Origin of the sequence: Nocardia macrotermitis (assembly GCF_009604405.1) — a bacterium.
Taxonomy (GTDB): domain Bacteria; phylum Actinomycetota; class Actinomycetes; order Mycobacteriales; family Mycobacteriaceae; genus Nocardia; species Nocardia macrotermitis.
In genome coordinates, this window is the sequence record NZ_WEGK01000019.1 from 57,672 (window position 1) to 113,336 (window position 55,665).

Here is a 55,665-nt window from a genome sequence, read left to right on the forward strand (position 1 = left end):
GATTTCGCGCAGGCCGTGCTGGACGCGGGTCTGATCTGGATCGGTCCCTCGCCGCAGTCGATCCGGGACCTGGGTGACAAGGTCACCGCCCGGCACATCGCGCAGCGCGCCGACGCGCCGATGGCCGCGGGCACCAAGGACCCGGTCAAGGACGCCACCGAGGTCGTCGAGTTCGCGAAGCAGTACGGCGTGCCGGTCGCGATCAAGGCCGCGTTCGGCGGTGGTGGTCGTGGCATGAAGGTCGCGCACACGATCGAGGAGATTCCGGAGCTGTTCGAGTCCGCGACGCGTGAGGCGACCGCGGCGTTCGGGCGTGGCGAATGCTTCGTGGAGCAGTACCTGGACAAGGCCCGGCACGTCGAGGCGCAGGTCATCGCCGACAAGCACGGCAATGTCGTGGTCGCCGGCACGCGTGACTGCTCGTTGCAGCGGCGGTTCCAGAAGCTGGTCGAGGAGGCGCCCGCGCCGTTCCTGTCCGACGAGGTGCGCGCGAAGATCCACTCGTCGGCCAAGCGGATCTGCAAGGAGGCCGGGTACTACGGTGCGGGCACCGTGGAGTATCTGGTGCAGGGCGAGACGGTGTCGTTCCTCGAGGTGAACACCCGTTTGCAGGTCGAGCACCCGGTGACCGAGGAGACCTCGGGCCTGGATCTGGTGCGTCAGCAGTTCCGGATCGCCGAGGGCTACGAGCTCTCGATCACCGAGGACCCGGCCCCGCGTGGGCATTCGTTCGAGTTCCGGATCAACGGTGAGGACGCGGGCCGCAACTTCCTGCCCGCCCCCGGACCGGTGACCGTGTACTCCGAGCCCGCGGGCCCCGGTGTGCGCGTGGATTCCGGTGTGGTCGAGGGCAGCGTCATCGGTGGTCAGTTCGATTCGATGCTGGCCAAGCTGATCGTGACCGGTGAGAACCGGGACCAGGCGTTGCAGCGGGCGGCGCGCGCGCTGGCCGAGTACCAGATCGAGGGTCTGGCCACGGTGCTGCCGTTCCACCGGCACATTGTGGAGAACCCGGCGTTCATCGGCGACGGTGAGAAGTTCGACGTCTACACCAAGTGGATCGAGACCGATTGGGACAACCCGATCGAGCCGTACACCGGTGGCCAGCCGATCGAGGACGAGGACGAGCCGCGGCAGAAGGTCGTCGTGGAGGTCGGTGGGCGTCGCCTCGAGGTGTCGCTGCCGGGTCAGTTCAGCGTCGGCGCGGGCGTCGCGGCCGGTGCCGGGAACGGTGCGGGCGCGGTGCGCAAGAAGCCCAAGCCGCGCAAGCGTGGCGCGGGCGCCGGTAACGCGGCCTCGGGTGATTCGGTCACCGCCCCGATGCAGGGCACCGTGGTCAAGGTCGCGGTCACCGAGGGCCAGACCGTCGAAGCCGGTGACCTGATCGTGGTCCTCGAGGCCATGAAGATGGAGAACCCCGTCAACGCCCACAAGGCCGGCGTCGTCACCGGTCTGTCGATCGAGGCGGGCGCGGCCATCACCCAGGGCACCGTCCTCGCCGAAATCAAGTAGGCCACAACAGCTTTCCACGCGAAGGCCCGTCCCCTCACCGGAGTGGACGGGCCTTCGCGTCGTATCCGAGAAGATGCCGCGAACCGCGCTCGTGCGGCATATTGGGACAGGTCACCGCGGTCATGGGTGGTTCGTTGAACGGCACCGGCGTCGACGATGGATTGTGCTCGGCGCGGTGACGGCTCGGTGTTCTCCGTCGGCTCCGGTCGGACGAGTGGTGGTGCATCGCGCAGGCGCGCGGGATTCGGTGAGTAAGGGGCGCAGGTGTTTTCCGGTTCTGTCCGAGACACCTACCGAGACGGCCTCGTGCTGGCGCGGCGCCGTCCGGATCGACTGGGCCCGGTGTTGCGGCGATTCACTGGCCTGCGGGCGGCCACTGCCAGGTGGGGATGGTGAAGGTCGGAGGTGGGGCGAAAGTGAAAGTGGGGGTGGGGAATTGGAAGGTGAAGGTGAAGCCGGGGATTTGTGGGGCGGTGGTGGGGGCCGGTTCGGAGGTCGGGGCGGGTGCCTCGGAGGTGAGAGTGGGGGAATGGCCGGTGGTCGTGCCGGGGTTCACGACGTGTTGGCCGCCGCCGCTCATCAGGGGGGTGCAGCCGACGATCACCGCGAAGACGACCACGGCCAGGATGATCAGGCCGATGATGACGCGGAGGAGCCTGGGGGTGAATACCGGATGGTGGGTGGCGGGAGCCCGGATGACGTCCGGTTCGGCGTCGTCGGGGTTAGGTTTGGACAGCACGCGGGTCGGGCGTGGTCCCGCCGCGACCGGGGCCAGGTTCTCGGGGGCCACCCGAGTCGGGTGCGGCGGCCGGTTCGCGGGTGAACCGGTTTCGGGCATGACGCGGGTGTGCGGGACCGGGCCTTCGAGCGGGGGCAGCGCGCGGGTGCGGCCCGGCGGTTCCAGTTCGGGTGGGGTGCGCGGAATCGGTTGTGCCATACCGATTGCCGCGAGCGCGGCGGTCGCCAGTTCACCGGCTGTGCGGTAGCGGTCCTGCGGCTTCTTGGCCATACCGCGGGCGATGACCTGGTTGAGGGCGTCCGGCGCGGATTCGACGTGCGGCGGGTCGTCGTGCAGGTGGGCGTGCAGTTGCTGCACGGGGTCGGTGTCGCCGAACGGCCTTCGCGCGGTGAGACATTCGTAGAGCACACAGGTGAGCGAGTAGATGTCCGAGCGTGGTTCGGCATTGCCCGCGAACCGTTCGGGGGCCATGTAGGCGAGGGTGCCGATGGTGAAACCCGTTGCGGTGATGGTGGTCTGGTTCGAGCTGCGGGCGATGCCGAAATCGATCAGGTACGCGAATCCGCTCGGATGCACGATGATGTTGGCGGGCTTCACATCTCGGTGGACCAGTCTGGCGGCATGCGCGGCGTCCAGCGCCTGCGCGACCTGGGCGATGAGATCCACCGCCTCGGGCGCGCGCATCGGGCCCAGGCGCAGCTTGTGCGCCACGTCCACGCCGGGGATGTGCGCCATGTCCAGGTACAGCCGACCCTGGTGCGCGCCGAACGCGTGGATCGGCACCACGTGCGGATTGTCCAGGCGCGCACCGATATTCGCCTCGCGCTCGAATCTGCGCCGGTAGTCCGGATCCTCGGCGGCGGACGGCGACAGGATCTTCAGCGCCACCGCGCGACCGGTGCCGTCGTCGTGCGCGAGCCACACCTCACCGGCCGAACCCCGCCCGATCAGCCGGTCGAGCCGATACGCGCCGAACTGCTGCCCGGCCATCAGCATCCCCGCGCGAATGCGACGACGGCCGGTCCCGAGTAGCTGCGGCGATACCGGTACATGGTCCGACCATAAACCGGTGCGCGCGCCGGAGCCAATGTGATTCCGCACCCGCGAACGCGGTCGTCGTCCGGGCGCACCGGTCGAGGACTAATCTCGTGTCATGGCCGATTCACCCGACATCCGCGTCGGTACCGCGGAACGTGAGACCGCCATGCGGCGACTCTCCGATCATTTCGCCGCCGGGCGACTCTCGGTCGCCGAATTCGACGAGCGCAGCGCGGTGATCGCGGCCGCGGTCACCCGTGGTGATCTGGTCCAGGTGTTCACCGATCTGCCAGAGCCGGTCGCCGCGCCGCAACAGCCTGCCCCGCAGACGCCGCCGCAGCAGCATCGCGGCGGGAAACAGGAGTTGCGTGGCGCGGTGATGGGGTTGAGCGTCCTCGCCGCCCTGGTGCTGTTCTTCGTCTTCCATACGTGGATCTGCTTCCTGTTGATTCCCGCCGCGGGAATCCTGCTCGGCGCGTTCGGCCAGACCGGGTCGCACGATCCGGGACGTCGGGGGCGGCGTGCGGCCCGCCGCGACCGACGGCGGGGGCGGTAGATGGAACCCGTCGAGATCAACGCGGGCAGTTGGTATCTGCGCGCCCTGCGTGCCGACGATCGCATCGACGACCGCCCGGCCCTGGCCGACGGCGGCATCACCGATCCGGACCACGTCGCCCGGCGCACCCTCGAATGGGAACAGGAGACCGGCTACTCGTGGGCCGTCTGCGAGCCCACCACCGCCGAACTCGTCGCCGAGATCGCGGTGACGCCGAATTCCGATGGTACGGCGACTATTTCGGGCTGGGCCCGCGAAGGTCGTTCCGCCGCACTGGAAACCGGTGAGACCGCGGTACGCCGCTTCGTCTCCGGTGCGCTGGGGCTGCGCCTGCTCTGACGTCCGAGCGGGCACGTCCACCTCCGGTCGGTGGCCTCGGTCCATCGAAATAAGCTGCGCGACAACGTAACAGCGGCTTCCGATGGTGAGCCGATCAGCGTTGTCCACACCGCGTCCGGGCAACCTGCCGGCATGCGTTGTCGCCCAGCGGGTTACGGGTGCGTGATCGCCGCGCTGTCCCGGTTGCCCGGAAAATCACTGTCTTGTGCCGAATATCCGCGCTACGGTAGTGATCTGAATCCGAGCTGAGGGGAGGCACGGTATGTGGGAGTGGAGCAGAACCGTCACCGAGAGGGCCGTCGCGGCGGGATGGATCGGTCGGGGCGTGCGGGAGCCGCAGCCGACGATCCTGGACCCGGAGCCGTGGGCCGAGGCGCAGGAACAGCGGGAGCAGCCGGGCGAGCGTTCCGGCGATCACCGAGACGGCGACATGTTCGCCGGGGCATCCGCGATGAGCAGCTATTGCCTCGCAGGCTGAGCCGATGAGCGCCGAGGGCGTCGCATCCATCGTGGATGCGACGCCCTCGCCGCGTCCGGACGCGTTCGCGCGCCGGGGCCGGTGTAGCCTGCCAGACGTGCACAGGCCCCCCTTGGACATCGCTGAGCTGCGACGGAGCATTGCCGAATCACCGGATCCGGCGTTCTTCTCACGGATCGACGTGGTCGAGTCGACCGGATCCACCAACGCCGATCTGGTCGCGCGGGCCGCCGACCCGGCGGCGGATGGGCACGTGCTGCTCGCCGAGGCCCAGGAGCGCGGGCGGGGACGTCACGACCGGGTGTGGTCGAGTCCGCCGCGGGCGCAACTGGCATTGTCGATGCTGGTCCGTCCGGCCGGTATCGCCCCGGCCGCACTGGGCTGGCTGCCGCTGCTGACCGGGGTGGCGGTGGTGGACGCGGTGCGCGAGGCGACCGGACTGAACGCGAATCTCAAGTGGCCCAACGACATTCTCATCGAGGGCCGCAAGGTCTCGGGCATCCTGGCCGAGGTCGCCTCCCCGGGGGCCGCGCCCGCGGTGGTGATCGGCGTCGGGCTGAATGTCAGTCTGACGCAAGAGGAATTGCCCGTTCCGCACGCCACGTCGCTGACGCTGTCCGGCGCGGACGAGGTCGATCGTACCGCGCTGACGCTGTCGATCCTGCGGCAGTTCGCCGCGCGGTTCACCGCGTGGCGCGACGCGCGGTGGGACACGATGGATCTGGCGCGGCGGTACCGCGCACGCTGCATCACCCTCGGTGCCGAGGTGCGAGCCGAATTGCCCGGCGGCGAAGTACTTCTCGGCATCGCGACCGATGTGGACGAGGTCGGTCGCCTGCTCATCGGGAACCGGGCGGTCTCGGCGGGCGACGTCACCCACCTGCGCCCGGTCGAACAGTAGTCGCCGGCGCGACGGCTACACCGTCACCAACGCCCGCGCCGCCTCCCGCGCCAGCAGCCGATCGCGCTGTTCCTCGAACTTGCGCACATCGCTCTCCTGCTTGGTCAGATAGGCCGCGAGCTGCTCGCGTGCCTGCTCACCGCGCGGCCCGAAATCGTTGCGCTCGAAGATCCGCCACTGCTTGAGCACCGGCAACACCACTTCCTCGTGATGCTGGCGCAGGTCGTAGATGCCGTGCTTGGCCATCATCGCGCCGTTGCGGCGGAAGTTGGGCATCCCGTAGCCGGGCATGGTGAAGTTGGTGAGCACCTTGACAATCGCCTCGATCTGCTGATCCGGCACCAGGTCCAGCGCCGCCGCGCACAATGTGCGGTAGAAGATCATGTGCAGGTTCTCGTCCAGGGCCACCCGCTGCAACATGCGATCGGCGATCGGATCGTCGCAGACCTTGCCCGTATTGCGGTGTGAGACACGGGTTGCCAGCTCCTGGAAGGTCACATAGGCGACATTGTCCAGGAACCCGCCCCAGTCGTCGGGGGAGTGCGCGCCGTTGGTCATGTGGATCATCCGAGCCTGTTCCAGCGCAACGGGATCCACCGCGCGGGTGACCACCAGGTAGTCGCGGATGACGATGCCGTGCCGGTTCTCCTCGGCGGTCCAGCGCCCGACCCAGGTGCCCCAGGCCCCATCCTGCGAGAAGTTCTCGGCGATCTCGCGGTGATAGGACGGCAGGTTGTCCTCGGTGAGCAGGTTGGTGATCATCGCGACCCTGCCGACCTCGCCGAGCCCGGATTGCGAAGGGTCCCAATCCTGTCCGCCCATCGCCGCGAAGTTGCGGCCCAGATCCCACGGCACGTAATCGTGCGGGTGCCACTCCTTGGCCATCGACAGATGCCGGTTCAGGTTCTGTTCGGCCACCGGCTCGAGTTCGGTGAGGATCTCCAGCTGGGTCAAATCCTTGGTCAACACACGCCTCCGCTGTCGCAAATCGGAACCTACGGAAATCGGACAGATATCTCAGTGCTGCGGTAACTGCTGTCGCGGTGATGCTGGTACTGCGGATGTTTCGGTACTGATGCTCGGCCGCCGCTGATCTCGTGGGGCACTGCCGATTTCTCGCCGAGCGCGGCTCCGGTCGGACCGGTGCGGTGCAACTGCCCTGCGCAACCCCGCGGCAACTGCTGTGGTGCGCGTCGGCTGCCGGTTATTCTCGCACGATCGCGCGGTAGGGTCATTTCATGGGTTATCCGGAGGGGTTGCTCGCGCCGGACGAGCGCTTGCTGTTGCATCGTCATCCGCATTGGAAGATGTTGTTCTGGCCCGCGGTCACCTTCATCGTGGCGACCGCGCTGGCCGGATTCGCGGGCGGCCTGGCCTGGCGGCACGTGCAGGACACCGCGCGCACGGTGGTGCTGCTCGCCATCGCGGCGGTCTGGGCGGTGCTGGTGCTGTGGCGCGGCGCCGGACCGGTGATCCGTTGGGGGTCAACGCATTTCATCATCACCGATCGCCGGGTGCTGGTGCGTGAGGGGGTCTTCACCCATACCGGTATCGATATCCCGATGAACCGCATCGCCAGTGTTCAGTTCCGGCACAGGCTTTTCGAGCGGCTGCTCGGGACCGGGACGTTGATCCTGGACGCCGCGTCGGGGGATCCGCTGGAGTACCACGACATTCCCGAGGTCGAGCACGTGCACGCGCTGCTGTATCACGAGGTCTTCGACAGCACCCGGGATTCGCGTCCGGACCGGCAGCCCGGCCCGGATTCCCAGCGCGGACAGCGGGACTACCGTTGATCGGTGCGTGGCCCGGTGTGTCACCAACGTAGTCTGGTCACGTGACCGCCGTATTGCTCGCCGAAGACGACGAGGCCATCGCAGCCCCGCTGTCCCGGGCGCTGGGACGCGAGGGTTATTCGGTGACCGTGGAAAGTTTCGGCCCGGCCGTCCTCGAGCGTGCCCTGCACGGTGAGCACGATCTGCTGATCCTGGATCTGGGCCTGCCCGGTATGGACGGGCTCGAGGTCTGCCGCCAGGTCCGCGCCAGCGGGGCGGATCTCGCGGTGCTGATGCTCACCGCCCGCACCGACGAGGTCGACTTCGTCGTCGGCCTGGACGCCGGCGCCGACGACTACGTCGGCAAACCGTTCCGCCTCGCCGAACTGCTGGCCCGGGTGCGAGCGTTGTTGCGGCGCAGCGGAATCGGTGACGAGGCCGTGGAGATCGGCGGTATCCGGCTGGAACCGCAGGCCCGGCGCGTCATGGTCAACGGCCACGAGGTGAATCTGGCCAACAAGGAGTACGAGCTGCTCAAGGTGCTGATCGACCGGGCCGGCCAGGTGGTGCCGCGCGAGGCGATCCTGCGCGAGGTGTGGGGCGACGCGGATCTGCGCGGCTCCAAGACGCTCGACATGCACATGTCCTGGCTGCGTCGCAAGATCGGCGACGAGGGGCCGGTGGCCGAGCGGCGCATCGTCACAGTCCGGGGCGTCGGCTTCCGGTTCAACACCGACTGATCGCCGATGCGGCGCAGAATTCTGCGGTCCATGCTGGCCGCGCTGCTGCTCACCACGGTGGTGCTGGGTATCCCGCTGGCCTTCACGGCCTGGCAGTGGGTGGCCGACATCAACCGCAACGACCTGATGGCCCGGCTGGATCGGATGGCGCAGGAGGTGCGCGGGCAGGAGCTGGCGGACGGGCTGGTGCACGGCACCCTGGATCTGCATCTGGTGCAGGCGCTGATTCCGGAGGGCGGCAAGCTCACGATCATCTACCCGACCCCCGAGGACGCGGCGCTGAGCGTCACCGCGGGCGTGCCGACCGTCGAGGATCCGGTGGCGCAGTCGCTGTCGATGGGCACCTCGGGGTCGCTGCGGCTGGAGGTGCCCGCGGAGCGGATGCACGAGATGCAGTGGCAGGCCGTGGCCGCGGTGGGTCTGGTGGCGTTGGCCTCGCTGGCTGCGGGCGTCGCGGTGGCGGTGGTGACCGCACGTCGGGTGGCCGATCCGCTGCGGGATGTGGCGGGCCGGGCCGCGCGCCTGGCGATGGGCGATTTCCGGTTGGAGGCCCGGCGGCACGGCATCACCGAACTAGATCGGGTCTCCGATGTGCTCGATTCGGCCGCGGTCGAGATCGCGGGTCGGTTGCAGCGCGAACATACGCTGGTCGCGGACGTCTCCCATCAGCTGCGCAGCCGCCTGACCGCGGTGCGGCTGCGTCTGGACGAGCTGTCCGCGCACGACGACCCGGACGTGGTGCACGAGGCCGAGGAGGCGATGGCCCAGGTCGACCGGCTCACCTCCGCCATCGATGAGCTGGTGCGGGCCTCGCGCGACGAGAACGCCGCCGACCGGGATCCGGTGCCGGTGGTGGAGGAATTGCGCGGGGTGGTGGCCGAGTGGCGGCATCCGTTCGCCGACGCCGGACGCCGGTTGATCCTGTCGGGTGATCCGACATTGCGCGCGCCGGTGACCGGTTCGCGGCTGCGGGAGGCGCTCGCGGTGCTGGTGGACAACGCCCTGATGCACGGTGCGGGCGATTGCACGGTGTCGGTGCGCACGGTCTACGGCGGGCCGGATCGGGAGCCGCTGATCGCGGTCGAGGTGGCCGACGAGGGCGACGGCGTCAGCGACGATCTGGCCCCGCACATCTTCGACCGCGGTTTCTCCGGTGCCGGATCGACCGGCGTGGGGTTGGCGCTGGCGCGGGCGTTGATCGAGGCGGACGGGGGACGGTTGGAGTTGCAGCGGCGGCGTCCGGCGTTGTTCGCGGTGTTCCTGGGGAAGCCGACGCGGGCGCGCACGACGATCGGGGTAGCGGGCGAGCCACGCTGAGCTGTATTTTTGGCTGTATTTTTGGCCTCCGCTTCGCTCCGGCGGGTTTTCGGCGCCCGTGTGGCTCGTCGTTCACCCCTCGAGACTCGGCCTTCGGCCATGCGCTTCGAGGGCTGAACGACGAGCCGCGCCGAAAACCTTTGGGGTTGGGCTTGTTGAGCCTTTCGCTTCGCGGGCAACTCCCGGCCGGACAGAGACGGTTCGCCGCTGGGTGCGTTGGTGGTTGCGTTGGGTTGGCTCGGTGGCTTGCTGGCTCGCGCCGAAAACCTTTGGAGTGTGCTTGCTGAGCCTTCGCTTCGCGGGCAACTTCCAGCCGGACGGAGACGGTTCGCCGCTGGGTGCGTTGGGCTGGCTCGGTGGCTCGCGCCGAAAACCCTTGGGGTTGGGCTTGCTGAGCCTTTCGCTTCGCGGGCGATTTCCAGCGGGACGGAGACGGTTCGCCGCTGGGCGCGTTACGAGGTGGTCGGGTTGTGTTGGGGGCCCTGCGGTTAGTGCGGGGTTTCGGTGTTGCGCTCTTCTTCGTAGAGTTCCTCGAATTCGTCTACGAGGGCGTCGATTTCGTCGGGGAAGACCCAGCGCTTCATGGTCCAATATCGGAACGCCATCTGCAGGAGGTTGCCGATGATGAAGGCGCTGACGAAGTCGGAGATGTTTTCGGTGGTGAGGCTCACATTCGGGACGCGTAGGCCGAACCAGTAGCTCGAGATCCACAGCGGAATATTGCTCAGCAGTACACCGATGCCGCTGACCACGAAGAACAGCAGCGCCTCGTGATGACGTTCGCGGCCGCCGCGGCCCTTGAACGACCATTCCCGGTTCAGGATGTAGGACGCGATGACCGCGATCACACCGGAGATGATCTTGGCGGTGACCGGTTTGGGCGAGAGCACCGTCAGCTTCAAGGCATAGAAAATGCCGCTGTCGATGATGAAAGTGGTCGCTCCGACAATGGCGAACTTGATCAGTTCGTTATGACGGATTGCAAGGTCCCGCAGCGTTTTGGGCAGGACGCTGACCACATTGTCGACGATTGACACGGGACGAGTCTACGTCCGCCCCGACGCGGGCAACCAACCCGCACGTATTTACCGGGACCGGGCCATGACAACATTGTGGCTCGTGACGTCCCGTTCTTTCGACAATTCGGGCATGCCGACCGTGACCATGATCGGTGGCGGCCAGCTTGCTCGCATGACGCATCAGGCCGCCGTGGCGCTCGGGCAGCGCCTGCGCGTGCTGGCCGAGCGTCCCGACGAACCCGCCGCCCAGGTGACCCCCGAGGTGGTGCTGGGTTCGCACACGGACCTCGCGGCCCTGCGCAAGGCCGCGGTCGGTTCGCACGCGCTGACCTTCGACCACGAGCATGTGCCGACCGAACATCTCGAGGCGCTGGTCGCCGAGGGTGTGAACGTGCAGCCGCCGCCGAGTGCGCTGATCTTCGCGCAGGACAAGCTTGCGATGCGCACCCGGCTGGCCGAGTTCGGCGCGCCGGTTCCGGCGTTCACGGCGGTGGAGTCGGCGGCCGACGCGGTCGGTTTCGGTGACGAGCACGGCTGGCCGGTGGTGCTCAAGGCGGTGCGCGGCGGGTACGACGGTCGCGGGGTGTGGATGATCGACGACGCCGAGCAGGCCGCCACGATCGCCGGGGAACAGCTGGCGCACGGGGTGCCGCTGCTGGCCGAGCAGAAGGTGGAGTTGCGCCGGGAGTTGTCGGCGATGGTCGCGCGCTCGCCGTTCGGGCAGGCCGCGGTGTGGCCGGTGGTGGAGACCGTGCAGCGGGACGGGCAGTGCGCGGTGGTGATCGCGCCCGCGCCGGAGCTGCCGGAGGAACTCGCCGCGCAGGCGCAGTCGCTGGCGTTGCGCCTGGCTGCCGAGCTGGGTGTGACGGGCGTGATGGCGGTGGAGCTGTTCGAGACACACGACGGTGAGCTGCTGGTGAACGAGCTGGCGATGCGGCCGCACAATTCCGGGCACTGGGGGATGGACGGCGCGGTCACCGGTCAGTTCGAACAGCATCTGCGCGCGGTGCTGGACTATCCGCTCGGCGACACCACCCCGCTCGCGCCGGTGACGGTGATGGCGAACATCCTGGGTGCGCTCGAAGCCCCGGAGATGTCGATGGACGAGCGCCTGCACCACCTGTTCGCGCGCCTGCCCGAGGCGCGAGTTCACTTGTACGGCAAGGGCGAACGCCCGCACCGCAAGATCGGGCACGTGAATATTCTCGGCGACGACGTCGCGCTGGTACGGGAGAAGGCCGAGCGTGCGGCGCACTGGATGTCGCACGCCGAATGGACCGATGGATGGGATCCCCACGATGAGCACTGAGCAACCGAATCCCGTGCGGGACAACGCTTCCGGTCCGGAGGTCGGCCTGATCATGGGCAGCGACTCGGACTGGCCCACCATGCAGGCCGCGGCGGAAGCGTTGGCGGAGTTCGACATTCGCTTCGAGGTCGGCGTCGTCTCGGCCCACCGCACCCCCCAGCGCATGCTCGACTACGCCCGCGACGCCGCCTCCCGCGGCCTGCGCGTCATCATCGCCGGCGCGGGCGGCGCGGCCCACCTCCCCGGCATGGTCGCCGCGGCCACCCCCCTCCCGGTCATCGGCGTCCCCGTCCCCTTGAAATACCTCGACGGCATGGACTCCCTGCTGTCCATCGTCCAGATGCCCGCCGGCGTCCCCGTCGCCACCGTCTCCATCGGCGGCGCCCGCAACGCGGGCCTGCTGGCGGTCCGCATCCTCGCCACCACCGACCCCACCCTCCGCACCCGCATGGAACAGTTCCAAGCCGGCCTGGAAACCATGGTCCTGGAAAAAGACGCAGCCCTGCGCACCCGCCTCCTGGGCTGACCCACTCGGCGGAACGGCCTCACGCCTCGAGGTCGCGTGTCATCGATGCGCGACCTCGCTGGGCCAACTACGAAACAGGTTGTTCAACAACCGATTCGACGGTCCCGAAGAGCGGCGACGGCTTCGACCAGCCCTGCCCGCTCGAGTGCGTCCAATACGTCCTGCACTGTTTCGGGCGGATTCCTGCGCGAGTCCGCAATCTGTTGCACGCACGCCCAGACGATCCTGTCGTCGAGAGCGATCTGATCCAGGACGAAGTCGTCCGGGCTCTTGGCTTCGATGTTCCACGAGGCGAGATATTCTGCTGGGAAGTCCGACAGGTTCGCCGTCACGATGATCTGGGCGTGTGCCTTGATGGCAGCCGCCAGGACATGCCTGTCGTCCTGATCGGGAAGTTTCAACCCATCGATCAAGGGCTCGTATCCGTTGATCAGGCAATCGGGGACTGCATCGATGATCAGGCTTCGGAGCCGAAAGAGCTTCGCATCGGGTATGTCCGGGCGTTTGGCTGCCAGATTGCTCAGCATCTCGTCGAGGATCCGATGGGTCCATCTGGCCTGCACGACGCCCGATCGGGCAAGTCGAATCAGCATGTCTCGCACGGCATTGCCGTAGAGAACGTTGGCGTCGTATACGACGACGAAGGCCATCAGATCCCGAGTTCCTGACCGAGGGTTGTCAGTTCGTCCGCTGCGGCACGACTCTTGGCCTCGTGTTGTCGCTGGTAGAGCTTCAGGTCGTCGAAGCGAATCCGGCGGTGCCGACCGACGAGGCGAAACGGGATATCGCCGGTCTCGAGCAGGCCGACGACGTACGGGCGGGACACGTTGAGCATGTCGGCGGCTTGCTGTGTGGTCAGCTCGGCATGCGAGGGAACGACCGTTACGCCGCGGCCGTCCGCCGCCTGGGCCAGGATGAACGCGAGCAGGCTCACCGCCTCGCGTGGCAGGACGAGAGCATCGGTGCTGTCTATCTCCCTGGTGGCGGGGATGGTTTCCGCGTCCGGGTGGCGCATGAGGTAGTCCTTGATCCGGCGCAGGGCGCGTGCGGCGACCTCGGCGTCGATAGCGCCGGGTTCCGTGCGCTTGACTGCGGACGTCACGCCCATTGAGACCTCCTCGGGGTGTGTCAAGTATTTGAAGTATACGCAATAATCGAAACATTCGAAACGGCCTGATGTGGGCTCGCTGTCGAGACGAAGCTCGCTACGGTTGGGGCGTGTCCAGTGACGATGTGAGCAGTGCGCGGTCCGACGACGTTGCCCGGTTTCGGTTGGCGGTGGTGGATCAGGCGTTGCGGTTGTTCGCGGACAAGGGGTACGAGTCGACGACGGTGGACGAGATCGCCGAGGCGGCGGGGATTTCGCGGCGGACGTTCTTCCGGCAGTTCCGGTCGAAGGAGGATGTCGTATTCGCGGACCACGAGGCACAATTGGCGCGGGCGCGGGCGTATCTGGATGCGGCGCAGGGGGATCCGTGGGACGCGGTGTGCGAGGCGGTGGTGGGGGTGTTCGAAGGATTTACTCGCACAAGGGAATTGGCCGCGCGCCGGTATCGGGTGGTGCGGCAGGTGCCGGCGTTGCGGGATCGGGAGATCGTGACGGTGTTCCGGTACGAGCGGCTGTTCACCGACTATCTGCGCAGCGCGCTGCCGCGCACGCCGGATCTGGCGCTGATCCAGTTCACCGCGGCGGTCACCGCGACGCACAACTATCTGCTGCGGCGGATGGTGCGCGGGGAGTCCGACGGCGGGGTGGCGGATCTGCGCGCCGCGCTGGCGGGTATCGGCCGGGGGCGCGCGACGTCCGGGGAGATGGTCGTCGCGGTGTTCCCGCGCGACATGCCGCCCGCCCAGGTGACCGAATTCCTCGGTAGACGGCTCGGTAATCTGTGATAACCATCACGTTCAGGTGTTGACACTCAGTGCCAGGCGCGATGGCGAGTATCGCGGAATGTCAGCGTGAAATGGCGACGTATACTCGGTCACGACTGGCACTGAGTGCCGACATGCTGAAAATTCGCGGACCCAGGTGATCCGACCCGACGACCAGGAGAGACCCATGGCGGGCAATCCCGATTTCGACCTGTTCAAGCTCGACGACGTCCACGACGAACTGCGGGCGGCCATCCGCAGCCTGGCGGAGAAGGAAATCGCCCCGCACGCCAAGGACGTCGACGAACATTCCCGCTTCCCGCAGGAGGCCCTGGACGCGCTCAACGCCGCCGGATTCAACGCCGTGCACGTCCCCGACGCCTTCGGCGGCCAGGGCGCGGACTCGGTCGCGACCTGCATCGTGATCGAGGAGGTCGCCCGGGTCTGCGGTTCGTCCTCGCTGATCCCCGCGGTGAACAAGCTGGGCACCATGGGCCTGATCCTCAAGGGCTCCGACGAGCTGAAATCCAAGGTGCTCCCCGACATCGTGAACGGCCGGATGGCCTCCTACGCGCTGTCCGAGCGCGAGGCCGGATCCGACGCGGCCGGTATGCGCACCCGCGCCAAGCGCGACGGCGACGACTGGATCATCAACGGCTCCAAGTGCTGGATCACCAACGGCGGCAAGTCCAGCTGGTACACCGTGATGGCGGTGACCGACCCGGACAAGGGCGCCAACGGCATCTCCGCGTTCATGGTGCACATCGATGACGAGGGCTTCGTCGTCGGCCCGCTCGAGCACAAGCTCGGCATCAAGGGATCGCCCACTGCCGAACTGTATTTCGAGAACTGCCGCATCCCCGCGGACCGGATGATCGGCGCGGAGGGCACCGGTTTCAAGACCGCGCTCGAGACCCTCGACCACACCCGCCCCACCATCGGCGCGCAGGCGGTCGGCATCGCGCAGGGCGCGCTGGACGCCGCGATCGCATATACCAAGGACCGCAAGCAGTTCGGCAAGGCCATCGCCGATTTCCAGAACACCCAGTTCATGCTCGCGGACATGGCGATGAAGGTGGAAGCGGCCCGCCTGATGGTCTACACCTCCGCCGCGCGCGCCGAGCGTGGCGAGAAGAACCTCGGCTTCATCTCCGCTGCCGCAAAGTGTTTCGCGTCCGACGTGGCGATGGAGGTGACCACCAACGCCGTGCAGTTGTTCGGCGGCGCGGGCTACACCACCGACTTCCCCGTCGAGCGGATGATGCGCGACGCCAAGATCACCCAGATCTACGAGGGCACCAACCAGATTCAGCGCCTCGTTATGTCCCGCGCCATCTTGAGGTAGCTGTGTCTTTGGCCTCCGCTTCGCTCCGGCGGGTTCGCGGCCCCCTGAGGCTCACCGATGAGCCCCGTGTCGGGCACTCGTTCCTCGCACCCGCCACGCGTCTCATCGGCAAGCCGGGCCGCGAACTTTGCTGCTGGTGTTGATCGGTTGCCATTGCTTCGCTCTGCGGGAGAACATGATTCGGCCGACCTGTCGAGGTCGGCCGAATCTGTTCTTGCAGACGTAAATACAGTCGCAATCGTGCGAATTCAGGTCTATCGAATGTGGCGCGCACGGAGCACTATAAGGGGCATGGCCGGAGTCGAGATCAACGACAAGTTCGTCCGGCGCACGTTGGACAACGGCCGGATCGAAGAGGTGCTGTGGGGTGACCTGTCGGAGGTTCGGGTCATCACCACGGCGGACGGACCCTTCGCCGAGGCGATGTTCTTCGTGCTCATCGGGACGAAGGGAAATGGGTGTGTGGTGCCGCGCTCGGCAGCCGATACGGGATTCCTGGTGCGGCTGCGCTCGTTACCGGGCTTCGACAACCGGCGGGTGAACCAGGCCATCGACACCACTCTCGACCGTCAGTTCTCGGTGTGGCGGCGTAATTAAGGTCCGCGCCCGGGAAGTCAGTCGACGAGACCGGCGTATTCGCGGTGATCGGCGATGAACTTCTCGACGTACCAGCAGGTGGGGATGACCGAGAACCCGGCATCGCGGGCATCGTTCAACGCGTATTCGACCACCTGCGCGGCCACGCCGCGGCCGCGGAATTCGGGGAACGTCAGGGTGTGCTGGAAATCGCGCGTCCGGCGCTCGCCGTCGACGTGCTCGCTGTAGTCGGCGTATCCGGCGAGGGTGTCGTCGAGGTAGATCTCGTAGCGGGTGTCGGCGACATTGTGCTCGAACCTGGTGGTCATATGCGGTGAAACTCCTCGGGACGGTGAGTTTGTTCCTTCGATACCCAGGATCGGCCCGGTTTACAACACCGCGCCGGGATTCAGAATGCCGTGCGGGTCCAGCGCGTCCTTGATGCGGCGGGTCAGATCCATCACCTCGGGGCCGACCTGATCGGGCAGCCACGCCTTCTTCAACCGCCCCACCCCGTGCTCGCCGGTGATGGTGCCGCCCAGGGCGATGGCCAGTGCCATGATCTCGCCGAACGCCTGATGCGCGCGGGCGGTCTCGTCGGCGTCGCTCGGATCGTGCACGATCAGCGGATGGGTGTTGCCGTCCCCGGCGTGCGCGATCACCGACACCAGAACCGCACGGCGCGTGGCGATCTCGGCGATTCCGGTGACGAGTTCGCCCAGTCGCGGCAGCGGCACCCCGACATCCTCGAGCAGCAGTGTGCCCCGGCGTTCCACGGCCGGGATGGCGAAACGTCGTGCGGCGGTGAACGCCTCGCCCTCCTCGGGGTCCTCGGTGCTGAAAACCTCTGTGGCTCCGGACTTCTCGCAGGCTTCGACCATGATCGCGGCCTCGGCGGCGGCGTGCTCGCCGGGTGCGTCGGAGCGGGCCACCAGCATGCCCGCCGCGGTCCGGTCCAGGCCCATCCGCAGTTCGTCCTCGACGGCGTTGATGGCCACCGCGTCCATGAATTCCAGCATCGAGGGCCGCAGCCGGCCGGTGATCGCGAGGATCGCCGCGGTGGCCGTCTCGATCGTGGAAAACGTTGCCACCACGGTACTTTGGGGTGTCTGCGCGGGCAGCAGCCGCAATGTCACCTCGGTGATGATGCCGAGGGTGCCCTCGCTGCCGACGAACAGCTTGGTCAGCGACAGCCCGGCCGAATCCTTCAGCCGCGGCCCGCCCAGCCGGACCACGGTCCCGTCGGCCAGCACCACTTCCATACCGAGCACGTAATCGGTGGTGACGCCGTACTTCACGCAGCACAGGCCGCCCGCGTTGGTGGCCGCGTTACCGCCGATCGAGCAGATCTCGAAGGAGGACGGATCCGGCGGATACCACAGCCCGTGCTTCGCGACCGCGCGTTTGACCTCGGCGTTCAGCAGCCCCGGCTGCGCGACCGCGGTTCGGGTGACCGGATCCACGGTGATCTCCCGCATCCGCTCGGTACTCAGCAGCAGCGCCCTGTCCTGCGCGGTGGCCCCGCCGGACAGCCCGGTCCCCGCACCCCGCGGCACCACCGGCACCCGATGCCGATGCGCCCAGCGCAGCACGGTCGAGACCTGTTCGGTGGTGGTGGGACGAACCAGCGCCAGGGGCGTCCCGGCGTCGGGATCCAGGGCCCGATCCTGGCGATATCCGGCCAAAATATCCGGATCTGTCACAAGTGCGCCAGCGGGTAGGTGCTCGGCGAGCGATTTCACGTCCACACCCTGAAACTACGTGGTTCGCGCACTCCTGTGGACCGAGGTGCGCGGCCGGGTGTCGCGCTTTCATACAATTCCGTAATGCCCGATCCGAAGCTCGAAATCCAGATGTTGCACGACAGGGTCATCGTGCGCGAAGCCCAGGAAGCCGGGGAGCGGCGCAGCAGCGGCGGCATCCTCATCCCCGCCACCGCCCAGGTGGCCAAGCGCCTGACCTGGGGTGAGGTGTGCGGCGTCGGCTCGCATGTGCGCAGTGTCGAGGTCGGGGACCGGGTGCTTTACAGCGCCGAGGATCAGTTCGAGGTCGAGATCCAGGGGCAGGCGTACACGGTCATGCGGGAGCGCGATCTGCACGCGGTCGCCAACGATCGCACCGAACACGGCACCGGGCTGTACCTGTAGGTCACGCGGAGTCGCTCGTGTACCGACTCGTGAGTGGGTCATTGAGTTCGAGAGGTACGTGCGGTGTTTCGGTCAGCGGGATTCGGTTGACGAACCCGCTGTGTCGGTTCTCGGCGAGCCCATGGTCCTCGGGCAAGCACATATCGCCGCCCGCGTAGGCGACCTGTGCGTGGTCGCCCCCGCCTCACGGTGACGGTGAACGGCTGATCGCGCCAGGTCAGCTTCATCTTTCGGCACGTAGGCGAGCAGATGCGCCGGGCCCGAGTGACCGAGTCCCGTCGAGTGCGGAGGATCTGCCCGTGGTACTCGACGATGATCGCGCCGTGCAGGGCTGGTAGCTCGACCGTCTCGGGAATCTCACGGCCCGTCGTCGTGGCGTAGCAGCGCTTCGACGTTCTCGCCGTCGACTATCACGGCGTCGTCGTCGGTGAGGGCCCAGTGTGGGATGTGGTCGGCGCGGAAGCGGGCGGCCAGGGCGGTGCAGACGCCGTCGGGGTCGGTGTCTGGGGAGTCGACGTGCGGGACGATGGGGCGGTCGATCAATCCCAGTCCGTCCCAACGGGGTTCGATGCCGCAGGCGGGCAGGACCTCGGCAGGGTCGTCGGCGGATTCCAGGCCGTGCAGGTCGGGGGCGAGCAGGCAGGCTCCGGCGCTGTAGCCGGCGTAGGCCAGGGCGTCCTCGGCCAGTAGATCGCGCAGGACGAGATCGGCTCCGCTGCGGGCGAATTGGGCGCGCAGGACGAAGGTGTTGCCGCCGCGGACCCAGATCAGGGGGTATCGCCGCAGCGTTTTCTCCAATTCGACCGTGCGGCCGAGGTATTCGCGCAGGTCCAGGATTTCAGGCTGGAATCCGGCGCGGCGCAGCGGAACTCGATCGCTGGCGACCGCACCGGCCCAGGCCGCGGGCCAGGCGTCGCAGGCGTTCGGGATGATGACGACCGGGCCGGGATCGCCCACCAGCGCGGCGAATCGGTCGTAGTGTGCCCCGAATCTGTAGCTGGACAGGAAAAGTCGCATCGGCTCAGATGGTGAAGCGGAGTGTGTCGACCACGCGACGTCCCAACTCGGTATCGCCGGTAATGATGATCTCGTCCGAATGCGCTGCGGCCGTGGTCCTTCCGGCACGCAACCGCGCGAACAGGCCGGACGGCATCTCGATGCGCACGGTCGCCGGGCCGTCGAGCTCCTCGACCTGATTCGCCCGGCCGTCCACCACCAGATGCAGCTGCCGGGTGATCGGTCCGGTCAGCACGACGCTGATGCGCGAACCGTCCGGCGCGTGCGCACCCTTGACCACCGCGCGTCCGAGCGTCGGGGTGAGCTCGTCGAAGGCGATCTCGGCCCGCGGCCCGTCCTCGGGCACGGTGACGCCCAGCGCGTCGGCGATATCGAGCTCGTGCATCCAGCAGTCGAACAGCCGGACTTGCATGAACCGGCCGTACGGCACGACGCCGACGGGCGACATCGACGGGTTCTCCCACTGCTCGGCCGTGAACTCGGCCAGCGCCTTGCGGCGGCGATCGGTGATCTCGGTGAACTTCGCCAGCAACTCGGCGCCGCTGAGCGGGCGCAACGATTCGATCCACGCCTCGTTCAACGCGCCGATCTCGTTGTGCACGTGCGGTGCCCCGGTGATCGCGGGATCGGCGGTCGGATTGGGCTCACCGAGCAGGATGGATTCGATGCCGACCAGATGGGCCAGCACATCGAAGACGGTCCAGCCGGGCAGCGGAGACGGTGTGCGCCACTGCTTTTCGTCGATATCGGCGACCAGACGGGTCAGCGCGTCCCACTCCTGGGACAGGGCCGCGGTCAGGGTGTCGCGGTCGGTCATGCGTGTTTCTCCTCGTCGGTGACATCGGATTCCTCGATGTCGAGCCGGTCCAATCCGGTGCGGATGGCCGCGGCGGTGGTGGCGGGGTCGGGTTGGTTGCCGACCCGGCCGCGGAACAGCATTCCGGTGGCGAAGGATCGGATGTCGCCGGTGTGTCGGGGGACCACGTGCAGGTGTACGTGGTGCACGGTCTGGAACGCCGACTTTCCGTCGTTCAGAATGAGATTCGCGCCGTCGGCCCCGAGTGTGCTGCGCCGCAACGCTTTTGCCATGCGGTGCCCGAGCGCGAACAGCCGGGCGCCCAGCGCGGCGTCGAGATCGTCCAGGTTGGTGGCGTGGCGTTTGGGGATCACCAGCAGGTGGCCGCGGGTGATGGGCCGGATGTCGAGGAACGCGCACAGCGCGTCGTCCTCGTGGACCTTCGTCGCCGGAGCCGTGCCCGCGACGATTCCGCAGAATATGCAGCCGCTCACAGTCTCGACATTACGGCGTACGAAGCTCGCGGGACACCCCTGGGCGACTTTGTGCGGGTCAGTGCGGGTGGCGACGGGCGCGGTCGGCTTCGGGCCCAGCGCATTCCGGGATCCGGGTGAACCGGCAAGGCGTGTGAGATTGATCTCGGTTACGCTCACCGCCGAGTCGGTACAGTTGTGCGATCGAAAACTTACCCATGGGTAAGTTTCGGTGCCGAAAGAACGTCTCGAGGCTCCGCACGAACCGTGGGGCCGGCTACCGTCACGAGTAAGGATGTTGACCAGTGGAGACAACGCAGAGCGGAGTCGACGCAGCGCCACCCGGTGATGATGGGAGCGCATCACAGCGTACACGTGTTGGTGTCGTGCGTGAGGTGATTCCTGGTGAGCGTCGGGTTGCGTTGGTGCCGAAGATTGTTGCGGGTTTGGTGAAGCAGGGTGTCCAGGTTGTGGTGGAGGCTGGTGCCGGGCGGGGGGCGTTGATTCCGGATGCCGCGTTCGTGGAGGCTGGTGCGGTGGTGGGGGATCCGTGGTCCGCGGAGGTGGTGGTGAAGGTCGCTCCGCCTTCGGATGTGGAGATCGGGAAGTTGTCGGCGGGGCAGACGGTGATCGGGTTCCTGGCTCCGCGTAATGCCGATAACAAGATCGGTGCGTTGCGGGATGCGGGTGTGCGGGCGTTTGCGGTGGAAGCGATTCCGCGTATCTCTCGCGCCCAAGTCATGGACGCGTTGTCTTCGCAGGCGAATGTGTCGGGGTATAAGGCGGTGTTGGTGGCGGCGTCGGAGTCGACGCGGTTTTTTCCGATGTTGACCACTGCGGCTGGGACGGTGAAACCGGCGACGGTGTTGGTGCTGGGTGTGGGTGTGGCGGGGTTGCAGGCGTTGGCGACCGCGAAGCGGCTGGGTGGTCGTACCACTGGGTATGACGTGCGTCCCGAGGTGGCTGATCAGGTGCGGTCGGTGGGTGCGCAGTGGCTGGATCTGGGGATCGACGCCGCGGGTGAGGGCGGCTATGCCCGGGAGTTGACCGAGGCCGAGAAAGAGCGGCAGCAGCAGGCGTTGGAGGATGCGATCAAGGGTTTCGATGTGGTGATCACGACGGCGTTGGTGCCGGGTCGTCCCGCGCCGCGTTTGGTGACCGCTGGGGCGGTGGAGGGGATGCGTGCGGGTAGTGTGATCGTGGATCTGGCGGGGGAGACCGGCGGCAACTGCGAGCTCACCACACCTGGGGAAACTGTTGTGGTGCATGATGTCACGATCGCGTCGCCGTTGAATCTGCCTGCGACGATGCCCGAGCATGCGAGTGAGTTGTATGCGAAGAATATTGCCGCGTTGCTGGAGTTGATGTTGGTCGACGGGAAGTTGGCACCGGATTTCAGTGATCAGGTGCTGGCGGATTCGTGTGTGACACGTGTCCCGGAGCCTGAGGCGGAATCTGCTGCGGCTGTTGCTGATCCAGCCGCTGTGTCGGGGTCTGCCGAGGCGCGCGCAGCGGGATCGGCTGTCGCGGCCGCGGATTCGAGTGATTTCGGTGAGTCGGGTGCGGGGACTGTCGCGGCTGCGGCGGAATCGGATGTGGAATCTGCTGCGGCTGTTGCTGATCCGGCCGCTGTGCCGGAGCCTCCCGCGGCTGACGCAGCGGGATCGGCTGTGGTTGAGACGGACTCGAGTGATTCCGGTGAGTCGGGTGCGGGGACTGTCCCGGACGTGGCGGAATCTGCTGGGGCTGGTGCTGATCCGGCCGCTACGCTGGAGTCTGCTGAGGCCGATGCATCGGAATCGGCTGTGGTTGAGACTGATTCGAGTGATTCCGGTGATTCGGATGTGGGGTCAGTCGCGGACGCGGTGGAATCGGACGCGGATTTGGTTGTGGGAAAGACTGATTCGAACGGGACCGGCCTGGGAGCGGGTTCGGAGTTGTCGGCTGCGAATGGGGCCGGTGCGGGATCGTCGTCGGCGGGTGTTGGATCGTCCACGGAGACAATCGGATCGGGCGGGTCGGGTTCGGATACTTCGGGTTCGGCTTCGGTGGGGAAGGAGTAGTCGCTGATGTATACGGAGTTGTTGGCGAATATCGCGATTCTGGTGTTGTCGGGTTTTGTGGGGTTCGCGGTGATCTCGAAGGTCCCCAATACCCTGCACACGCCGTTGATGTCGGGGACGAACGCGATTCACGGGATCGTGGTGCTGGGCGCGTTGGTCACATTGGGCAACGTGAAGGACCCGTCGATTCTGACGCAGATCATTTTGTTCGTGGCGGTGGTGTTCGGGACGTTGAACGTGATCGGTGGGTTCGTGGTGACGGACCGGATGCTGGGCATGTTCAAGGCGAAGAAACCCGGTGCTACCGGTGAGAAGGCGGATCGGTGATGCATACCTTCGATGACGTCAGTTATCTGGTGAACGGCCTGTATATTGTCGCGTTCGCGTTGTTCATTTACGGTTTGATGGGTTTGACCGGTCCGAAGACCGCGGTCCGCGGGAATCTGATCGCGGCGGCGGGGATGGTGTTGGCGGTGGTCGCGACCCTGATCTCGGTGCGGCACACCGGTAACTGGGTTCTGATCGTCGCGGGGATCGTGGTCGGTGTGTTGCTGGGGGTGCCGCCGGCGAAGTTCACCAAGATGACCGCGATGCCGCAGCTGGTCGCGGCGTTCAACGGGGTGGGGGGTGGCACGGTCGCGTTGATCGCGTGGTCGGAATTCCTCAATTCCCGCGGCTTCTCCCGGTTCGACGAGCAACCCACCGTGCATATCGTGGTCGGTAGTTTGTTCGCGGCGGTCATCGGGTCGATTTCGTTCTGGGGTTCGTTGATCGCGTTCGGGAAACTCCAGGAGATCCTGCCCGGCCGCCCGATCGGTCTCGGGAAACTCCAGCAACCAGTCAACCTGCTCCTGTTACTCGGCGCGGTCGCGTGCGCGATCGTGATCGGGGTCGGGGCGACCGGGCACGGGGTGTCACAGTTGTGGATGATCGCGGTGCTGGTCCTGTCCGGTGTGCTCGGGTTGATGGTGGTGTTGCCGATCGGTGGCGCGGACATGCCGGTGGTGATCTCGTTGTTGAACGCGTTGACCGGGTTGTCCGCGGCGGCGGCGGGGTTGGCGTTGAACAACACCGCGATGATCGTGGCGGGCATGATCGTCGGCGCGTCCGGTTCGATTTTGACGAATTTGATGGCGAAGGCGATGAATCGGTCGATCCCGGCGATCGTGGCCGGTGGGTTCGGTGGCGGCGGCACCGCCCCGGCTGGTGCTGGGGGTGAGCAGAAGCAGGCCAAGGCCACCAGCGCGGCGGATGCGGCGATTCAGATGGCGTACGCGAACCAGGTGATCGTGGTCCCCGGCTACGGCATGGCCGTGGCGCAAGCGCAGCACGCGGTCAAGGAGATGGCCTCGCTGCTGGAAGCCAAGGGTGTGGAGGTGAAGTACGCGATTCATCCGGTGGCGGGTCGTATGCCCGGTCATATGAACGTGCTGCTGGCCGAGGCGGAGGTGTCCTATGACGCGCTCAAGGAGATGGACGACATCAACGGTGAGTTCTCACGCACCGATGTGGCGTTGGTGATCGGCGCGAACGATGTCACCAACCCCGCCGCCCGTGAGGACGCTTCGTCCCCGATCTACGGGATGCCGGTGCTGAACGTGGACCAAGCCCACTCGGTGATCGTGTTGAAGCGGTCGATGAATTCGGGTTTCGCCGGGATCGACAACCCACTGTTCTACGCCGATCACACCTCGATGCTGTTCGGCGACGCCAAGAAATCCGTCTCCGCAGTCACCGAAGAACTCAAGGCGCTGTAGGGAAATTCGAGCAACAGGGAATTCACGAAACGGCCCGCACCGGAGACCCCGGTGCGGGCCGTTTCTCATCGATGGTGACGATATGGCGTCCGCCCACCGCAGGCGATTAGGCTGTGAATCGACCCGCCGGGCTGAGGCCCGGCACCGCACGCACGTCACTCGAATCAGGGGGCAGTATGACGTCCGGTGAACACCCCGATCTTCCTGCGGCCGTTGCCGATTCGGCGATTTTCGGCACCCCGCATCAGACACCCGACGGTGCGACCGTCATCACCGTCGCCCAACCCGGCGGCCGATTCCGGCGCGGGCCGCGTCCACTGGGCGCGATCGTGGTGCAGGGTGGCGAATCGAAGTGGATCCCCGCCACCGACGACACCCGAATCACATTGCTGGCCTTGCTGATCGGCCTCTCGGCCGCGACGCTGTCCTGCCTCGCGGTGGTGCGTCGCCCGCCGTGGCCGCAGTTGAACGTCACGGTGAGCAAGTGCCTTCAGTAGGTCGGCCGCTCCCGGGCCTCGATCGCGTCCTTGGCGTCCTTGAGCGAGGTTCCGGGCAGCATTTCCCGATAGAGCTTGATGGCCTGGATCTTCTTGCCCTGCGTGATCAGCGCGTCGATCGCGGCCATATCCGCGCCTGAGACGCTCCCGGGCATCGGTCGCGTCGGTGAATCCCGCAGTGGCGCAGGCGAATCGGTGATCCCCAGGTGCCGCATGATCAGGTCGAGCTTGTACTCGATGCGTTGCAGCCTGCGTTCGGCCCGCCGATTCTCGAACATGCCCGAACTCTAGCCGTCCGGGCCGCCCGGTTCACACGACTTTCAGTGTGCCGCCGTCGATGACGTAGTCCGCGCCCAGAATGTTCCCCGCGCGCTCGGAGGCCAGGAACGTCACCAGCGCGGCGACCTCCTCCTGTTCGGTGATCCGCGGCGAGGCCATCCCGAACTGCTGGGGGAGCGCGGCCAGGAATTCCTCGTGCCCCACGCCGTTGACCTCGGCGAGTTTCGCCCCGAAACGTCCGGATTCGCGCCACAGCGGCGTGCCGACCACACCCGGGGACACCGTGTTCACCCGCACTCCGAGCGGCCCGAACTCCTCGCTGATCCGTTTGGAGAAGGCGGTCAGCGCGGCCTTGGCCTCGCTGTAGCCGACCGGTCCGGCCGCGGGCAGCTGCGAGTTGATCGAGGAGATGGTGATGATCGCGCCGCGACGTTCGATCAGGCTCGGCAGCGCCGCCCGGGTGGCGCGCACCGCGCTCATCAGATTGAGTTCGTACATCCGCGCCCACTGGTCGTCGGTGATGTCGAGGAAGCCGCCGATGACCATCTTGTCGACGTCCCCGCCGCCCACATTGTTGATCAGGATGTCGATCCCGCCCAGTTCGGTGCGCGCGGCATCGAACAGCGCGGTCACCCCCTCGGTGGTGCTCAGGTCAGCCGAAATCGCTGCGACACTGGCCTTTTCGAGTTCGGGTGTGATGGTTCGGGCGCTGCCGACGACGCGCACGCCCTCCTCGGTCAGCGCCTGTGCGACGGCCAGTCCGATGCCGCGTCCGGCTCCGGTGACCACGGCGGTCCTGCCGGTCAGTCCGAGTTCCATGATGATGCCTTTCTTGAACTTCAGGTCAAAAATTGGGGCAGCGAAAAGTGTTGGGGTGGAAAGGAATAGGTCAGAGCACGTTCAGGGTGGTGTCGATGATGCGATGCAGTGCGGCCCGGTCGTAGCCCTTGCTCATGACGCGCAGTCCGACGATGTTGTTCATCAGGAATTCCGCCGTCGCCCGGGGATCGGTCTCGCGCGCGATATCGCCGTCGCGGCGGCCCTGATCGATCCGTTCGGCCAGCGTGTTGACGACGTGTTCGGTGATGGTGTTGATGGTGCGGCGGATCTGCTCGTCGTGTCCGGACAGCTCCAGCGCGGTATTGGCGGCCAGGCAGCCGCGTCGATCCGGATCCTCCAGGTCGGCGTCGACCAGGTGTCGCAGGTAGGTGCCGACGACCTCGCGAGTGCTCCCCGGCCGGGACATGAAATCCGCGGTCAGATCTGCGCCCAGGCGGTCGTAGCGGGCCAGTGCCCGCTCGAACAGTTCCCGCTTGCTACCGAAAGCGTTGTACAGACTGCCTTTTGCCAATCCGGTCGCCTCGGCGAGTTGGGCGGGTGAGGTGTTGGCGTATCCGTTGATCCAGAACGCCTCCATCGCACGTTCGATGACGGTGTCGTCCTCGAACGAGCGCGGCCTGCCCATGAGAAGGACGATAGCCCTTCTGGACCTCAGGGTCAAGAACTGGGCGCGACGATCCGCGCGCAGGCCGCACACACCAGGATCAGCGCCAGCGGGAAGAGCAGCGCCACGGTCAACGAGCTCAGGTCCGCGAGCCAGCCGATCACCGACGGTCCGGCCAGGAATCCGAGATAACCGAGACCGAAGACGCGGGACATATCGGTCGCGGCCGAGCTACCGCCGAGATTGCCTGCGGCACTGAAGATCTGCGGAACTCCACCCGCCAACCCGATCCCCAGCAACGCCCAGCCCGACAGCGTGGGCGGCAGCCACACGGAACACACGATCAGCGTCAGCCCGGCAGCCGCGAGTATCGCACCCCAGCGCACCACCGCGACCCGCCCGAATCGCCCGCTGACCCGGTCGGTGGCGAATCGACCCACGGTCATCGTCGTGGAGAACGCGCCGAATGCCAGCGCCGCGGTCGCATCGCTGACGCGGAGATGTTCGCGCACCTGCAAAGCACTCCAGTCGTTGGCCACGCCTTCGGTCAGCAGGAATGCGAAGGCGATGGCGGCCAAGGCCAGCACGTGCAGTCGACGAGTGCGCCGTACGCGCCGTTCGGGCGACGCACGGTCTGCCGCGGACCGTCGGGCCGCGGTGTGCGATGGTTCGGTCGCATTCCGCGTGGATCCGCTTGCTTCGGAACCGGGCTTGGTCGCGACGGGATCCGATCCGGTTGCGCTGGAACAAGAGTCAGTTGTCCCGGGACGGGAATTGGTGGTCTCGGCATCCGGTCTGATTGCGCTGGAACAATATTCGATTGTATTGGAGCAGGACTCGATGGTCCCGGTATCCGACCTGGTTGCGCTGGACCCGGTGGCGCGGACGTCGAATCCTGTTGCACCGGAGTCGGTTGCATCAGAACCGGATGCCGTTGTGCCGAAATCGGATTCGCTTATGGGCAGCAGCCTCGGAATGAACACCGCCAGGCTGAGCAGCCCGATCACCCCCGCGCCCGTCATGGTGACGCGCACATCCCACCCGTGATGCATCGTCGCCGCGCCGACCAGCGATCCGGCCAGCCCGCCGCAGGAGAACATCGCGTGGAACGCCGACATGATCGGCCGTCGGTAGGCCCGTTCGACCTGCACGGCCTGCGCGTTCATCGACACGTCCAGCGCGCCGTTGCCGGTGCCGAACAGCAGTAGTGCGATCGCCAACGTCAGCGGGCCGATCGCGAAGGCGGGGCCGAGGACCGCGAGCGAGATCCACACCCCGGCCGCGGCCACCAGCGTCCGGCTGCCGAAGCGGTCGGCGAGCGGCCCGGCGGCCTGCATTCCGGCGATACCGCCGAGCGCCACCAGCAGGATCAACAGCCCCAGCGTGCCCTTGGATACGCCGGTGCGCTGCGTGATCACCGGAATGTGCACCACCCACATCGCACACAGGAATCCGTTCAGGGTGAACACCCCGAAGACGGCGGCCCGCGAGATCCGAACCCGGGGAATCACGATCGCAGCACCCATCGGACCCACTGTATTGGCCGCACGGGCGCGCTGGTCGGCCGAACCGGACCGATCGCTACTGTTCGATGGTGACCAATGCTGAGGATTACCCCGTGCTCTGGCCGGTTCCCACCCGGTGGGCGGACAACGACCACTACGGTCACGTCAACAACGTCACCTACTACTCGTACTTCGACACCGCGGTCAACGCCTGGCTGATGCACGCCACCGGCACCGACATCCGCGACCTCCCCGCCATCGGCGTCGTGGCCCGCACCTCCTGCGACTTCCACGGCTCGCTCAGCTTCCCCGACCAGTTGCGCGTCGGCCTGCGCATCACCCGCCTCGGCCGCGCCAGCATCACCTACGACCTGGCCATCTTCCGCGAATCCGCCGACACCCTGGAACTCGCCGCCACCGGCGCCTTCGTCCACGTCTACGTGGACGACAAGACGCGCAAGTCCGTCGAGATCCCGGCTGTCATCCGGGAAGCCGCCACCACCCTCGTCGTCCCCGCACCCGATTCCGCCACGTCGCCCTGATGCTCACGCGCCGGTCGCCATCGGTGTGAACGCTGGACTTGCCGATACCTGTGCATTCGTCGAACCGATGGCTGGATTCGATTGATCTGGTGCGTCGGCCGTCCCGCATCGGCAGCTGCCATGATCGGTGCGGACATGTATAAACCGGCGCGGCCAGACGGACACTCGATCGTCCGTCCTGACCGAGACCGACTCCGGTTGCCGCCGAAATGCGTGGATCACACAGTGTCGCAAGCAGTTTCGTGTGGTAGCGGCCATCGCGCCGAATTGCGTGTTCGTGCTTCGTGGAGGTTGTGACTCGATCGCCTGGGCAGTCGTGATGCCGTGCGTCCTCGGGCAACGGAGCTCTCGGCGTCGAACGTGGGGGCACTGCCGACGCACGAAGCGAGCGGTCGAGGAGTCGGTAGCCGACCGCTCGAAGTCCTGGTTTCGAGACTTCACGGCGGCGGCTGAGTCACGGTCAGATGCGGCCCAACAGGGTCAGCGGGTCCTCGAGGAGTGAGGCGACCGTCGCCAGGAAGCGAGCCCCGAGTTCGCCGTCGATCATGCGGTGGTCGAAGCTCAGGCCCAGGGTGGTGACCCAGCGGACGGCGAGTTCGTCGCGGTAGACCCACGGTTGTTTGCGGATCGAACCCAGGCACAGGATCGCGCCCTCGCCCGGATTGACCAGGGGCACACCGGCATCCACGCCGAACACACCTACATTGCTGATGGTGAAGGTGCCGCCGCGCAGGTCCGCGGGGGTGGCCGAACCGGCGCGGGAGATATCGGCGAGCCAGCCGATCTCGCGGGAGAGTTCGCGCAGGCTCAGGGTGTGCGCGTCCTTGACGTTCGGCACCAGCAGGCCGCGTTCGGTGGCCACCGCGATGCCCAGGTGCACATAGTGTTTGGTGACGATCTCGCGGTTCTCCTCGTCCCAGAACGAGTTCACGCCCGGGAATTCGGCCATCGCCACCAGCGTCGCCTTGGCCACCAGTGCGAGCGGGGTGAGCGAGAGGCCCGCGAACGACTCGGTGGTGCGCAGATGGTCCAGCAGTTCCATCGAGGCGGTGAAATCCGTGGTGACGAACGTGCTGGCCTGCGGAATCGTCCGGGCGCTGGTGAGCATGGCGGCGGCGGTGCGTTTGCGCACACCGGTCACCGGGACCCGGGTCTCGCCGGTGCTCGGGGCCGGGCGGATGACGCCGCCGTCCGGGCGCATCGTCGGCACCGGCGGCATGGTGGGGCGCGGCGCACCCGGCAGCGCCTCGTCCTCGGGCCGCACCCGATTCACCGGCTGCGAGACCGGCACCGCGTGCCGCACATCCTCCACGGTGACCGCCCCACCCGGTCCGGACCCGGCGACGAAGGCCAGATTGATCCCGAGTTCGCGGGCCAGCGCGCGCGCACCGGGCGTGGCCGAGGGCCGATCCGGATACGACGGGGCGGGCAGCTGCTGCGTCGCATCGGGCGAATCCTGAACTCCCGCATCGGGATTCGGACGTTTACGAGTGCGTCGCGTGGTGGTCTCCTCGTCCGGGCCGTAACCGACCAGGACCGACCGCCGCTCACTCGGCGCGGGCGGCGTGGCCACTCCGCGATCGCTGCGCACCCGGATCAGCGGCGCGCCCACCGCGACGGTCTCACCCGGCGCGGCCAGCAGCTCGGTGACCTGACCGGAGAACGGACACGGCAGCACCACCTGCGCCTTGGCCGTCTCGACCTCGGCGATGGTCTGATTCAACTCGACCGTATCGCCCACCGACACCGCCCAGGAGACCAGTTCGGCCTCGGTCAACCCCTCACCCAGATCGGGTAGCCGGAACTCGAGTACCCGTGGATCGTCGGTGCCGTCCGGGAGGGGATCCGCCCCGCTCGCGCGGGTGTTCTCCGCCGGGTTCCGACCGATCGGCCGGGGGTCGTGTGCGGCAGCGTCGTCCAACGGGCACCTCTGTCTGAACGGGATCAGGCGGCAAGCGTTCGGTCGACCGCGTCCAGGATGCGGTCGGGGTCGGGCAGGTGGTGCCGTTCGAGCTTAGCCGGGGGATACGGGATGTCGAAGCCTCCGACGCGCAGAATCGGCGCTTCGAGCTGGTAGAAGCAGCGCTCGGCGATCCGGGCGGCGATTTCCGCACCCAATCCGGCGAAGACCGGGGCCTCGTGCGTGACGATCAGCCGTCCGGTGCGCAGGACCGACTCCTCGATGGTGTCGAAATCGATCGGCGAGAGGCTGCGCAGATCGATGATCTCGAGTGAACGACCCTCCCCGGCCGCGATCTCGGCGGCGGTCAGCGCGGTGCGGACCATGCCGCCGTACGCGACGACCGTGGCATCCGAACCCGGGCGGCAGACGCGGGCCCGGTCCAGCGGATACGGATCCCGGTCCAGCGCCGCGAAATCCACCTCGGCCTTGTCCCAGTAGCGGCGTTTGGGTTCGAGGAAGACGACCGGATCGTCCAGCGACACGGCCTGGCGGATCATCGTGTAGGCATCGGCCGGGGTGCTCGGCGAGACCACGCGCAGCCCGGCGGTATGCGCGAAATATGCCTCGGGCGATTCGGAATGATGTTCGACCGAACCGATCCCGCCGCCGAACGGAATGCGAATCGTGATGGGCGCGAGCACATTTCCCGACGTCCGATAGTGGATCTTGGCGACCTGGGAGACGATCTGATCGAACGCCGGATAGACGAATCCGTCGAACTGGATCTCACACACCGGCCGGTAGCCGCGCAGCGCCATGCCGAAAGCCGTTCCGATGATGCCGGATTCGGCCAGCGGCGTATCGATGACGCGATTGTCGCCGAAATCCTTCTGCAAGGTGTCGGTGACCCGGAAGACGCCGCCGAGCCGGCCGATGTCCTCGCCCATCAGCACGACCTTGGGATCGTCCTCCAGGGACCGGCGCAACCCGAGGTTGAGTGCCGCCGCGAAAGTACTGGTCATGGCCGTACTCCTGTCAGATACGCGGTGTACTCCCGGCGTTCTCGATCCACCAGCGCGTGCGGGGTGGCGTAGACGTGCTCGAACAGATCCTTCGGTTCGGGATCGGGCATCTCGATGGTCGCGGTGCGCAGGCGGGCGCCGACCCGGTCCGAACGCTCGCGTACCTGTTGTTCGAAATCGTTGTCCCACAAGTCTTCTCGTTCGAGCAACCGGCGGATCCGGTCGATCGGATCGCGACGCTGCCACAGTTCGGTCTCGGCGGCCGAGCGGTAGCGGGTGGGGTCGTCGGCCGTGGTGTGCGGGCCCATCCGGTAGGTGATCGCCTCGATGAACGACGGGCCGCCACCGGCGCGGGCGCGGGCGACGGCCTGCCTGGTCACGGCCAGTACCGCGAGTACGTCGTTCCCGTCGACCTGGACGCCCGGTATGCCGTAACCGTAGGCGCGGCGCACGATCGGCGTCGCGCTCTGGACACGCACCGGTTCGCTGATCGCCCAGTGGTTGTTCTGGCAGAAGAACACCACCGGCGCACTCCAGGTCGCGGCGAAACCCAGGGCCTCGGCGATATCGCCCTGACTGGTCGCGCCGTCGCCGAAATAGGTGATCACCGCGATCTCCGCGCCGTCCAGATGGGCGGCATAGGCGTAACCGGTCGCGTGCAATCCCTGGGAGCCGACCACGATGGCCGGATTGGTCATATTGATCTGCGCGGGATCCCAGCACGAATGCGCGACCCCGCGCCACAGCCGGGTGATCTGCGCGGGATCGACGCCGCGGCAGTAGGCCACGCCCGCCTCGCGATAGCTGCAGAACACGTAATCGTCGTGGTGCAGGGCGTGCGCGGAACCGATCTGCGACGCCTCCTGGCCGAGCAGCGGTGGCCAGAGTCCGAGCTGGCCCTGGCGTTGGAGTGCGGTGGCCTCGGTGTCGATGCGCCGGGCGACGACCATGTCGAGGTAGAGCTGCCGCAGCTGATCCGGGCCGATATCGGCGACCAACGCGGCGTGTTCGCGATCCAGGACGCGGCGGCCGTCGGGCTGGACCAACTGCACCGGGTAGGCGATCTTCTCCGGCGGGCTCGTCGCGGCGGAGATCACTCCGGCGGGGATCGCGGTCGGAGCGGTCGCGTCGGTCGCGTGTGCTGGTGGGCCGGTATCGATCGCGGTGGTCGGCTGCGGGTCGGTGCCGACCGGGCGCGGGGTGTTCGCGCTGGTCGGGGATGTGGGCGACATGGCCCGGGTCGTGGCCGTCGCCGTGGCGGTGGTGGGCATGAGTGCCGCCTTCCTGAAACGTAGCCGGTCGGGTACGTCTGCCTTTCCTGGCGTGTCGCCGGTCCGGGATCTCCGGGCCGCGCGAGATGGAGATGTGCTCTACTTCACAGCATCCACGATTGGGCGACCTGCGCAAGTAGTGACATGCATGCTGTGCATAATGCGTGATCTTTGGTGGCGAACGGCTGTCATACTGCATTACATGTCCAGCGCAGAACCTTCCGGAGCCGTTGTCGACGCGACCGATGCCAGGCTGTTGCTCGAACTGGTCGCCAATCCCCGGGCGACCGGTGTCGAGCTCGCCACGCGACTGGGGCTGTCGCGCAATACCGTGCAGGCCCGGCTCGCGCGCTGGGAGGCGTCCGGTGTGCTGGCCGAATTCGACCGGCGCGTCGACCCGCGTGCCCTGGGGTATCAGCTCGCCGCGTTCGTGGCGGTCGTGGTGGATCAGCATCAACTCGATTCGGTCGTCGCCGAACTGGCCGAGGTCCCCGAGGTCACCGAGGTGTGCGGAATGACCGGTCTGACCGACCTCACCGTCCGCGTCGTGGCCCGCGATGCCGACGATCTCTACCGGATCGCGGGTCGCATCCTGAAGATTCCGGGCGTCGAGCGGACGAACATGGCGCTGGTCATGCAGCAGTTGGTCGGTCCCCGCACCGCACCCCTCCTGCAACGTCTCGCCCGAACCAACGGCTCCCGCCAGGACCCCACACGCACTGCCGCTCGCCCCACCCGCTGACCGCGCCGAGGAATCCTGATGTGTGAATCCATCGGAGTGCGTTCGCGCATCCGCATGCGGCTCGATGCGGCTTCGTGGAGTGTGCGGCACCCGGGGCGCGTGCCGTTGATGCGACCGGCTCGGTCGAGCGTGCGCCGAAACCTGTGCGACAAGGGTTTCCATCAGTATGTGTGAATCCATGGGAGTACATGCGCATCCGTATGCGGCTCGGAGTGGCTTCGTGGAGTGCATGACAACCGAGGCGCATCCCGTTGAGATGGCCGGGTCGATCGAGTATGTACCGATGTGAGCGAATCGATCTGTGCGGCAAGGGCTTCCCTCAGCGCTCGGGTGGGGCCGGGTGTTCGACGCTCTGGTTCCGGTGGTGTGCGTGCGATGTGCGGGCGTGTCGGTCTTCGTGGGCGATGACGCTGGGAACGCGGTTCGGTTCGCCGGGGCGGGGTTAGGGTGCGAGACATGGATGTTTCGGGCAAGGTGGCGATCGTTACGGGGGCTGGGGCCGGGATCGGGGCGGCGTTGGCGCGGGGGTTGGCCGGGGCCGGGGCGAAGGTGGTGCTGGCCGATCTGGCCGTGGCCGTGGTCGAAGTCGGGGCGGAGTTGGGGGAGCGGGCGGTGTCGGTGGTGGGTGATGTGACCGATGTGGCGGTGATCCGGGAGCTGGTGGCGCGGGCCGAGAGTGAATTCGGGCCGGTGGATCTGTATTTCGCGAATGCGGGGATCTTCGGGGCGCGCGGACTGGACGGCAGCGACGAGCAGTGGGCCGCCGCGATGGAGGTCAATGTGATGGCCCATGTGCGGGCCGCACAGGTGCTGATTCCGGGCTGGGAGCAGCGTGGCAGCGGGTATTTCGTCGTCACCGCCTCGGCGGCCGGGTTGCTCACGCAGATCGGATCCGCGCCCTACGCGGTGACCAAACATGCGGCCGTCGGGTTCGCGGAGTGGCTCAATATCACCTACGGGGACAAGGGAATTCGGGTCAGCTGCGTCTGTCCGATGGGTGTGGACACCGATCTGCTGCGCGCGGGGAACGAGGATTTCACCGAGGCCGCGGCGAACGAGGAGGCGATCCGCGCGGTCGTCGCCGCGGGCGAGGTGCTCACCCCCGAACAGGTGGCCGCGGACATCCTGTCCGGTGTCGCCGACGAGCGCTTCCTGATCCTGCCGCACGCCCAGGTGCTCGAGATGTACCGGCACAAGAGCGCCGACTACGACCGCTGGCTCGCCGGAATGCGGCGTTACCAGGCCACCCTCCAGCGGTGAGTTTCTTGAACACCTGACCGAATTCGGTCCACTTTCGCACGATTGGCCGCTGACTGGACTGCTCGATCCCGGGACGATGGCGAAATGGCCTCCACCGAACCGCAGACCAGTGAACCCGCCCCGCGGTCCGGTCGAACCTCCGCCGAACCCGATCCGAACTCGACCGACGCCCGAGATCAACCGTGGGATGGCGTCGAACCGTGGGATGGCGTCGATACGAGACAACCCGTGCAATCCGCCGCAGCTCAGAGCGGTCTCGTCGTGCCGGAAATCGCGGACCAGCAGGACGGCATTGCCGCCGCGCCGAACGCGGTTTTGCTGGACGGTCACGCCGCAGCGAGCGATGGGGGTGTGCGGAAACGGAACGTCGGAGCGCGGGGAGCGGGTGACGGCTCGGACGGCGCGGCGAGACTGAACGACGACGGCGTGGCGAGGCCGGATGGCGACGGCGCTGATCCCGGGATCTGGCAGCCGGTCAGTGCCGGGATCGTGGCCGCGCTCGTGGGATTCACCAGTACGTTCGCGGTGGTGCTGGCCGGGCTGACCAAGATGGGGGCCACGCCCGCGCAGGCGGCGTCCGGGCTCTTGGCGATCTGCGCGACGCAGGCCGTCGGGATGCTGGTGTTGAGTCGGCGATATCGGATGCCGATCGCGCTGGCGTGGTCGACGCCCGGGGCGGCGCTGCTGGCCGGGACGGGCGCGGTGTCCGGTGGCTGGCCCGCGGCGATCGGCGCGTTCGCGGTGGTGGGCGTGTTGATCGTGCTGAACGGATTTTGGCAGCGGCTGGGGCGGTTGATCGCGGCCATCCCCGCCGAGATCGCGCAGGCCATGCTCGCCGGTGTGCTGATGCCGCTGTGTCTGGCCCCGATGCACGCGCTGACGGTCAGCCCGGCGATCGTGATCCCGGTGATCGCGGTCTGGCTGGTGTTGCAGCGGTTCGCGCCGCGCTGGGCGGTGCTCGCGGCGTTCGCCACGGCCGCGATCGGCGCCGGAATCGATATCGGGATCGAACATCGTCGCCTGGATCTGGCGGCGATGGTGCCGAGGCTGGAATTGACTGTGCCGCACTGGAGTTGGCCCGCGATGATCGGCGTCGCGATACCGCTGTACATCGTCACCATGGCCGCGCAGAACATTCCGGGCGTGGCCATCATGGAGTCCTACGGCTTCCGGGTGCCGTGGCGCTCGGCGATGACCGTGACCGGTATCGGCACCGTGCTCGGCGCACCCGCGGGCGCGCATGTGATCAACCTGGCCGCGATCAGCGCGGCACTTTCGGCCGCACCGTCCGCGCATCCGAATCCGCGGCGGCGCTGGATCGCGGTGTTCACCGTCGGCTGCTCCTATCTGGTGCTGGCGCTCGTGTCCGGCGCGTTGGTCGTCCTGGCCGCCGCCGCGCCCAAAGGTGTGCTGGAAACCGTTGCGGGACTTGCCCTCATCGCCACGCTCGGCACCGCGCTGACCGCGGCCCTGGGCGCGGCCGACCATCGGATCGAGGGCGCGGTGACCTTCCTGGTGGCGGCGTCGGGATTCGCGGTGTTCGGTATCGGCGCGGCCTTCTGGGCGCTGGTGGCCGGACTGCTGGTGCGCGGGGTGCTCTCGACCCGCCGCGCGAGCGATCCGCCACGCCCGCGCGACGGGGAACGTCCTGCCGTAGGCTGAGAGTCGTTCGCGTCCCGGGGGGCCTGATGTGGCAGAGGAGTCGGTGTGGCCCCGGTATTGATCTCGGCGGATGACCTGCGGAAACAGCTGGGCGACACCGCGTCCCGCACCCATCTGCTCGATGTGCGTTGGGCGCTGGGCGATCCGGACGGCCCGCAGCACTATCTGGACGGCCACATCCCCGGCGCGGTGTTCGTGGATCTGGAGACCGAATTGGCCGCCCCGGCCTCCCCGGCGCGCGGCAGGCATCCGCTGCCCGAGCTCGCGCATCTCCAGAAGTGCGCGCGGAGCTGGGGTTTGCGTGGCGGTGAGACGGTCGTGGTCTACGACGCGACCGGCGGTATGGCCGCCGCGCGCGCCTGGTGGCTGTTGCGCTGGGCCGGTATGGACGATGTGCGGATTCTCGACGGCGGCCTCCCGGCCTGGGAGCGGTCCGGCGGTGAACTCGCCGTCGGCGGCGAATCCGATCCCGCGCGCGGCGATGTCGTGCTGACCACGGGCCACCTGCCGACCATCGATGCCGATGGCGCGGCGAACTGGGACGGCCTGCTGCTCGATGCCCGCGCGGGGGAGCGGTACCGGGGTGAGGTGGAACCGGTCGACCCGCGTGCCGGGCACATTCCCGGTGCGGTGAGCGCGCCGACCGCCGAGAACCTCACCGCCGAAGGCACTTTCAAGACCGTCGAGCAGCTGCGGGCCCGGTTCTCCGGACTCGGCGCGGGCCCGGTCGCGGTCTACTGCGGGTCGGGCGTCACCGCCGCGCACGAGATCGCCGCGCTGGCCGCGGCGGGTATCGAGGCCACGCTCTACCCCGGGTCGTGGTCCCAGTGGTCCAGCGACCCGAAGCGGCCCGCGGCCACCGACTGATCGCACCGGTTCGGCACCGCCGCAACGATTTTCGCTCGCCCGCGCGTCAAGGGCAGTCATGGGCGGTGCGAGACAGGACGTCTCGGTCGGAGGCGGTGATGGGCAATGTGTAGTGGGCCGCGGTGGTGAGATAGCGGCCCGCGTAATAGCAGCGGTAGGCCGATGCGGGTGGTAGCCAGTCGGCGGGCGTGCGGTCGCCCTTGTCCTGGTTGGCCCGGCCGTCGACGGCGAGCAGATTGAATTCGGTGTCGTTGGCGAAGCGGATACGTTGCGGCAGTGGCCAATCCGCGGCACCCATATCCCAGGCCGCGGCCAGCGGATAGATGTGGTCGATCTGCACCTCACGGGCGCGGGATCTGTCGAAGGCGATATCCCTGCCCGTATAGGGATCGTGCAGGGTGCCCGCGGCGACCACGCATTTCTCGGTATTCATTCGGAACCGCACCGCGCGTAACTGCTTGCCGAGCACATCATTACGGGTATCGCAGGCTCCGGACCCCGCCTCCCAGGCCGGACCGAATACACAGCCCTGCCCCGCCGCGCAGCCGCGCTCGTACCCGCCGGGATGTGGACGACGCGGCAGTACCCGCACCGCGGCCAGCAGTCGTTCCAACTGGGCCCGCGTGGGACTGCCCGGCGCGGGTTCGGATCCCCCGAACCACCCCGGCCCCTGTAACACCACGACAGCCACCAGCACCGCGACCACCGGCGCTGCCAGTGCCAATCCCCATCCGCCCCTGTTCGAATGCATGGCACAACTTCTACACGGCGGTACCGACAGATTTCGGAAATAAGGCCGCGACCGGGCGATCGTCAATGGGATTGCGCGTGGCGCGGGATTGCTTACGGCACTGCGGAATACGGGCTCGGAGTCCCCGAAATCGTTGAGTCGGGGCCGTGCATCGTGTGCGGCTGTATCGGCCATACAGGTGTGGGCGTTGATTCGGCGGCGTGGTGCGTGCGGGATGGGGAGATCGGGTCGGGCTTCCGTCCGTGTCGAGATGCCTTGTGGCCGTATCAGATTCATCCGGCTGGGCCGGTGCTTCGAGGTCGCCGGTGTAGAGGTGATCGCGCGCCCAGCGCGCTGCGGCTGATCGGTGTTCCGTCGCGGTCGCGGGTATAGAGGTTGGAGGTACGCGCAGTGTGCCCACTTCGGGGATGCGTGAATTTGCCGGAGGGAGTGAGGGCCTATGTGAAGCATGTCGATGGCGAGATGGCATGTGGCCGTGAATGGATGCGTGAGTGCGTCCGAGTAAAGGGTGCGGAGTCCGAGAGGTCGGCGCGGCGGGAATTTCGGCGTGTCCGGGGGCGGTAGGCGTATGTGAGGCGCAATTCTGCTGGTAGACAGGGCTGTTCGGGGCAGCTTTATACATGTGGAACAGGCGTGCGTTACTGTGCGCCTGATCACATTGGTTTCGTGACAACGTTATTCGCTGGTTACGATCCTGCGTGCGCACGTGACTTGGGGTCACGGGGGGCTGTTGTTTCCGAAATTGATGAGGTGAGTGGTTCACGTGGCAGGTCGGCACAGAAAGTTCGGCACGGCGGCGCGACGGGTGATGTTGCCCGCGGTGGGGGCGATTCCGCTCGCACTGGTCGTCGGTTGCTCGAGTACAACTCATCAGGCGGGGTCCTCGTCCACCGCGGCGTCCACCTCCGAGACCGCGCCGACCCAGGAGTCGACCGCACCCACCGCGCCCAAGGCGCCGGGTACGGCGGTCACCCCGCCGTCGAGCAAGGAGCAGGGCCCGCAGCCGCAGTCCCTCCCGTCCGGTACGCCGCAGCCCGGCGTGACGCCGTCGTGGTCCGACAGCCTCTACACCCCGCACACCGTGCAGCCGGGTGTGACTCCCGGTGTGACCACGGTGCAGCCGGGTGTCACGCCCGCCGAGCCCGCACCGGCTTACGTTGTCCCGCCGAACTTCCGGCCCATCCCGCAGGATCAGTACGAGCCTGCTCCGGCCGTCAACTGGACCGAGTTGCACGCGCCCACCGCCGTCAAGCCGGTCAAGCCGATCGCTCCGCCGCCGCGGACCCTGCGCCTGGGTAACTTCACCTCGCCGGTCCCGGATGCGGTACCCAACGACGTTCTGAACAACGTGAACGTCACTGCGGCAACGGCTGAGGCCAATCTCTCCACCAGCATGAACTCGGTCGGTATCAACCCCAACCGCTCGGACAAGGTTGCCGCTGGCGCTTTGGCTGGTGCGGCCTTGGGCGCGACTGTGGCCGGTGTACCGGCTGCGGTGGCCGGTGGCGTCGTAGGTGGTGTAGTGGGCGGTGTGATCGGACTCGGCCTCGGTACCGCTGGTGTGGCCATTGCGCCCTATCTGGCTCCGATCGACATCGTCGGCGGAACCGCCGGTGGAGTAGCGATCGGTGCCGCAGTCGGTGCTGCGGCAGCAGGTATCCCCGCTGCCGTCGTCGGCGCTGCAGTCGGCGGCGTCGCCGGTGCCGCCATCGGCAGCGCGGTCTAACGGAACCCGTACCTCGATCTCGAATAACTGTGCCGCAGAACCGATCCGGTTCTGCGGCACAGTTCTGCTCGCTGTAGCCGCTCGACGTCATGTCCATACCTGCCACCTGCGGCGATCCGATCCCGTGTCGAGTTGTCAGTGGTACCTGCTTGGATGGGTGAATGCTGCACGGATTGTGGACACCCGGGGCGGGGCTGGTGCTGTGGCACCAGCCCGGGGCCGATGCGGTGTCCGCGATCGATGCGGTGAGTTTGCCTGATCCGCTGGGTGGGGTGATGCAGGCGGCGCGGTTCCGGCATCGGGCGCGGGTGCTGGTTGCGGACGCGGAAGGGGGTGCGGGGGAGGTCGAGGTGCGGGGGCATGCGCTCGCGCCGTCGATGGCCGTGCGGGTGTTGTTGCAGCGGTTGCCGCCTGCGGTTGTTGCCGGTGATCTGCGGTTTCTCGCGCATGTGGCGGGTGGGGTCGAGCGGTGGGTGCGGGCGGGGCGGATCGTGCCGGAGGTGCGGCGCGACGACGGTGAGTGGTGGGTGCGGTGGCGGCTGGTCGGGGGCCAGCGGCAGCGGGCCTGGCTGGCCGAGTTGGCCGCGGCGATGCCGCCCGCGCTGCGGGTGGCCGGACGTCCGGCGGCGCTGCTGGAGGATCTGGTCACCGAGCTGACCGATCCGATCGCCCGCCTGCACCTGGACACCGCCGCCATCGGATCGGGGCGGCAGCCCGCGCATCCGCTGCTGACCGCGCTGCTTGCCGACACCCCGCTCGAGTCCGGTTCGCATCGCGTGGCCGACGTGCTCGACCAGTGGCGGACCAGCCTCACCACCGGCGAACCCGAACTCGTGCTGCGCCTGCTCGAACCCGACGAGGATCCCGGTCAGGACGACGCCACCGTCGACGCGCTGTGGCGGCTCGAGGTCTGTATGCGTGTGGAAGGTGAAGCGCCGCAACCGGTTCCGGTGCTCGGCGATCCCGCGCTGGTGCGGCTGGCGGGCGAGCGGGTGAGTGCGGCGATCCAGGCGTATCCGATGTTGCGGGAGCTGCCCCGCGATCCGCACGGGATGGATTTCCTGCTGCCGACCGCGGTCGTGCAGGATCTGGTCGCCCACGGCGCGCACGAATTACGTTCCGCGGGAGTGCATCTGCTGCTGCCGCGGGCCTGGCGGATCGTCGCGCCGAGCATGCGCTTGCAGGTGCAGAGTCCCGCGGCCACCGAAACCGAGGTCGGCATGAGCGGATTGGTCGCCTACCGCTGGGAGTTGGCGCTCGGCGATATCGTGCTCACCCCGGCCGAGATGTCCCGGCTGGTGCAATCGAAATCCGATCTGGTGCGGCTGCGCGGGCAGTGGGTGCAGGCCGATCACCGCTCGCTGGCTGCCGCCGCGATGTATCTGGACGGTCGCACCGACGAGCAGATCGGCTCGCTGACCGCGCTGTTGGCCGAGATCGCCGCCTCCGAGGTCCGGAACGTGCCGATCGAGGACGTCACCGCGAACGGCTGGGTGGCCGAACTGCTGGACGCGACCCGCTCGGCGGATCCGGTCGAGCCACCCTCGGGACTGAAGGCCCAACTGCGCCCCTATCAGCTGCGCGGCCTGTCCTGGCTGGCGACCATGAACAGGCTCGGCTGCGGCGCGATCCTCGCCGACGATATGGGCCTGGGCAAGACATTGCAGGTCCTGGCCCTGCTTGTGCACGAAAGAGAAAGCGCCGCAGCGGATTCCGTGCCGGATCCGACGCTGCTGGTGTGCCCGATGTCGGTGGTCGGCAACTGGCAGCGCGAGGCCGAACGTTTCGCCCCCGACCTGCGAGTGCTGGTGCATCACGGCTCGGCTCGCCGCTCCGGCGCGGAACTCGATGCGGCCGTGGCGGATTCGGACCTGGTCATCACCACCTACGCCCTGCTCGACCGCGATCTCGCGGAACTGAAACGGCAGACCTGGCGACGGATCACCCTGGACGAGGCGCAGCACATCAAGAATGCGAACACACGTCAGGCGCGGGCGGCGCGCGCCCTGCCCGCCCCGCATCGGCTGGCGCTGACCGGAACCCCGGTGGAGAACCGGCTCGAGGAGCTGCGTTCGATCCTCGATTTCGCGGCGCCGTCGTTGCTGGGCAAGGCATCCCAGTTCCACGCGCGCTTCGCGATCCCCATCGAACGCGAGCGCGACGAGAACGCGATCACCCGATTGCGCGCGGTCACAGCACCTTTCGTGCTGCGTCGGGTGAAGACCGATCCGGCGGTGATCTCCGATCTGCCCGAGAAGATCGAGATGACGGTGCGCGCCAACCTGACCGTGGAGCAGGCCGCGCTGTATCAGGCCGTGGTGGACGATATGGTCGCGAAACTGAAGGATGCCAAGGGGATGTCTCGGCGCGGCGCGGTGCTCGGCGCGCTGACCAGGCTCAAACAGGTGTGTAATCATCCCGCGCATTTCCTCGGCGACGGATCGGGGGTGCTGCGGCGTGGCCGGCACCGGTCCGGCAAGTTGGGGCTGGTCGAGGATGTGCTGGAATCCGTGCTGGCCGATGGTGAGAAGGCGTTGCTGTTCACGCAGTTCCGCGAATTCGGCGATCTGATCGGGCCGTATCTGAACGAGCGGTTCGGTACGCAGATCCCGTTCCTGCACGGCGGGGTTTCCAAGCAGCGGCGCGATGGGATGGTCGAGCGGTTCCAGGGTGCGGACGGGCCGCCGCTGATGTTGTTGTCGCTCAAGGCCGGTGGTACCGGGCTCAACCTCACCGCCGCCAATCACGTTGTGCACCTGGATCGTTGGTGGAATCCGGCGGTGGAGAACCAGGCCACGGACCGGGCTTTCCGGATCGGTCAGCGGCGGGATGTGCAGGTGCGCAAGCTGGTCTGCGTCGACACCATCGAGGAGCGGATCGACGATATGATCAGCGGGAAAAGGGAATTGGCGGATCTGACCGTCGGCTCGGGCGAGAACTGGATCACCGAGCTGAGTACCGAGGAGATCGGCGCGCTGTTCGCCCTGGGTTCCGAGGCGGTCGGCGAATGAGCCCGTACATCGACTACGAGAAGTACGGTAAACGCCGTCCGGTGCGCGGTGGCGTCGAATCGCGCAGTCGCCGTGGATCTTTCGCGCGGACCTGGTGGGGGAGATCGTTCATCGAGGCCGTGGAACAGGTCGCCGACGCCGGTCGGCTGACGCGCGGGCGCACGTACGCGCGCGCCGGTCAGGTGGTGAACTACCACATCGAACCAGGTGCGGTGGCTGCGGAAGTGCAGGGCAGCCAGCCGCGCCCGTTCTCCGCCGCGCTCACCCTGCGCACGCTGCGCGACGACCGCCTCGACGAACTGATCGATCTGGTCCGCGCCACCCCCGGCATGCTCGCCCAGCTGGCCTCGGGCGCTCTGCCCAAGGAGTTGGGCCCACTGCTGCTACCCACCACCGCCGCCGAACTCGATTTCGCGTGCAGCTGCCCCGACGACGGCTGGCCCTGCAAACATGTCGCCGCGGTCTGCTACATCATCGCCGAACGCCTGGACGAGGAACCCTCGGTCATGCTCACCCTGCGCGGCCTGGACCTGGACACCCTCATCGGCGGCGTCCAGAACGACAGCGGCCCAACGGTTTCCGACGACCTCTACGGCGAAACCACCACCCTCCCCGCCCTCCCAGACCCCGAATTCCGCCCCGCCGTCGACGACCTGGACCCGATCCCCCTCCGCCAGGCTCTCCGCATGACCGCCGAAGACGAACACACCGCCGAATCCGGCCTCCGCGACCTCGACACCCTCTACGGCACGCTGGACCGCTAGTCCGGCGGCCCGGCGCGCTCGGCTGTGGGCTGCGCGATGCATCGCCCCGACCGAGCCGCGCCGAGCAGGGAATTATGGTGGACAGATGTCCGATGTCGACTTGATCGATGACCTCGGCGCACCGGTGTCGATAGTGCGCCCGGTGCGCCGCGTGGTGTCGCTGGTGCCCTCGCTGACCGAGGCGATCGAGGTGAGCTGCCCGGGATTGCTCGTCGCGGCGACCGACTGGTGCACGCATCCGCCGGAGCTGGCCGTCGAACGGGTGCGCGGGACCAAGAACCCGAATGTGCGGCGCATCGCGGAGTTGGCGCCGGATCTGGTGATCTGCAATCAGGAGGAGAATCGCCACATCGACGTGGACCGAATGCGGAATGCGGGAATCCCGGTGTGGGTCACCAGAATTCGCACAGTCGACGAGGCCTTTTCCTCGATGACCCGCCTTTTCGCCGACGCACTGGGCGTCCGACCCCCGTCCTGGTTGTCCGAAGCCGAATCCTGCTGGGCCGCACCGTCTCCGGAGCCACTGCGTAACGCGGTCATCCCGGTCTGGCGCGACCCGTGGATGGTGGTCGGCCGCGACACCTTCACCGGAGACCTGGCCCACCGCTTGGGATTACGCCTTGTGCACGCCGACCTCCCCGATCGCTATCCGACGGTGTCCACCGCGGACCTCATCTCCGGCATCGACCTGGCCGTCCTCCCCGACGAGCCCTACGTCTTCACCGATTCCGATGGCCCCGAAGCCTTCCCGAACATCCCGACAGCCCTCGTCTCCGGCCGCAACCTCACCTGGTACGGCCCGTCCCTCCTGACCGCCCGCACCGAACTGACCGCCCAACTAACCGCCGCCCGTTCCACCTGACCTGCCTCGGCCGTTGTTGGGGGTACATCGATTACGCTGAACTGCCGTGGAAGAGCAGGATTTGCCGTTGACGGGAGTGGTTCGCTGGAGCGAGCGCTTGCCACATAGTGCGCTGACTCGCGACGGCAGCGGGAACGATTGGGACCCGTCGGCACCGCGAAAGTTGGGCGCGTTTCGCGCCTCCGAAGATCTCTGGCGTGAACTCGCCAACGAGGCGTGACATTCACTGGTATTGATGGCCTCAGGTCCCAGGTACGATTGCTCGGACTCCAATTTCTTGGGCTGCCTTGGCAAGTCGCGCGTCACAGGTGATGAGAGGAACGCTGAAATCAATCGCCAACGCGACGTACGCGGCGTCGTAAGGGCTGATGGTATGACGAAATTGCCACACTGCTGCCAGTAGCCACGGCTCCGGTGGCGTGCAGCGAATCTCCGTAGTCCAGATTTGCTCGGCGAACGTCTGCGCATGGTCGCGTGTCAGGAGTTTGGCGAATTCGTATTTGCGCAGTGTGCGTAGGACTTCGATCGGCATATGAGCGGGTGCTGCCCAATCCGGGTCCTCGCCGAGTGCTGTGCGCGCGGCCTCACCTGCCGGACCGCGGTCGACCAGTGCGCGTATCCATGCGGCGGCATCGACAACTATCACTGGTGACCTGGCTCCTGATCGATGTCGAGGTCACCCTCATGGCCTTCTCGGATCACGATCTCGGGGCTCAGATGTGCAGGGATGTCGACCCTGAGGTCTGCGGTCATGCTGAACGCCTGCTTGTTTCGGAGCAGTCGCGCCTCGTGCTGGATCACGGCGAGCAGATACGCCTGCAATGACTGCCCGCGCTGGGCGGCCTGTTGGGCCAGTACGTCTCTGACATCCTCGGGTACGTCTCTGATCTGCAGCGCAATCGACATGCATGCATTCTACATGCACACAGGTCGATTGCGCTGAGTGTTGCCGCCGGCGCCCGAGCGAACAGCTCTAGACGTTGCGGCGGTACTGCCCGCCGACGGTGAAGAACGCGTCGGTGACCTGTTGCAGGGTGCAGACTCGGGCGGCGTCCATGAGGACTTCGAAGACGTTCTCGTCGGTGCGGGCGGCGGCGTCGAGGCGGGCCAGGGCCGCATGTGCGGCGTCGCGGTGATCGGCCTGGAAATCGTGGGTGCGGTGCAGCTGGGACTGTTTTTCTTCCTCGGTGCCGCGGGCCAGTTCGATTTCGCGGTGTTCCTCGCCGTGCGGGTTGCGGAAGGTGTTGACGCCGATGATCGGCAGCGTGCCGTCGTGTTTGCGCTGCTCGTACAGCATGGATTCGTCCTGGATGCGGCCGCGCTGGTAGCCGGTCTCCATCGCGCCGAGCACGCCGCCGCGCTCGGAGATGCGCTCGAACTCCCGCAGTACCGCTTCCTCGACCAGGTCGGTGAGCTCGTCGATGATGAAGCTGCCCTGCAGCGGGTTCTCGTTCATCGCCAGGCCCCACTCCCGGTTGATGATCAACTGGATGGCCAGGGCGCGGCGCACCGACTCCTCGGTGGGCGTGGTGACGGCCTCGTCGTAGGCGTTGGTGTGCAGGCTGTTGCAGTTGTCGTAGAGCGCGATCAGCGCCTGCAACGTGGTGCGGATGTCGTTGAAGTTCATCTCCTGCGCGTGCAGCGAACGACCGGAGGTCTGCACGTGGTACTTGAGCTTCTGCGAGCGTTCGTTGGCGCCGTACTTGTCGCGCATGGCCACGGCCCAGATCCGCCGCGCCACCCGGCCGATCACCGAGTACTCCGGATCCATACCGTTGGAGAAGAAGAACGACAGGTTCGGCGCGAAGTCGTCGATGTTCATGCCGCGCGCGAGATACGCCTCGACGTAGGTGAATCCGTTGGACAGCGTGAAGGCCAGCTGACTGATCGGGTTCGCCCCGGCCTCGGCGATGTGATAGCCCGAGATCGACACCGAGTAGAAGTTGCGAACGTCGTTGCGCACGAACCATTCCTGGATGTCGGCCATCATGCGCAGGCTGAATTCGGTGGAGAAGATGCAGGTGTTCTGGCCCTGATCCTCCTTGAGGATGTCGGCCTGCACGGTGCCGCGCACCGTGGCCAGCGTGCGCGCCCGGATGCCGGCGGCCTCGGCGGCGTCGGGTGCGCGACCCTCCGAGTCCGAGAACCGTTGCAGCGCTTGGTCGATCGCGGTGTTCAGGAAGAACGCCAGAATCGTCGGCGCGGGCCCGTTGATGGTCATCGACACCGAGGTCGTCGGCGCGGTCAGATCGAAGCCGTCGTAGAGCGCCTTCATATCGTCCAGCGTCGCGATGGAAACCCCTGAGGTGCCGACCTTTCCGTAGATGTCGGGCCGTTCGGCCGGGTCGTGCCCGTAGAGGGTCACCGAGTCGAACGCGGTGGACAACCGGGTGGCCTCGGCGTGTTCGGAGAGCACCTTGAACCGGCGGTTGGTCCGGAACGGATCGCCCTCACCGGCGAACATGCGCGCGGGATCCTCGTTGTCCCGCTTGAACGGGAACACCCCGGCGGTGAACGGGAAACGTCCGGGCAGATTCTCCGCACGCAGGAACCGCAGCAGCTCACCGTGATCGGTGAACCGAGGCAACGCCACTCGCGGAATCGAACTGCCCGACAACGACTTCCGCCGCAACGTCGTGCGCAGCTCGCGATCGCGGATGTGCACCACCTGCTCCTCGCCGCGATAGGACTCGGCCAACGCGGGCCAATCCTTCAGCAGCGCGGCATTGTTCGCGCTCAACTCGGTGCGGGCCGCATCCAGCAGCGTGGCCACCGCCGACTCGCCGTCGCTCGCCGCCGCATTCCCGACCAGTTCCTCGAGCACCAGCTCGAACCGCTGAACCCGTTGCGCGGCAACGATTTGCGCCGCGGTCTCGGCATGGTACGAACGAACCGTCTCCGCGATCTCGGCCAGATACCGCACCCGCGCGGGCGGGATGATCTGCGCGAACCGCGTCGAGGCGCGCGTCTCCACGCGCGGCAGCACACCCTCGGCGACCGGCAGCCCCGACTCGGCCAACCGCGCGGCCAGATGCTGGTACAGCGCGGTCACACCGTCGTCGTTGAACGTCGCCGCACTGGTCCCGAAGACCGGCATGTCATCGGGCGTACTGGTGAACGCCTCGCGGTTGCGGATCAGCTGCCGCGACACGTCCCGCAGCGCATCGGCCGCACCGCGCCGCTCGAACTTGTTGATGGCCACCACATCCGCGAAGTCGAGCATGTCGATCTTCTCCAGCTGCGAGGCCGCGCCGAACTCGGGCGTCATCACGTACAGCGAGAGGTCGACGTGGTCGATGATGGCCGCGTCACCCTGACCGATACCCGGCGTCTCCAGGATGACCAGGTCGTATCCGGCGGCCTTGCAGGCCAGGATCATGGTGTCGGTGTTGACCGGCAGTTCGTGGGCACCCCGGGTGGCCAGCGAACGGAAGTAGATGTGTTCACCGTCCAGCGAGTTCATCCGGATCCGGTCACCCAGCAGCGCACCGCCGCCACGCCGCCGCGTCGGGTCCACCGCCAGGATCGCGACGCGCAGCTTGTCCTGCTGATCCGAACGCAGCCGACGCACGAGTTCGTCTGTGAGCGAGGACTTTCCGGATCCACCGGTGCCGGTGATACCGAGTACGGGCACGTTCCGCGCGGCCGCCGCGGCCCGCAGCGTCGCGAGATCGGCCTCGGGCAGCGCGTCCTGCTGTAGACAGGTGATCGTCCGCGCGAGCGCCCGGCGATCACCGGCGAGCACGGCCTCGATATCCGCGGGCTCCCGCGACAGATCCACATCGCAGTCGCGCACGAGCTCGTTGATCATGCCCGGCAGACCCAGCCGCTGCCCGTCCTCGGGGGAGAAGATTCGCACCCCGGCCGCGGACAGGCGGTTGATCTCCTCGTCCACGATGACGCCGCCGCCACCGCCGAAGATCCGCACCTGCCCGGCGCCGGCCTCGCGCAGCGCGCTGGCCAGATATTCGAAGTACTCGACGTGCCCGCCCTGATACGAGCTGATCGCGACGCCCTGCGCGTCCTCGGTGAGCACCGCGTCGACCACCTCTTGGACGGCACGGTTGTGCCCGAGGTGGATGACTTCCGCGCCCTGCGCTTGCAGGATGCGCCGCATGATGTTGATCGCGGCGTCGTGCCCGTCGAACAGGGCCGCGGAGGTCACGAAGCGAACCGGGTTAACGGGAGTGTGCAGGTCGGCCATGACATCCTCCATCAGAGAGGCCGTCGAATAAATTTGATGTCCCGATAGTAGGACGTCAAAGTAACTGTACTGTGGCCGGGGTCGCCGCGCCAGCGTTCCGGCGCGTCGTGATGGGGTGGGTCACACCCGCAACTTCGAGTGGATATCCGAATCTAGGATGACCTAACAATGGCCCGACGGTGGGAAGGACAGCAGATGAGCGAGCCCGAGGTTCTGATCGAGGTGCGCGACGGGCTCGGCCTGATCACGCTCAACCGGCCCAGGGCCATCAACGCGCTCAACCACCCGATGGCCACGGCCATCCTCGACGCCCTGCGTAGCTGGGCCGACGACGACCGGGTGCGGACCGTGGTGCTCACCGGCGCGGGCGAGCGCGGGCTGTGCGCGGGCGGCGATATCGTCGCCATCCACCGCGACGCGAAGAACGCCGTCGAGAACGGCGACACCTCCGGCGTCGACTCGCCCAGCGGGCGGTTCTGGCGCGACGAATACATTCTCAACGCGCTCATCGGCCGGTACGCCAAGCCGTATGTGGCGATCATGGACGGCATCGTGATGGGCGGCGGCGTCGGCCTGTCCGGGCACGCCGGGTATCGGGTGGTGACCGAGCGGTCGATGGTCGGGATGCCCGAGACCGGAATCGGTTTCGTCCCCGATGTGGGCGGCACCTATCTGCTCTCGCACGCGCCCGGCGAGATCGGCACGCACGTCGCGCTGACCACCGCGCGGATGAGCGCCGGAGATGCCATCGCCGCCGGATTCGCCGACTATTTCGTTCCCTCGGAACAGATTCCGGCCCTGCTGGACGCGCTGCACACGACCGAACCCGATATCGCGATCGCGAAATTCGCTCAGCCGGCGCCGGTTTCGTCCTTCGTCGCGAACAAGGACTGGATAGATTCCTGCTACGGCGCGGACACCGTCGAGGAGATCGTGTCCCGGTTGCAGAGTGACGGCCGGGCCGAGGCCGCGCGTGCCGCCGCCGATATCCTCTCGAAATCACCTGTGGCGCTGAAGGTTACGCTGCGATCGCTGCGGGCCGCGGGCGCCGCCGCGAATCTCGAGGAAGCGTTGGATCAGGAGTATCGGGTCTCGATCGCCGCGCTGCGCACGCACGATCTGGTCGAGGGTATCCGCGCACAGGTCATCGACAAGGATCGCGACCCGCACTGGTCGCCGGCCACCCTCGCCGAGGTCACCGACGCCGACGTCGAGCCGTATTTCCGCGCACTCGGCGACCACGAATTGGGCCTGGCCGCACCGCGCGCCGCAGGCTGAATCATCGAGCAATTCGAATCATCAACCAAGCCGAGGCGATCGGTGACCACTCGGCTAGGGTCACCGATGTCCGGACTCGATCGGGAGAGGAACACCAGATGACTTCGCAGGACGAATCCGCACCGCAGGGCAGCGGACCGGAATTCGAGACCATTCTCCTGGAGCGCACCGGCCGCGTCGCGGTGCTCACGCTGAACCGGCCCAAGGCCCTCAACGCGCTCAATTCCCAAGTACTGCTGGATGTTTCGGCGGCGCTGGACCTGCTGGAGAACGACGAGAGCGTCGGCGCGGTCGTGCTCACCGGATCCGAGCGGGCCTTCGCCGCGGGTGCGGATATCAAGGAGATGCAGAGCAAGTCCTATATGGACATGTTCCTGGTTGATCACTTCGGCGGCTGGGACCGGGTGGCCGCGTTCCGCAAGCCGATCATCGCCGCCGTCGCCGGATACGCCCTGGGCGGCGGGTGCGAACTGGCCATGATGTGCGATCTGCTGATCGCCGCGGACAACGCGAAATTCGGTCAGCCGGAGATCAAACTGGGCATCATCCCCGGTATGGGCGGGTCGCAGCGGCTGACCAAGGCCGTGGGCAAGGCCAAGGCGATGGATCTCATCCTGACCGGCCGCAATATGGACGCCGAGGAGGCCGAGCGCGCGGGTCTGGTCTCGCGCATCGTCCCGGCCGCGGACCTGCTGACCGTGGCCCTCGAGACGGCGCAGACCATCGCGTCCATGTCGCTGCCCTCGGTGATGATCGCCAAGGAGTCGGTGAACCGGGCGTTCGAGACCACCCTCGGCGAGGGGCTGCGGTTCGAGCGCCGGGTGTTCCACTCGCTGTTCGCGACCGAGGATCAGAAGGAAGGGATGGCCGCGTTCGTGGAGAAGCGCGCGGCCGATTTCCACAACCGCTGAGCGCTGCGGGCGGGATATTTCCCGTAGTCTCGGCTGGGTGTGGAAGCAGGTGGCAGGGGCGGCGGTGTTGACCTGCGCGGTGCTGTCGGTGGCCGGGTGCGGCAGTGCGGGCGGTCCGTCCGCGGCGCCGCGATCGAGTGTGCCCGCCGTCCCGGCGCAGGCCGTCGCGATCGGGCGGTGTGGTTCGGTCTCGGACGCCGATATCGCCCGCGCCACTGGGCTCACCGGCGTGCAGCAGGTGGCCGCGAATCCCATGCGATGCAGCTGGGATGCAGGCACGGGTGCGGATTACGCGGTGATCTTCCAGTGGTTCCGCGGCGTTTCGCTGCCGGATCGGCGCGGGCAGGTCACCCTCGGTACGCCGTCGACCGTGCAGGTCGCGGGGCGTCCGGGCATGCTGTGGTCGGGCGCGAAGGCGTGTGAGATCGCGGTCGCCTCGGGCGGGAACGATTTCATCGACTGGATACTCACCGGCAGCGGGCTCGAACCCGCACGGCCGCAAGGATGTTCGGACCTCGAGCAACTCGCCGCCGACACTCTCGCGAAGGTGGGATGACGATGCGGGCGATGGGCAGGGCGGCGCTCGCGGTGCTGGTGGTCGCGACGGTGGCCGGATGTTCCGGCGGCGGCACCCCGCAGACGCAGAGCACCCCGGCCGCGGCGGCGAACATTCTCGCCGGGTGCGGTCCGGTGAGCGATCAGGCCATCGCCGGACAGCTGCGGGCGACCTCGGTGCGTCGGGAGAGCGCGCCGACCACGTGTACTTGGATCGCGCAAACCCCCAGCGGCACAATCGATATCAGCTACAGCTGGTTCTCCGGGGATGTGCTGATGCGGGAGACGCAGGTCGCCGCGCAGTACGGGTATTCGATCGAGAAAGTGGTGGTCGACCGATTCGGCGCGATGTACTGGCGTGATCCGCAGGACCCGAGCAGTTGCGGGGTGACCGCCGCCGACGGCGGAACGGTCACCTGGTGGGTGCAGAATCGCGACCGTGCCGCGCAACCCGATCCGTGTCCCGCCGCGATGAGCCTGATGCACACCACACTGACCTTCGACGGTATCTGAGAATCCGAAATCACTTGGGCGGCAACTGATTCACCGGAGTACCCGCAATCTCGACCGGGGTCGGCGTGGTGTTGCGCGGGGCCGGGGAGGTCGAATCCCGGTTCGTACTCAGCAGACCCGCGACCGTCGCGCCCAGGGTAGCCGTAACGGCAAGTGCGGCAACGAGTTTGCGTTTGGACACCGGCGCGGTCTCGACGGGGCGCAGCGTCGGGCGGGCTCCGAATCGCACGCCCCGCACCCGGCGGGCCGAGGGCAGCTGGGTCGCCATCAGCACCGCGCCGCGCGCGGAGACGAATTCCGGTTCCGGATCGTAGATGACCGGCAGATCCAGCAGTTGTCCGAGCGCGTCGCGGATGCCGGGATTGCGGGAACAGCCGCCGAGCAGGGCGATCGCCTTCGGCGGGACACCGGTCTCCTCGATCATCTGCCGCACGTACGACACCGAATGGTGAATTCCGGCGTCGGCCAATTCCTCGAAATCGCTGCGCGTCACCACCATTCGCGCACCGCTGCTCGGATCGGTCGCGGTCAGCACCGGTTCGGCGGTCAACGCCTCCTTGTAGGCGCGGCTGGTCGGTTTATCGATACTGAGTCCGCTGTGTGCCAGATGCCACCGCAGCAGCGCGTCGTGTCCGTCGCCGCCCAGCACGGTGCTGCGGCGGACCGCGAGAATGGCGTCGGTGGCGCAATCGGCCTCGGTGACCGTCAGCCCGGACGCGCCCAGATCGTAGAGCAGCACCGCGCCGTCGTCGGGGAGTTGCCCGCTGAAACGCAGGTAACGCAGCTGGGCCAGCGGTTCGTCGACGATGGTCAGGCGGCTGCGTCCGGCCTGGGCGCGCACCGCCTCCTCGTGCAGGGAGCAGCGGCAGGTGACCGCGATACCGGTGATGAACTCCTCGCGTTGCGCGGCCGCGTCCCGCATCAGCCGGATGGCCGTGAACACCGATTCCTCGACGCCACCCCCGGCTCGGCGCGGCACGGTGCAGCGATCGATCGGTGGCAGATGCGGCTGATCGGAGTGCGTCAACATCGCGCGGGCTCCTCCAGCGCCCGCCGACACCCCCAAGACCAGCACCATGGCCTCCATGGTGAACCTTTCGCGCCCGGATGGGAAGGTCATGGGGGTCATGTCGCTGGCAGGATGCTGAATGGTTATCCGGAGGGGGTGCGATCAGCGTTCGAAACCGGAATTCGTGCCTACCGGTCGGATGGTTGCGCCCGTCAGGACCAGTGTGTCGGCGTGTCGCCGATATCGAAATCGCCTGCCGCTCGTCGGAACTCCGACAGTAGCTGCAATAGCTGGCGCAGTCGCTGCGGCGGCAGGCCGGGACGGGCGAAGACCGAATCGTTCAATTCCTCGGTCGCCTGCGCGACCACTCGGCGACCGGCCTCGGTGATCTCGATCAACGTCGCGCGCCGGTCACTCGGATGCGGGACCCGTTTGACCAGTTCGGCGGCCTCGAGCCGGTCGACGGTATTGGTGACGCTGGTCGGATGCACCTGCAACCGGGCACTGGCCACCGCCATCGGCAACGCCCCCGTCCGGCTGAAACTCAGCAGCGCCAGCAGTTCGTACCGCGAGAACGTCAACCCCGAGGGCCGCAGCGCCTCGTCCACCCGCGCCATCACGATCTGCTGCGCCCGCACCAGCGACGTCACCGCCGCCATCCCGTCCGCGACCTCCCCCCAACCGTGCGAAGTCCACTGGCGATGGGCCTCTGCGATCGGGTCCAGGGGCAGCGGGCGGGGTGTAGCCATGCCGACGAGTCTAGTGGGGAGGCCCAGAATGCCGGTTCCCGTGTCATACGGGTGTGAGCGCCCCAATAAGTCGGTTTTCGATCATGGTGACCGCAATCCTGTGCCGCCGGGACTTCGAAAGGCATTATCGAATTCCGATGCGGGTGTGCCTGAGTGGTTTAGGGGGCGGTCTGCAAAACCGTGTACGCGGGTTCGATTCCCGCCACTCGCTCTGTATCTTTGGCCTCCGCTTCGCTCCGGCGGGTTCGCGGCCCCCTTGAGCCTCGCCGATGAGCCCCGTGTCGGGCACTCGTTCCTCGCACCCGCCACGCGTCTCATCGGCGAGCCGGGCCGCGACGGTGTCCTTGGCCTTCGCTCCGCTCCGGCGGGTTCGCGGCCCCTCGAGGCTCACCGGTCGGCCCCGTGTCGGGCACTCGTTCCTCGCACCCGCCACGCGTCCGACCGGCAAGCCGGGCCGCGAACATTGCTGTCGGCGTTCAACGGGGTTGGCGGAACCGGGTCGGAATGTGGCTAGCCCAGGCCCGAAAAGTCGCGTAGGACAACGTGGTTGCGGTCGGCGGTGGTGCCGAGGGTGTATTCGGGGATGAGGCCGAGGTATTCGGCGCGGCTGCGGGTGCTCCAGCGGCGGGCGGCGGGGGTGCGGGTCTTGTAGAAGTTGACGGTGTAGCCGCCCTCGTAGACGCGGACGAGGGTGTAGCCGCCGGGGTATTCCTTGACCGCGCCCACCTCGAGGAATTCGACGTTCAGTGGGAGGTCGGGGGCGGTGCGGCGGTTGCGGTGGGTGTGGCCCGCGTGATGCAGGAAGACGCCGGGGGCGGTGCGGTAGAGGTTCTGCAGGGTGGTCGCGTCGGCGCGGTTCAGGATGAAATCGGGGCCGTTGATATTGGACAGGGCCGAATTCTGCGTGACCGGGTGATGGCCGAAAACCAGTGTCGGACGGTCCGGATCGGCGCGCAGCACCTCGCGCAGGTGAGCGAACTGATCGGGATCGATGGTGCCGCCCGCTTGGTCGAGGCGGGTGGTGTCCAGGCCGAGCAGGCGCAGCTCGCCTACCCGATGATCGACGAGTTGTCCTCGCGCGCCGAATGATTCGCCCCAGCAGTCGTGGTGATCGGCGTCGGACACCGGGCGGCACGCGGCGTAGTCAGCGCCGACGTGCGGTCGGTCGTGATTGCCGCGCACGGCGAACCAATCCCGTCCGGATCTGCCCCAGCTGTCCAGATGTGCTCGGACGGCACGACTTTGGTCCGGTGTGGCTTCCGCGGTGAGGTCACCGGCCAGCAGTAGCTGGTTCGCGCCGCGGTCGGGTCGCCGCAGATCGTCGAGCATCGCGGTCAGCATCACCTCGGGATAGGGTGCCAGCCCCGGCTCCTGGCGCACGCCCGGCGGAAATCCGTTCGTGATCAGACCGGCGATCTCCTCGCCGAAATGCACGTCGTTGCACAGCGCGACGGTGCGCAGCAGACGGCCCGGCGGCAGTGCGAGGGTGCTGAAAACCCCTGTGCATTCGGGACTTCCGGGCAGATGCGTCACGACGGTCGCCGCCGGAACCGCGCGCACGCCGTCGGACCACGCCTCGAAACGGTAGCTGCGTCCGGGTTCGAGCCCGGTGACTTCGGCGTAGTGGTAGGGCGTGCGGTCCGCGTCGTCGTGCACGAGCCTGGCCGGGCCCACCGCATCGGCCGGAGTCAGGCGGACCTGCGTGCCCGCATCCACCGGGATCCGATTACCGGCCGCATCGGTTCCCAGTGTGGTCCAGGTCGCAATCGCCGAGGTCGGCGTCAGCGTGACCACCTCGAGATCGGTTGCGATCATCGAATTCGGTTGTGCCCGAGCGGTTCCCGTCGCCAACATGATCGGTGCGGCAGCCAGCGCCGCCAGCATCCGTCGCCGATTCGGACCACAGCACGTCATCAGCGCATCCCCGTTCGCACCCGTTCCGCCCGCCGACGCGAGCGTGGTCACCGTCATCGCGCAGACTACGGCACGTGGGTGTCGCGGGCACGACGGTCCCGGGTGATTCGCGGTCGTCGGCGACCCGGG

Annotated in this window: 54 protein-coding genes, 1 tRNA gene and 1 pseudogene (1 of these 56 cut by a window edge); 32 read left to right on the forward strand and 24 right to left on the reverse strand. The window is 67.3% G+C overall.

Features of this window, described 5'->3' with window-relative positions; all coding sequences use genetic code 11:
* On the forward strand, nt 1-1,512 hold the 3' portion of the coding sequence (locus tag NRB20_RS31970) for an acetyl/propionyl/methylcrotonyl-CoA carboxylase subunit alpha (protein ID WP_319945664.1). Its footprint begins 288 nt before the window's first position; 1,512 of the gene's 1,800 nt are visible here — the last part of the coding sequence; the start codon falls outside the window, past its left edge; its stop codon occupies nt 1,510-1,512.
* Between the two features lie 355 nt (nt 1,513-1,867).
* On the opposite strand, the gene NRB20_RS31975 is transcribed toward NRB20_RS31970, so the two are convergent.
* Nucleotides 1,868-3,241, reverse strand: a complete 1,374-nt coding sequence (locus NRB20_RS31975; protein ID WP_194290086.1) for a serine/threonine-protein kinase — start codon at nt 3,239-3,241, stop codon at nt 1,868-1,870.
* A gap of 163 nt (nt 3,242-3,404) precedes the next feature.
* Here NRB20_RS31975 and NRB20_RS31980 point away from each other — a divergent pair, with 163 nt between their 5' ends.
* From NRB20_RS31980 to NRB20_RS31995, 4 genes are all read left to right on the forward strand, one after another.
* Complete coding sequence (locus tag NRB20_RS31980; RefSeq protein WP_153415144.1) at nt 3,405-3,845, forward strand: DUF1707 SHOCT-like domain-containing protein; 441 nt, start codon at nt 3,405-3,407, stop codon at nt 3,843-3,845.
* Nucleotides 3,846-4,184: a hypothetical protein gene (locus NRB20_RS31985; protein ID WP_153415145.1), complete on the forward strand. Its 339-nt coding sequence runs from the start codon at nt 3,846-3,848 to the stop codon at nt 4,182-4,184. It begins immediately after the preceding gene.
* Nucleotides 4,185-4,446: 262 nt separating this feature from the next.
* Nucleotides 4,447-4,662 (forward strand): hypothetical protein, encoded by a 216-nt coding sequence (locus tag NRB20_RS31990; RefSeq protein WP_153415146.1) that lies wholly within the window; start codon nt 4,447-4,449, stop codon nt 4,660-4,662.
* Nucleotides 4,663-4,759: 97 nt separating this feature from the next.
* The gene (locus tag NRB20_RS31995; RefSeq protein ID WP_319945665.1) at nt 4,760-5,563 is read left to right on the forward strand and encodes a biotin--[acetyl-CoA-carboxylase] ligase; all 804 of its coding nucleotides are present in this window, start codon (nt 4,760-4,762) and stop codon (nt 5,561-5,563) included.
* 15 nt (nt 5,564-5,578) lie between these two features.
* Here the strand turns inward: NRB20_RS31995 and NRB20_RS32000 are convergent, their stop codons facing one another.
* Nucleotides 5,579-6,529 carry an acyl-ACP desaturase gene (locus NRB20_RS32000; protein WP_153415148.1) on the reverse strand — a complete coding sequence of 317 codons (951 nt, stop codon included), beginning with the start codon at nt 6,527-6,529 and terminating at the stop codon, nt 5,579-5,581.
* A 272-nt stretch (nt 6,530-6,801) separates the two neighbouring features.
* On the opposite strand from NRB20_RS32000, the gene NRB20_RS32005 reads away from it, so the two are divergent.
* Genes NRB20_RS32005 through NRB20_RS32015 form a run of 3 tightly spaced genes read left to right on the forward strand, consistent with a single transcriptional unit; the run spans nt 6,802 to nt 9,395 of the window.
* The gene (locus NRB20_RS32005; RefSeq protein ID WP_153415149.1) at nt 6,802-7,359 is read left to right on the forward strand and encodes a PH domain-containing protein; all 558 of its coding nucleotides are present in this window, start codon (nt 6,802-6,804) and stop codon (nt 7,357-7,359) included.
* A gap of 41 nt (nt 7,360-7,400) precedes the next feature.
* Entirely contained in the window at nt 7,401-8,078 is a 678-nt protein-coding gene (locus NRB20_RS32010; RefSeq protein WP_067886009.1) for a response regulator transcription factor, read from the forward strand.
* Between the two features lie 6 nt (nt 8,079-8,084).
* Nucleotides 8,085-9,395: a sensor histidine kinase gene (locus NRB20_RS32015; protein ID WP_153415150.1), complete on the forward strand. Its 1,311-nt coding sequence runs from the start codon at nt 8,085-8,087 to the stop codon at nt 9,393-9,395.
* Between the two features lie 488 nt (nt 9,396-9,883).
* Here NRB20_RS32015 and NRB20_RS32020 read toward each other — a convergent pair whose 3' ends face one another.
* A complete protein-coding gene (locus NRB20_RS32020; protein ID WP_319945666.1) occupies nt 9,884-10,432 on the reverse strand; it encodes a GtrA family protein in 549 nt (182 codons plus the stop codon).
* A gap of 64 nt (nt 10,433-10,496) precedes the next feature.
* Here NRB20_RS32020 and NRB20_RS32025 point away from each other — a divergent pair, with 64 nt between their 5' ends.
* Nucleotides 10,497-11,723, forward strand: coding sequence for a 5-(carboxyamino)imidazole ribonucleotide synthase (locus NRB20_RS32025; protein WP_153415151.1), 1,227 nt, complete (start codon nt 10,497-10,499; stop codon nt 11,721-11,723).
* Nucleotides 11,713-12,249, forward strand: a complete 537-nt coding sequence (gene purE / locus NRB20_RS32030; protein ID WP_153415152.1) for a 5-(carboxyamino)imidazole ribonucleotide mutase — start codon at nt 11,713-11,715, stop codon at nt 12,247-12,249. The genes NRB20_RS32025 and purE overlap by 11 nt, the downstream gene beginning before the upstream one ends.
* Before the next feature lie 83 nt (nt 12,250-12,332).
* Here the strand turns inward: purE and NRB20_RS32035 are convergent, their stop codons facing one another.
* Together NRB20_RS32035 and NRB20_RS32040 are read right to left on the reverse strand one after the other, a co-directional pair.
* A complete protein-coding gene (locus NRB20_RS32035; protein ID WP_153415153.1) occupies nt 12,333-12,899 on the reverse strand; it encodes a PIN domain-containing protein in 567 nt (188 codons plus the stop codon).
* On the reverse strand, nt 12,899-13,357 hold the full coding sequence (locus NRB20_RS32040; protein WP_153415154.1) for an excisionase family DNA-binding protein: 459 nt from the start codon (nt 13,355-13,357) through the stop codon (nt 12,899-12,901). The genes NRB20_RS32035 and NRB20_RS32040 overlap by 1 nt, the downstream gene beginning before the upstream one ends.
* 110 nt (nt 13,358-13,467) lie before the next feature.
* Between NRB20_RS32040 and NRB20_RS32045 the strand changes: the two genes are divergently transcribed.
* From NRB20_RS32045 to NRB20_RS32055, 3 genes are all read left to right on the forward strand, one after another.
* Complete coding sequence (locus NRB20_RS32045) at nt 13,468-14,142, forward strand: TetR family transcriptional regulator (protein WP_319945667.1); 675 nt, start codon at nt 13,468-13,470, stop codon at nt 14,140-14,142.
* Nucleotides 14,143-14,308: 166 nt separating this feature from the next.
* Nucleotides 14,309-15,466 carry an acyl-CoA dehydrogenase gene (locus NRB20_RS32050; RefSeq protein ID WP_153415156.1) on the forward strand — a complete coding sequence of 386 codons (1,158 nt, stop codon included), beginning with the start codon at nt 14,309-14,311 and terminating at the stop codon, nt 15,464-15,466.
* Nucleotides 15,467-15,757: 291 nt separating this feature from the next.
* Nucleotides 15,758-16,063: a hypothetical protein gene (locus NRB20_RS32055; protein ID WP_153415157.1), complete on the forward strand. Its 306-nt coding sequence runs from the start codon at nt 15,758-15,760 to the stop codon at nt 16,061-16,063.
* Nucleotides 16,064-16,080: 17 nt separating this feature from the next.
* Here the strand turns inward: NRB20_RS32055 and NRB20_RS32060 are convergent, their stop codons facing one another.
* Both NRB20_RS32060 and NRB20_RS32065 read right to left on the reverse strand, forming a co-directional pair.
* A complete protein-coding gene (locus NRB20_RS32060) occupies nt 16,081-16,371 on the reverse strand; it encodes a GNAT family N-acetyltransferase (protein WP_153415158.1) in 291 nt (96 codons plus the stop codon).
* Nucleotides 16,372-16,431: 60 nt separating this feature from the next.
* Complete coding sequence (locus NRB20_RS32065) at nt 16,432-17,790, reverse strand: FAD-binding oxidoreductase (RefSeq protein WP_319945668.1); 1,359 nt, start codon at nt 17,788-17,790, stop codon at nt 16,432-16,434.
* Between the two features lie 78 nt (nt 17,791-17,868).
* Between NRB20_RS32065 and NRB20_RS32070 the strand changes: the two genes are divergently transcribed.
* A complete protein-coding gene (locus NRB20_RS32070; RefSeq protein WP_153415159.1) occupies nt 17,869-18,189 on the forward strand; it encodes a GroES family chaperonin in 321 nt (106 codons plus the stop codon).
* A 357-nt stretch (nt 18,190-18,546) separates the two neighbouring features.
* Here NRB20_RS32070 and NRB20_RS32075 read toward each other — a convergent pair whose 3' ends face one another.
* Genes NRB20_RS32075 through NRB20_RS38615 form a run of 3 tightly spaced genes read right to left on the reverse strand, consistent with a single transcriptional unit; the run spans nt 18,547 to nt 20,496 of the window.
* Complete coding sequence (locus NRB20_RS32075; RefSeq protein ID WP_153415160.1) at nt 18,547-19,206, reverse strand: Type 1 glutamine amidotransferase-like domain-containing protein; 660 nt, start codon at nt 19,204-19,206, stop codon at nt 18,547-18,549.
* Nucleotides 19,207-19,210: 4 nt separating this feature from the next.
* A complete protein-coding gene (locus NRB20_RS32080; RefSeq protein ID WP_153415161.1) occupies nt 19,211-20,023 on the reverse strand; it encodes a maleylpyruvate isomerase family mycothiol-dependent enzyme in 813 nt (270 codons plus the stop codon).
* Nucleotides 20,020-20,496: an HIT family protein gene (locus NRB20_RS38615; protein WP_319945669.1), complete on the reverse strand. Its 477-nt coding sequence runs from the start codon at nt 20,494-20,496 to the stop codon at nt 20,020-20,022. The genes NRB20_RS32080 and NRB20_RS38615 overlap by 4 nt, the downstream gene beginning before the upstream one ends.
* Before the next feature lie 365 nt (nt 20,497-20,861).
* Here NRB20_RS38615 and NRB20_RS32090 point away from each other — a divergent pair.
* The 4 genes and pseudogenes from NRB20_RS32090 to NRB20_RS32105 all read left to right on the forward strand — a co-directional run.
* Nucleotides 20,862-21,908, forward strand: a pseudogene (locus NRB20_RS32090) (NAD(P) transhydrogenase subunit alpha); the annotation flags it as partial.
* Between the two features lie 636 nt (nt 21,909-22,544).
* Nucleotides 22,545-22,865 carry an NAD(P) transhydrogenase subunit alpha gene (locus NRB20_RS32095; RefSeq protein WP_153415163.1) on the forward strand — a complete coding sequence of 107 codons (321 nt, stop codon included), beginning with the start codon at nt 22,545-22,547 and terminating at the stop codon, nt 22,863-22,865.
* A complete protein-coding gene (locus NRB20_RS32100) occupies nt 22,865-24,295 on the forward strand; it encodes an NAD(P)(+) transhydrogenase (Re/Si-specific) subunit beta (RefSeq protein ID WP_153415164.1) in 1,431 nt (476 codons plus the stop codon). The genes NRB20_RS32095 and NRB20_RS32100 overlap by 1 nt, the downstream gene beginning before the upstream one ends.
* A gap of 176 nt (nt 24,296-24,471) precedes the next feature.
* The gene (locus NRB20_RS32105) at nt 24,472-24,792 is read left to right on the forward strand and encodes a hypothetical protein (RefSeq protein WP_153415165.1); all 321 of its coding nucleotides are present in this window, start codon (nt 24,472-24,474) and stop codon (nt 24,790-24,792) included.
* On the opposite strand, the gene NRB20_RS32110 is transcribed toward NRB20_RS32105, so the two are convergent.
* The 4 genes from NRB20_RS32110 to NRB20_RS38620 form a co-directional block, all read right to left on the reverse strand.
* Nucleotides 24,786-25,070 carry a hypothetical protein gene (locus tag NRB20_RS32110; protein ID WP_153415166.1) on the reverse strand — a complete coding sequence of 95 codons (285 nt, stop codon included), beginning with the start codon at nt 25,068-25,070 and terminating at the stop codon, nt 24,786-24,788. The two genes, NRB20_RS32105 and NRB20_RS32110, sit on opposite strands and share 7 nt — an antisense overlap.
* Before the next feature lie 31 nt (nt 25,071-25,101).
* Entirely contained in the window at nt 25,102-25,890 is a 789-nt protein-coding gene (locus NRB20_RS32115) for an oxidoreductase (protein ID WP_153415167.1), read from the reverse strand.
* 70 nt (nt 25,891-25,960) lie between these two features.
* Nucleotides 25,961-26,536, reverse strand: a complete 576-nt coding sequence (locus NRB20_RS32120; RefSeq protein ID WP_153415168.1) for a TetR/AcrR family transcriptional regulator — start codon at nt 26,534-26,536, stop codon at nt 25,961-25,963.
* 32 nt (nt 26,537-26,568) lie between these two features.
* Complete coding sequence (locus NRB20_RS38620; protein WP_227834075.1) at nt 26,569-28,041, reverse strand: MFS transporter; 1,473 nt, start codon at nt 28,039-28,041, stop codon at nt 26,569-26,571.
* A 68-nt stretch (nt 28,042-28,109) separates the two neighbouring features.
* Here NRB20_RS38620 and NRB20_RS32135 point away from each other — a divergent pair, with 68 nt between their 5' ends.
* A complete protein-coding gene (locus NRB20_RS32135) occupies nt 28,110-28,562 on the forward strand; it encodes an acyl-CoA thioesterase (protein ID WP_406603902.1) in 453 nt (150 codons plus the stop codon).
* Between the two features lie 460 nt (nt 28,563-29,022).
* Here NRB20_RS32135 and NRB20_RS32140 read toward each other — a convergent pair whose 3' ends face one another.
* The 3 genes from NRB20_RS32140 to pdhA form a co-directional block, all read right to left on the reverse strand.
* Nucleotides 29,023-30,351 (reverse strand): dihydrolipoamide acetyltransferase family protein, encoded by a 1,329-nt coding sequence (locus tag NRB20_RS32140; RefSeq protein ID WP_406603906.1) that lies wholly within the window; start codon nt 30,349-30,351, stop codon nt 29,023-29,025.
* Between the two features lie 155 nt (nt 30,352-30,506).
* Entirely contained in the window at nt 30,507-31,487 is a 981-nt protein-coding gene (locus NRB20_RS32145) for an alpha-ketoacid dehydrogenase subunit beta (RefSeq protein WP_153415171.1), read from the reverse strand.
* Nucleotides 31,484-32,758 carry a pyruvate dehydrogenase (acetyl-transferring) E1 component subunit alpha gene (gene pdhA, locus NRB20_RS32150; protein WP_227834076.1) on the reverse strand — a complete coding sequence of 425 codons (1,275 nt, stop codon included), beginning with the start codon at nt 32,756-32,758 and terminating at the stop codon, nt 31,484-31,486. Before pdhA ends, NRB20_RS32145 begins: the two co-directional genes overlap by 4 nt.
* A gap of 202 nt (nt 32,759-32,960) precedes the next feature.
* On the opposite strand from pdhA, the gene NRB20_RS32155 reads away from it, so the two are divergent.
* The 4 genes from NRB20_RS32155 (at nt 32,961) to NRB20_RS32170 (ending at nt 37,289) form a co-directional block, all read left to right on the forward strand.
* Nucleotides 32,961-33,500 (forward strand): Lrp/AsnC family transcriptional regulator, encoded by a 540-nt coding sequence (locus NRB20_RS32155; RefSeq protein WP_153415172.1) that lies wholly within the window; start codon nt 32,961-32,963, stop codon nt 33,498-33,500.
* A gap of 456 nt (nt 33,501-33,956) precedes the next feature.
* Complete coding sequence (locus NRB20_RS32160; protein ID WP_153415173.1) at nt 33,957-34,760, forward strand: SDR family oxidoreductase; 804 nt, start codon at nt 33,957-33,959, stop codon at nt 34,758-34,760.
* Between the two features lie 426 nt (nt 34,761-35,186).
* Nucleotides 35,187-36,422 (forward strand): benzoate/H(+) symporter BenE family transporter, encoded by a 1,236-nt coding sequence (locus NRB20_RS32165; RefSeq protein ID WP_319945680.1) that lies wholly within the window; start codon nt 35,187-35,189, stop codon nt 36,420-36,422.
* 45 nt (nt 36,423-36,467) lie between these two features.
* The gene (locus NRB20_RS32170; RefSeq protein WP_406603903.1) at nt 36,468-37,289 is read left to right on the forward strand and encodes a sulfurtransferase; all 822 of its coding nucleotides are present in this window, start codon (nt 36,468-36,470) and stop codon (nt 37,287-37,289) included.
* A 46-nt stretch (nt 37,290-37,335) separates the two neighbouring features.
* Here the strand turns inward: NRB20_RS32170 and NRB20_RS32175 are convergent, their stop codons facing one another.
* Nucleotides 37,336-38,040: an HNH endonuclease family protein gene (locus NRB20_RS32175; protein ID WP_153415175.1), complete on the reverse strand. Its 705-nt coding sequence runs from the start codon at nt 38,038-38,040 to the stop codon at nt 37,336-37,338.
* Nucleotides 38,041-38,803: 763 nt separating this feature from the next.
* Here NRB20_RS32175 and NRB20_RS32180 point away from each other — a divergent pair.
* From NRB20_RS32180 to NRB20_RS32195, 4 genes are all read left to right on the forward strand, one after another.
* Nucleotides 38,804-39,766 (forward strand): superantigen-like protein SSL4, encoded by a 963-nt coding sequence (locus NRB20_RS32180; protein ID WP_153415176.1) that lies wholly within the window; start codon nt 38,804-38,806, stop codon nt 39,764-39,766.
* A 161-nt stretch (nt 39,767-39,927) separates the two neighbouring features.
* On the forward strand, nt 39,928-42,777 hold the full coding sequence (locus NRB20_RS32185) for a DEAD/DEAH box helicase (RefSeq protein WP_153415177.1): 2,850 nt from the start codon (nt 39,928-39,930) through the stop codon (nt 42,775-42,777).
* Nucleotides 42,774-43,541, forward strand: coding sequence for an SWIM zinc finger family protein (locus NRB20_RS32190; protein WP_153415178.1), 768 nt, complete (start codon nt 42,774-42,776; stop codon nt 43,539-43,541). Before NRB20_RS32185 ends, NRB20_RS32190 begins: the two co-directional genes overlap by 4 nt.
* Nucleotides 43,542-43,626: 85 nt before the next feature.
* The gene (locus tag NRB20_RS32195) at nt 43,627-44,403 is read left to right on the forward strand and encodes a helical backbone metal receptor (protein WP_153415179.1); all 777 of its coding nucleotides are present in this window, start codon (nt 43,627-43,629) and stop codon (nt 44,401-44,403) included.
* Nucleotides 44,404-44,644: 241 nt separating this feature from the next.
* On the opposite strand, the gene NRB20_RS32200 is transcribed toward NRB20_RS32195, so the two are convergent.
* The 3 genes from NRB20_RS32200 to icmF form a co-directional block, all read right to left on the reverse strand.
* Nucleotides 44,645-45,049, reverse strand: coding sequence for a type II toxin-antitoxin system VapC family toxin (locus NRB20_RS32200; RefSeq protein WP_153415180.1), 405 nt, complete (start codon nt 45,047-45,049; stop codon nt 44,645-44,647).
* Nucleotides 45,046-45,309, reverse strand: a complete 264-nt coding sequence (locus NRB20_RS32205) for a FitA-like ribbon-helix-helix domain-containing protein (protein WP_153415181.1) — start codon at nt 45,307-45,309, stop codon at nt 45,046-45,048. Before NRB20_RS32205 ends, NRB20_RS32200 begins: the two co-directional genes overlap by 4 nt.
* Before the next feature lie 67 nt (nt 45,310-45,376).
* Complete coding sequence (icmF, locus tag NRB20_RS32210; protein WP_153415182.1) at nt 45,377-48,607, reverse strand: fused isobutyryl-CoA mutase/GTPase IcmF; 3,231 nt, start codon at nt 48,605-48,607, stop codon at nt 45,377-45,379.
* Between the two features lie 195 nt (nt 48,608-48,802).
* Here icmF and NRB20_RS32215 point away from each other — a divergent pair, with 195 nt between their 5' ends.
* The 4 genes from NRB20_RS32215 to NRB20_RS32230 all read left to right on the forward strand — a co-directional run bounded on the left by NRB20_RS32215 (nt 48,803) and on the right by NRB20_RS32230 (nt 51,864).
* Nucleotides 48,803-49,885 carry an enoyl-CoA hydratase/isomerase family protein gene (locus NRB20_RS32215; protein ID WP_153415183.1) on the forward strand — a complete coding sequence of 361 codons (1,083 nt, stop codon included), beginning with the start codon at nt 48,803-48,805 and terminating at the stop codon, nt 49,883-49,885.
* A gap of 98 nt (nt 49,886-49,983) precedes the next feature.
* Nucleotides 49,984-50,796: an enoyl-CoA hydratase gene (locus NRB20_RS32220; RefSeq protein WP_153415184.1), complete on the forward strand. Its 813-nt coding sequence runs from the start codon at nt 49,984-49,986 to the stop codon at nt 50,794-50,796.
* A gap of 37 nt (nt 50,797-50,833) precedes the next feature.
* On the forward strand, nt 50,834-51,352 hold the full coding sequence (locus tag NRB20_RS32225; RefSeq protein WP_153415185.1) for a DUF3558 family protein: 519 nt from the start codon (nt 50,834-50,836) through the stop codon (nt 51,350-51,352).
* Nucleotides 51,349-51,864 carry a DUF3558 family protein gene (locus NRB20_RS32230; protein ID WP_194290087.1) on the forward strand — a complete coding sequence of 172 codons (516 nt, stop codon included), beginning with the start codon at nt 51,349-51,351 and terminating at the stop codon, nt 51,862-51,864. The genes NRB20_RS32225 and NRB20_RS32230 overlap by 4 nt, the downstream gene beginning before the upstream one ends.
* Before the next feature lie 10 nt (nt 51,865-51,874).
* On the opposite strand, the gene NRB20_RS32235 is transcribed toward NRB20_RS32230, so the two are convergent.
* The gene (locus NRB20_RS32235) at nt 51,875-52,993 is read right to left on the reverse strand and encodes an Hsp70 family protein (protein WP_227834077.1); all 1,119 of its coding nucleotides are present in this window, start codon (nt 52,991-52,993) and stop codon (nt 51,875-51,877) included.
* 92 nt (nt 52,994-53,085) lie between these two features.
* Nucleotides 53,086-53,622 carry a MarR family winged helix-turn-helix transcriptional regulator gene (locus NRB20_RS32240; protein WP_153415187.1) on the reverse strand — a complete coding sequence of 179 codons (537 nt, stop codon included), beginning with the start codon at nt 53,620-53,622 and terminating at the stop codon, nt 53,086-53,088.
* A 139-nt stretch (nt 53,623-53,761) separates the two neighbouring features.
* On the opposite strand from NRB20_RS32240, the gene NRB20_RS32245 reads away from it, so the two are divergent.
* Nucleotides 53,762-53,833 (forward strand) — tRNA-Cys (locus NRB20_RS32245).
* Between the two features lie 299 nt (nt 53,834-54,132).
* On the opposite strand, the gene NRB20_RS32250 is transcribed toward NRB20_RS32245, so the two are convergent.
* Entirely contained in the window at nt 54,133-55,593 is a 1,461-nt protein-coding gene (locus NRB20_RS32250) for a metallophosphoesterase (protein WP_227834078.1), read from the reverse strand.
* Nucleotides 55,594-55,665 lie beyond the last annotated feature (72 nt).

Bases quoted from the DNA above. Each gene is read 5' to 3' on its own strand.
- NRB20_RS31975 (WP_194290086.1), bottom strand. From the start codon at position 3,241: ATGGCCGGGCAGCAGTTCGGCGCGTATCGGCTCGACCGGCTGATCGGG.
- NRB20_RS31980 (WP_153415144.1), top strand. From the start codon at position 3,405: ATGGCCGATTCACCCGACATCCGCGTCGGTACCGCGGAACGTGAGACC.
- NRB20_RS31985 (WP_153415145.1), top strand. From the start codon at position 3,846: ATGGAACCCGTCGAGATCAACGCGGGCAGTTGGTATCTGCGCGCCCTG.
- NRB20_RS31990 (WP_153415146.1), top strand. From the start codon at position 4,447: ATGTGGGAGTGGAGCAGAACCGTCACCGAGAGGGCCGTCGCGGCGGGA.
- NRB20_RS32005 (WP_153415149.1), top strand. From the start codon at position 6,802: ATGGGTTATCCGGAGGGGTTGCTCGCGCCGGACGAGCGCTTGCTGTTG.
- NRB20_RS32015 (WP_153415150.1), top strand. From the start codon at position 8,085: ATGCGGCGCAGAATTCTGCGGTCCATGCTGGCCGCGCTGCTGCTCACC.
- NRB20_RS32025 (WP_153415151.1), top strand. From the start codon at position 10,497: ATGACAACATTGTGGCTCGTGACGTCCCGTTCTTTCGACAATTCGGGC.
- purE (WP_153415152.1), top strand. From the start codon at position 11,713: ATGAGCACTGAGCAACCGAATCCCGTGCGGGACAACGCTTCCGGTCCG.
- NRB20_RS32035 (WP_153415153.1), bottom strand. From the start codon at position 12,899: ATGGCCTTCGTCGTCGTATACGACGCCAACGTTCTCTACGGCAATGCC.
- NRB20_RS32040 (WP_153415154.1), bottom strand. From the start codon at position 13,357: ATGGGCGTGACGTCCGCAGTCAAGCGCACGGAACCCGGCGCTATCGAC.
- NRB20_RS32050 (WP_153415156.1), top strand. From the start codon at position 14,309: ATGGCGGGCAATCCCGATTTCGACCTGTTCAAGCTCGACGACGTCCAC.
- NRB20_RS32055 (WP_153415157.1), top strand. From the start codon at position 15,758: ATGGCCGGAGTCGAGATCAACGACAAGTTCGTCCGGCGCACGTTGGAC.
- NRB20_RS32060 (WP_153415158.1), bottom strand. From the start codon at position 16,371: ATGACCACCAGGTTCGAGCACAATGTCGCCGACACCCGCTACGAGATC.
- NRB20_RS32070 (WP_153415159.1), top strand. From the start codon at position 17,869: ATGCCCGATCCGAAGCTCGAAATCCAGATGTTGCACGACAGGGTCATC.
- NRB20_RS32075 (WP_153415160.1), bottom strand. From the start codon at position 19,206: ATGCGACTTTTCCTGTCCAGCTACAGATTCGGGGCACACTACGACCGA.
- NRB20_RS32080 (WP_153415161.1), bottom strand. From the start codon at position 20,023: ATGACCGACCGCGACACCCTGACCGCGGCCCTGTCCCAGGAGTGGGAC.
- NRB20_RS32095 (WP_153415163.1), top strand. From the start codon at position 22,545: ATGTATACGGAGTTGTTGGCGAATATCGCGATTCTGGTGTTGTCGGGT.
- NRB20_RS32100 (WP_153415164.1), top strand. From the start codon at position 22,865: ATGCATACCTTCGATGACGTCAGTTATCTGGTGAACGGCCTGTATATT.
- NRB20_RS32105 (WP_153415165.1), top strand. From the start codon at position 24,472: ATGACGTCCGGTGAACACCCCGATCTTCCTGCGGCCGTTGCCGATTCG.
- NRB20_RS32110 (WP_153415166.1), bottom strand. From the start codon at position 25,070: ATGTTCGAGAATCGGCGGGCCGAACGCAGGCTGCAACGCATCGAGTAC.
- NRB20_RS32115 (WP_153415167.1), bottom strand. From the start codon at position 25,890: ATGGAACTCGGACTGACCGGCAGGACCGCCGTGGTCACCGGAGCCGGA.
- NRB20_RS32120 (WP_153415168.1), bottom strand. From the start codon at position 26,536: ATGGGCAGGCCGCGCTCGTTCGAGGACGACACCGTCATCGAACGTGCG.
- NRB20_RS38620 (WP_227834075.1), bottom strand. From the start codon at position 28,041: ATGGGTGCTGCGATCGTGATTCCCCGGGTTCGGATCTCGCGGGCCGCC.
- NRB20_RS32145 (WP_153415171.1), bottom strand. From the start codon at position 31,487: ATGACCAGTACTTTCGCGGCGGCACTCAACCTCGGGTTGCGCCGGTCC.
- pdhA (WP_227834076.1), bottom strand. From the start codon at position 32,758: ATGCCCACCACCGCCACGGCGACGGCCACGACCCGGGCCATGTCGCCC.
- NRB20_RS32155 (WP_153415172.1), top strand. From the start codon at position 32,961: ATGTCCAGCGCAGAACCTTCCGGAGCCGTTGTCGACGCGACCGATGCC.
- NRB20_RS32160 (WP_153415173.1), top strand. From the start codon at position 33,957: ATGGATGTTTCGGGCAAGGTGGCGATCGTTACGGGGGCTGGGGCCGGG.
- NRB20_RS32175 (WP_153415175.1), bottom strand. From the start codon at position 38,040: ATGCATTCGAACAGGGGCGGATGGGGATTGGCACTGGCAGCGCCGGTG.
- NRB20_RS32185 (WP_153415177.1), top strand. From the start codon at position 39,928: ATGCTGCACGGATTGTGGACACCCGGGGCGGGGCTGGTGCTGTGGCAC.
- NRB20_RS32190 (WP_153415178.1), top strand. From the start codon at position 42,774: ATGAGCCCGTACATCGACTACGAGAAGTACGGTAAACGCCGTCCGGTG.
- NRB20_RS32195 (WP_153415179.1), top strand. From the start codon at position 43,627: ATGTCCGATGTCGACTTGATCGATGACCTCGGCGCACCGGTGTCGATA.
- NRB20_RS32205 (WP_153415181.1), bottom strand. From the start codon at position 45,309: ATGTCGATTGCGCTGCAGATCAGAGACGTACCCGAGGATGTCAGAGAC.
- icmF (WP_153415182.1), bottom strand. From the start codon at position 48,607: ATGGCCGACCTGCACACTCCCGTTAACCCGGTTCGCTTCGTGACCTCC.
- NRB20_RS32215 (WP_153415183.1), top strand. From the start codon at position 48,803: ATGAGCGAGCCCGAGGTTCTGATCGAGGTGCGCGACGGGCTCGGCCTG.
- NRB20_RS32220 (WP_153415184.1), top strand. From the start codon at position 49,984: ATGACTTCGCAGGACGAATCCGCACCGCAGGGCAGCGGACCGGAATTC.
- NRB20_RS32230 (WP_194290087.1), top strand. From the start codon at position 51,349: ATGACGATGCGGGCGATGGGCAGGGCGGCGCTCGCGGTGCTGGTGGTC.
- NRB20_RS32235 (WP_227834077.1), bottom strand. From the start codon at position 52,993: ATGACCCCCATGACCTTCCCATCCGGGCGCGAAAGGTTCACCATGGAG.
- NRB20_RS32240 (WP_153415187.1), bottom strand. From the start codon at position 53,622: ATGGCTACACCCCGCCCGCTGCCCCTGGACCCGATCGCAGAGGCCCAT.
- NRB20_RS32250 (WP_227834078.1), bottom strand. From the start codon at position 55,593: ATGACGGTGACCACGCTCGCGTCGGCGGGCGGAACGGGTGCGAACGGG.